At 61.9% G+C, this 45647-nt stretch carries 48 protein-coding genes and 1 pseudogene; 32 read left to right on the top strand and 17 right to left on the bottom strand.

Features of this window, described 5'->3' with window-relative positions:
* Window positions 1-133: 133 nt before the first annotated feature.
* Window positions 134-850 carry a DUF1868 domain-containing protein gene (locus J2045_RS22435; protein ID WP_307377458.1) on the bottom strand — a complete coding sequence of 239 codons (717 nt, stop codon included), beginning with the start codon at window positions 848-850 and terminating at the stop codon, window positions 134-136.
* Between the two features lie 254 nt (window positions 851-1104).
* Between J2045_RS22435 and carB the strand changes: the two genes are divergently transcribed.
* The 4 genes from carB to J2045_RS22415 all read left to right on the top strand — a co-directional run bounded on the left by carB (window position 1105) and on the right by J2045_RS22415 (window position 6268).
* Window positions 1105-4587: a carbamoyl-phosphate synthase large subunit gene (carB, locus tag J2045_RS22430; RefSeq protein WP_307377455.1), complete on the top strand. Its 3483-nt coding sequence runs from the start codon at window positions 1105-1107 to the stop codon at window positions 4585-4587.
* Window positions 4588-4996: 409 nt separating this feature from the next.
* Window positions 4997-5350 carry an ArsR/SmtB family transcription factor gene (locus tag J2045_RS22425; RefSeq protein ID WP_307377453.1) on the top strand — a complete coding sequence of 118 codons (354 nt, stop codon included), beginning with the start codon at window positions 4997-4999 and terminating at the stop codon, window positions 5348-5350.
* On the top strand, window positions 5347-5787 hold the full coding sequence (locus tag J2045_RS22420; protein WP_307377451.1) for an SRPBCC domain-containing protein: 441 nt from the start codon (window positions 5347-5349) through the stop codon (window positions 5785-5787). Before J2045_RS22425 ends, J2045_RS22420 begins: the two co-directional genes overlap by 4 nt.
* A 1-nt stretch (window position 5788) precedes the next feature.
* A complete protein-coding gene (locus J2045_RS22415) occupies window positions 5789-6268 on the top strand; it encodes an SRPBCC domain-containing protein (RefSeq protein WP_307377449.1) in 480 nt (159 codons plus the stop codon).
* Window positions 6269-6286: 18 nt separating this feature from the next.
* Here the strand turns inward: J2045_RS22415 and J2045_RS22410 are convergent, their stop codons facing one another.
* Window positions 6287-7144 (bottom strand): DMT family transporter, encoded by an 858-nt coding sequence (locus J2045_RS22410; RefSeq protein WP_307377448.1) that lies wholly within the window; start codon window positions 7142-7144, stop codon window positions 6287-6289.
* Between the two features lie 273 nt (window positions 7145-7417).
* Here J2045_RS22410 and J2045_RS22405 point away from each other — a divergent pair, with 273 nt between their 5' ends.
* The gene (locus J2045_RS22405) at window positions 7418-8962 is read left to right on the top strand and encodes an MFS transporter (protein WP_307377446.1); all 1545 of its coding nucleotides are present in this window, start codon (window positions 7418-7420) and stop codon (window positions 8960-8962) included.
* An 8-nt stretch (window positions 8963-8970) separates the two neighbouring features.
* On the opposite strand, the gene J2045_RS22400 is transcribed toward J2045_RS22405, so the two are convergent.
* Both J2045_RS22400 and J2045_RS22395 read right to left on the bottom strand, forming a co-directional pair.
* The gene (locus J2045_RS22400) at window positions 8971-10431 is read right to left on the bottom strand and encodes a UdgX family uracil-DNA binding protein (protein WP_307377443.1); all 1461 of its coding nucleotides are present in this window, start codon (window positions 10429-10431) and stop codon (window positions 8971-8973) included.
* Window positions 10431-11660: a putative DNA modification/repair radical SAM protein gene (locus tag J2045_RS22395; protein WP_307377440.1), complete on the bottom strand. Its 1230-nt coding sequence runs from the start codon at window positions 11658-11660 to the stop codon at window positions 10431-10433. The genes J2045_RS22400 and J2045_RS22395 overlap by 1 nt, the downstream gene beginning before the upstream one ends.
* Window positions 11661-11926: 266 nt before the next feature.
* Between J2045_RS22395 and greA the strand changes: the two genes are divergently transcribed.
* The 3 genes from greA to J2045_RS22380 all read left to right on the top strand — a co-directional run bounded on the left by greA (window position 11927) and on the right by J2045_RS22380 (window position 14379).
* Entirely contained in the window at window positions 11927-12403 is a 477-nt protein-coding gene (gene greA / locus J2045_RS22390) for a transcription elongation factor GreA (RefSeq protein WP_166602679.1), read from the top strand.
* 22 nt (window positions 12404-12425) lie between these two features.
* Window positions 12426-13487: a glycosyltransferase family 4 protein gene (locus J2045_RS22385; RefSeq protein WP_307377437.1), complete on the top strand. Its 1062-nt coding sequence runs from the start codon at window positions 12426-12428 to the stop codon at window positions 13485-13487.
* 61 nt (window positions 13488-13548) lie between these two features.
* Complete coding sequence (locus J2045_RS22380) at window positions 13549-14379, top strand: glycosyltransferase family 25 protein (protein WP_307377435.1); 831 nt, start codon at window positions 13549-13551, stop codon at window positions 14377-14379.
* Here J2045_RS22380 and J2045_RS22375 read toward each other — a convergent pair.
* Together J2045_RS22375 and J2045_RS22370 are read right to left on the bottom strand one after the other, a co-directional pair.
* Window positions 14333-14953: a hypothetical protein gene (locus J2045_RS22375; protein ID WP_307377432.1), complete on the bottom strand. Its 621-nt coding sequence runs from the start codon at window positions 14951-14953 to the stop codon at window positions 14333-14335. The genes J2045_RS22380 and J2045_RS22375 overlap by 47 nt on opposite strands.
* Window positions 14954-15124: 171 nt before the next feature.
* Entirely contained in the window at window positions 15125-15592 is a 468-nt protein-coding gene (locus tag J2045_RS22370) for an Lrp/AsnC family transcriptional regulator (RefSeq protein ID WP_166602682.1), read from the bottom strand.
* Window positions 15593-15825: 233 nt separating this feature from the next.
* Between J2045_RS22370 and trxB the strand changes: the two genes are divergently transcribed.
* The 4 genes from trxB to J2045_RS22350 all read left to right on the top strand — a co-directional run bounded on the left by trxB (window position 15826) and on the right by J2045_RS22350 (window position 19535).
* On the top strand, window positions 15826-16803 hold the full coding sequence (gene trxB / locus J2045_RS22365; RefSeq protein ID WP_166602683.1) for a thioredoxin-disulfide reductase: 978 nt from the start codon (window positions 15826-15828) through the stop codon (window positions 16801-16803).
* Window positions 16804-16823: 20 nt separating this feature from the next.
* Window positions 16824-17720 carry a LysR family transcriptional regulator VtlR gene (locus J2045_RS22360; RefSeq protein WP_166602684.1) on the top strand — a complete coding sequence of 299 codons (897 nt, stop codon included), beginning with the start codon at window positions 16824-16826 and terminating at the stop codon, window positions 17718-17720.
* A 360-nt stretch (window positions 17721-18080) separates the two neighbouring features.
* Window positions 18081-18374, top strand: coding sequence for an ArsR/SmtB family transcription factor (locus tag J2045_RS22355; protein ID WP_307377427.1), 294 nt, complete (start codon window positions 18081-18083; stop codon window positions 18372-18374).
* 60 nt (window positions 18375-18434) lie between these two features.
* Window positions 18435-19535, top strand: a complete 1101-nt coding sequence (locus tag J2045_RS22350) for an alkene reductase (protein WP_307377424.1) — start codon at window positions 18435-18437, stop codon at window positions 19533-19535.
* Between the two features lie 55 nt (window positions 19536-19590).
* On the opposite strand, the gene J2045_RS22345 is transcribed toward J2045_RS22350, so the two are convergent.
* Both J2045_RS22345 and J2045_RS22340 read right to left on the bottom strand, forming a co-directional pair.
* The gene (locus tag J2045_RS22345) at window positions 19591-19824 is read right to left on the bottom strand and encodes a hypothetical protein (protein WP_307377422.1); all 234 of its coding nucleotides are present in this window, start codon (window positions 19822-19824) and stop codon (window positions 19591-19593) included.
* A gap of 66 nt (window positions 19825-19890) precedes the next feature.
* The gene (locus J2045_RS22340; protein ID WP_307377419.1) at window positions 19891-20262 is read right to left on the bottom strand and encodes a Rossmann-fold NAD(P)-binding domain-containing protein; all 372 of its coding nucleotides are present in this window, start codon (window positions 20260-20262) and stop codon (window positions 19891-19893) included.
* Here J2045_RS22340 and J2045_RS22335 point away from each other — a divergent pair.
* Window positions 20261-20755: a LysR substrate-binding domain-containing protein gene (locus J2045_RS22335; RefSeq protein ID WP_307377416.1), complete on the top strand. Its 495-nt coding sequence runs from the start codon at window positions 20261-20263 to the stop codon at window positions 20753-20755. The genes J2045_RS22340 and J2045_RS22335 overlap by 2 nt on opposite strands.
* Before the next feature lie 46 nt (window positions 20756-20801).
* Here J2045_RS22335 and J2045_RS22330 read toward each other — a convergent pair whose 3' ends face one another.
* Window positions 20802-21071 carry a DUF2188 domain-containing protein gene (locus tag J2045_RS22330; protein WP_307377412.1) on the bottom strand — a complete coding sequence of 90 codons (270 nt, stop codon included), beginning with the start codon at window positions 21069-21071 and terminating at the stop codon, window positions 20802-20804.
* Between the two features lie 131 nt (window positions 21072-21202).
* On the opposite strand from J2045_RS22330, the gene J2045_RS22325 reads away from it, so the two are divergent.
* The 3 genes and pseudogenes from J2045_RS22325 to J2045_RS22315 all read left to right on the top strand — a co-directional run bounded on the left by J2045_RS22325 (window position 21203) and on the right by J2045_RS22315 (window position 23064).
* Window positions 21203-21328 (top strand): hypothetical protein, encoded by a 126-nt coding sequence (locus J2045_RS22325; RefSeq protein ID WP_307377409.1) that lies wholly within the window; start codon window positions 21203-21205, stop codon window positions 21326-21328.
* Window positions 21328-21665 (top strand): annotated as a pseudogene (locus J2045_RS22320) (calcium:proton antiporter); the annotation flags it as partial. The gene J2045_RS22325 and the pseudogene J2045_RS22320, both read left to right, overlap by 1 nt.
* Before the next feature lie 193 nt (window positions 21666-21858).
* A complete protein-coding gene (locus J2045_RS22315) occupies window positions 21859-23064 on the top strand; it encodes an OpgC family protein (protein WP_307377407.1) in 1206 nt (401 codons plus the stop codon).
* A gap of 224 nt (window positions 23065-23288) precedes the next feature.
* Here J2045_RS22315 and J2045_RS22310 read toward each other — a convergent pair whose 3' ends face one another.
* The gene (locus J2045_RS22310) at window positions 23289-24491 is read right to left on the bottom strand and encodes a pyridoxal phosphate-dependent aminotransferase (protein ID WP_307377404.1); all 1203 of its coding nucleotides are present in this window, start codon (window positions 24489-24491) and stop codon (window positions 23289-23291) included.
* Window positions 24492-24758: 267 nt separating this feature from the next.
* Between J2045_RS22310 and J2045_RS22305 the strand changes: the two genes are divergently transcribed.
* The 5 genes from J2045_RS22305 to J2045_RS22285 all read left to right on the top strand — a co-directional run bounded on the left by J2045_RS22305 (window position 24759) and on the right by J2045_RS22285 (window position 29146).
* Window positions 24759-25160, top strand: a complete 402-nt coding sequence (locus J2045_RS22305) for a hypothetical protein (protein WP_307377400.1) — start codon at window positions 24759-24761, stop codon at window positions 25158-25160.
* A 65-nt stretch (window positions 25161-25225) separates the two neighbouring features.
* On the top strand, window positions 25226-26512 hold the full coding sequence (locus J2045_RS22300; protein WP_307377398.1) for an NAD(P)/FAD-dependent oxidoreductase: 1287 nt from the start codon (window positions 25226-25228) through the stop codon (window positions 26510-26512).
* A 127-nt stretch (window positions 26513-26639) separates the two neighbouring features.
* Window positions 26640-27782: a PQQ-dependent sugar dehydrogenase gene (locus J2045_RS22295; protein ID WP_370873196.1), complete on the top strand. Its 1143-nt coding sequence runs from the start codon at window positions 26640-26642 to the stop codon at window positions 27780-27782.
* Window positions 27783-28319: 537 nt separating this feature from the next.
* Window positions 28320-28535, top strand: coding sequence for a cold-shock protein (locus J2045_RS22290; protein ID WP_006725577.1), 216 nt, complete (start codon window positions 28320-28322; stop codon window positions 28533-28535).
* 155 nt (window positions 28536-28690) lie between these two features.
* A complete protein-coding gene (locus J2045_RS22285) occupies window positions 28691-29146 on the top strand; it encodes a BA14K family protein (RefSeq protein ID WP_307377386.1) in 456 nt (151 codons plus the stop codon).
* Window positions 29147-29205: 59 nt separating this feature from the next.
* Here J2045_RS22285 and J2045_RS22280 read toward each other — a convergent pair whose 3' ends face one another.
* Both J2045_RS22280 and J2045_RS22275 read right to left on the bottom strand, forming a co-directional pair.
* Window positions 29206-29850, bottom strand: coding sequence for an MBL fold metallo-hydrolase (locus J2045_RS22280; RefSeq protein ID WP_307377384.1), 645 nt, complete (start codon window positions 29848-29850; stop codon window positions 29206-29208).
* 88 nt (window positions 29851-29938) lie between these two features.
* Window positions 29939-30103 carry a hypothetical protein gene (locus J2045_RS22275; RefSeq protein WP_307377382.1) on the bottom strand — a complete coding sequence of 55 codons (165 nt, stop codon included), beginning with the start codon at window positions 30101-30103 and terminating at the stop codon, window positions 29939-29941.
* A gap of 307 nt (window positions 30104-30410) precedes the next feature.
* Between J2045_RS22275 and J2045_RS22270 the strand changes: the two genes are divergently transcribed.
* Genes J2045_RS22270 through J2045_RS22260 form a run of 3 tightly spaced genes read left to right on the top strand, consistent with a single transcriptional unit; the run spans window position 30411 to window position 33066 of the window.
* Window positions 30411-30935 (top strand): MarR family winged helix-turn-helix transcriptional regulator, encoded by a 525-nt coding sequence (locus J2045_RS22270; RefSeq protein WP_166602699.1) that lies wholly within the window; start codon window positions 30411-30413, stop codon window positions 30933-30935.
* 1 nt (window position 30936) lies between these two features.
* Complete coding sequence (locus J2045_RS22265; RefSeq protein ID WP_307377380.1) at window positions 30937-31638, top strand: response regulator; 702 nt, start codon at window positions 30937-30939, stop codon at window positions 31636-31638.
* A 45-nt stretch (window positions 31639-31683) separates the two neighbouring features.
* Complete coding sequence (locus tag J2045_RS22260) at window positions 31684-33066, top strand: ATP-binding protein (RefSeq protein ID WP_307377377.1); 1383 nt, start codon at window positions 31684-31686, stop codon at window positions 33064-33066.
* 42 nt (window positions 33067-33108) lie between these two features.
* On the opposite strand, the gene J2045_RS22255 is transcribed toward J2045_RS22260, so the two are convergent.
* The 4 genes from J2045_RS22255 to J2045_RS22240 all read right to left on the bottom strand — a co-directional run bounded on the left by J2045_RS22255 (window position 33109) and on the right by J2045_RS22240 (window position 35478).
* A complete protein-coding gene (locus J2045_RS22255) occupies window positions 33109-33453 on the bottom strand; it encodes a tRNA-binding protein (RefSeq protein WP_307377374.1) in 345 nt (114 codons plus the stop codon).
* Window positions 33450-34268 carry a pyrroline-5-carboxylate reductase gene (gene proC, locus J2045_RS22250; protein ID WP_307377370.1) on the bottom strand — a complete coding sequence of 273 codons (819 nt, stop codon included), beginning with the start codon at window positions 34266-34268 and terminating at the stop codon, window positions 33450-33452. The genes J2045_RS22255 and proC overlap by 4 nt, the downstream gene beginning before the upstream one ends.
* Before the next feature lie 2 nt (window positions 34269-34270).
* Complete coding sequence (locus tag J2045_RS22245) at window positions 34271-34771, bottom strand: type III secretion system chaperone family protein (protein WP_006725585.1); 501 nt, start codon at window positions 34769-34771, stop codon at window positions 34271-34273.
* Window positions 34772-35217: 446 nt separating this feature from the next.
* Complete coding sequence (locus tag J2045_RS22240; protein WP_307377360.1) at window positions 35218-35478, bottom strand: accessory factor UbiK family protein; 261 nt, start codon at window positions 35476-35478, stop codon at window positions 35218-35220.
* Window positions 35479-35666: 188 nt separating this feature from the next.
* Between J2045_RS22240 and lgt the strand changes: the two genes are divergently transcribed.
* The 8 genes from lgt to J2045_RS22200 all read left to right on the top strand — a co-directional run bounded on the left by lgt (window position 35667) and on the right by J2045_RS22200 (window position 45087).
* Complete coding sequence (gene lgt / locus J2045_RS22235; protein WP_307377357.1) at window positions 35667-36515, top strand: prolipoprotein diacylglyceryl transferase; 849 nt, start codon at window positions 35667-35669, stop codon at window positions 36513-36515.
* 10 nt (window positions 36516-36525) lie between these two features.
* A complete protein-coding gene (locus tag J2045_RS22230; RefSeq protein ID WP_307377354.1) occupies window positions 36526-37626 on the top strand; it encodes a class I SAM-dependent methyltransferase in 1101 nt (366 codons plus the stop codon).
* A 131-nt stretch (window positions 37627-37757) separates the two neighbouring features.
* Complete coding sequence (gene pgeF / locus J2045_RS22225) at window positions 37758-38552, top strand: peptidoglycan editing factor PgeF (protein WP_307377351.1); 795 nt, start codon at window positions 37758-37760, stop codon at window positions 38550-38552.
* Window position 38553: 1 nt separating this feature from the next.
* Entirely contained in the window at window positions 38554-39705 is a 1152-nt protein-coding gene (locus J2045_RS22220) for a M24 family metallopeptidase (protein ID WP_307377347.1), read from the top strand.
* A 123-nt stretch (window positions 39706-39828) separates the two neighbouring features.
* Window positions 39829-40629, top strand: coding sequence for a hypothetical protein (locus J2045_RS22215; protein ID WP_370873197.1), 801 nt, complete (start codon window positions 39829-39831; stop codon window positions 40627-40629).
* Window positions 40630-40781: 152 nt separating this feature from the next.
* The gene (locus J2045_RS22210; RefSeq protein WP_166602710.1) at window positions 40782-41714 is read left to right on the top strand and encodes a ribose-phosphate pyrophosphokinase; all 933 of its coding nucleotides are present in this window, start codon (window positions 40782-40784) and stop codon (window positions 41712-41714) included.
* A gap of 121 nt (window positions 41715-41835) precedes the next feature.
* Window positions 41836-42723 (top strand): hypothetical protein, encoded by an 888-nt coding sequence (locus J2045_RS22205; RefSeq protein ID WP_307377343.1) that lies wholly within the window; start codon window positions 41836-41838, stop codon window positions 42721-42723.
* A gap of 87 nt (window positions 42724-42810) precedes the next feature.
* Window positions 42811-45087 (top strand): methyl-accepting chemotaxis protein, encoded by a 2277-nt coding sequence (locus J2045_RS22200; RefSeq protein ID WP_307377340.1) that lies wholly within the window; start codon window positions 42811-42813, stop codon window positions 45085-45087.
* A gap of 61 nt (window positions 45088-45148) precedes the next feature.
* Here J2045_RS22200 and J2045_RS22195 read toward each other — a convergent pair whose 3' ends face one another.
* Window positions 45149-45532, bottom strand: a complete 384-nt coding sequence (locus J2045_RS22195) for a DUF779 domain-containing protein (protein ID WP_307377337.1) — start codon at window positions 45530-45532, stop codon at window positions 45149-45151.
* Window positions 45533-45647 lie beyond the last annotated feature (115 nt).

The raw sequence follows: 45647 nt of genomic DNA, 5'->3' as shown, positions 1-45647 counted from the left end.
CCACGAAAATCTACGAACAAAACACCACCTGAGCGCGCACCTTAGAAACTGGAAAACCCGCCGAGGAAAAATCGGCGGGTTTGTCAGCGGTCTGATGGCGGGCATTGCCCGCCATTTTCCGTTCCAGGCGCACTCAACTGGGGTCGAAGACCATCAACTCTTCGAAATGGTTCATATCGTCGAAGGCACAGAAGGCCGGCGCCCGCAGCTCGATGATCGGCGCCCGGCGGGCAATCTCGCGAGACATCTCGTCGAGAAAAGGAACCCAGACGGCCAGGGTGGCATCGTCGAATCGCTCGATCATGTAGGCGAAGGTGATGTGAAAGACATAGCTGTCGTGATCCGGATGCCGGTAGCCAAGCAGGTCGGCCAATCGGTAACGCCAGTCCTTGAGGATGGCGCGGTCGCGTTCCGTCACACCGTCAAGCGTCAACCCGATCGGTGTTGCCTGGGTGACCTCCACCGCAAACGCCTCGCCAGGCGGGAAGCCCGCCAGCCTGTCCATGAAGATCCCTGTCATGTCGTCGACGGGCGTCTCAACCGGCACGTCGGAAGGCCAATAAGGCAGCGCTCGCCGCGTCTCGATAATCCCCTGAAACAGCGTCATATGCAGACTGGAGGCAGCCGTGAACGCCAGTTTGCCGGCACCGGGCATGCGCAGATAGCGCTCGCGCAGATCAAGGAGAACCTCCGATGTCGCTGAGCCATCGGCAAGGTGACAGACAACAGTGTTGCCCCGTTCGCGAAGGAACGTGCCGGTGCTGTTGTAGCGTGTCCCCAGATGTGGGATCGGCCCGGGGTTGAGGGCATGCGAGGCGAAATTCAGATGAGTGGGAAGACCGAAAGTCATGGCCAAGGGTTCCTTGCGAAGCGTCCGGTTCCAGTAGTCCCGGTCTGCGAACCTCCTGTGACAATCGCTACCCTTCGAACCCGGCTTATTCCCTCCCCAACTTTCCTGTCGGACGGTGCAAATATGGGGTTCCTTCCGGTCAAACATTTCCCTATAAGCCGCTTCTAGCCTGAAAAGACCATCTCTCTGCGCCCGGCCGGTGACCTCCCTCACCCAGGCCGGTTTTTCGCGCAGGTCAAAGAACGGATAGATCCATGCCCAAGCGCCAAGACATCAAGTCCATCCTCATCATCGGCGCGGGGCCGATTGTCATCGGCCAGGCATGCGAATTCGACTATTCCGGCACGCAGGCCGTCAAGGCGCTGAAGGAAGAGGGTTACCGGGTCATCCTGGTCAATTCCAACCCGGCCACCATCATGACCGACCCGGGCCTCGCCGACGCAACCTATGTCGAGCCGATCACGCCTGAGGTTGTTGCCAAGATCATCGCCAAGGAGCGCCCGGACGCGCTGCTCCCCACCATGGGCGGCCAGACGGCGCTGAACACCGCGCTCTCGTTGAAGCGCATGGGCGTGCTAGACCGCTACAATGTCGAGATGATCGGCGCCAAGCCCGCGGCAATCGACATGGCCGAAGACCGCGCCCTCTTCCGCGAAGCCATGACCCGCATCGGGCTGGAAACGCCGAAGTCGATGCTCGCCAACGCGACCGAGATCAAGGACGCCGACCGCAAGACGCATGAAGCCGCCCGCAACGAACTGAAGGCGAAGCTCTCGGGATCGGACCTCGACAAGGCCCTCGACGAACTCGAAAACCAATGGAACCTCGGCGAGACCGACCGCAAGCAGCGGTACATGGCGCACGCCATGGCGATTGCCGCCCAGGCGCTCGACGTCGTCGGCCTGCCCGCCATCATCCGGCCGTCCTTCACCATGGGCGGCACCGGCGGCGGCATTGCCTACAACCGCTCGGAATTCTACGAGATCATCAATTCCGGCCTCGACGCATCCCCCACCACCGAAGTCCTGATCGAAGAATCGGTGCTCGGCTGGAAAGAGTATGAAATGGAGGTCGTCCGCGACAAGGCGGACAACTGCATCATCGTCTGCTCGATCGAGAACATCGATCCGATGGGCGTCCACACCGGCGACTCGATCACGGTTGCGCCGGCGCTGACGCTGACGGACAAGGAATACCAGATCATGCGCAACGCCTCGATCGCGGTTCTGCGCGAGATCGGCGTTGAGACCGGCGGCTCGAACGTGCAGTTCGCCGTCAACCCGGCCGATGGGCGTCTGGTCGTCATCGAAATGAACCCGCGCGTCTCGCGCTCGTCCGCGCTCGCCTCGAAGGCAACCGGCTTCCCGATCGCCAAGATCGCCGCCAAGCTCGCCATCGGCTACACGCTCGACGAACTCGAAAACGACATCACCGGAGGTGCCACGCCCGCCTCCTTCGAGCCGTCGATCGACTACGTCGTCACCAAGATCCCGCGCTTTGCCTTCGAGAAGTTCCCCGGCGCCGAGCCGACGCTGACCACCGCCATGAAGTCGGTCGGTGAAGTCATGGCAATCGGCCGCACCTTCGCCGAATCCCTGCAGAAGGCACTGCGTGGCCTGGAAACCGGCCTTACCGGCCTCGACGAAATCGAAATCCCCGGCCTTGGCCAGGGCGACGACAGGAACGCCATCCGGGCTGCCATCGGCACCCCGACGCCCGACCGTCTGCGCATGGTCGCCCAGGCACTGCGCCTCGGCATGTCGGCCGAAGAAGTGCATGAAGGCTGCAAGATCGATCCGTGGTTCATCGCCCAGTTCAAGGCGATCATCGACATGGAAGCCCGTGTCCGCGAGCATGGCCTGCCTCAGGATGCCGAAAACCTGCGGACGCTGAAGGCCATGGGCTTCTCTGACGCCCGCCTTGCCTCGCTCTCCGGCAAGCGCCCGAAGGAAGTGGCCGAGCTGCGCAACGGCCTGAACGTACGTCCGGTCTTCAAGCGCATCGACACCTGCGCTGCCGAATTCGCCTCGCCGACCGCCTATATGTACTCGTCCTATGAGACCCCCTTCGTCGGCGCGCTGCGCTCCGAAGCGGAAGTCTCCGACCGCAAGAAGGTCGTCATCCTCGGCGGCGGTCCGAACCGTATCGGCCAGGGCATCGAGTTCGACTATTGCTGCTGCCATGCCGCCTTCGCGCTGAAGGATGCCGGCTTTGAAGCGATCATGATCAACTGCAACCCGGAAACGGTGTCGACCGACTACGACACCTCTGATCGCCTCTATTTCGAGCCGCTGACCGCCGAAGACGTGATCGAAATCCTGCGCGCCGAGCAGGAAAAGGGCGAAGTCGTCGGCGTCATCGTGCAGTTCGGTGGCCAGACCCCGCTGAAGCTCGCCGAAGCGCTGGAAAAGAACGGCATCCCGATCCTCGGCACGGCACCTGATATGATCGATCTCGCCGAAGATCGTGACCGCTTCCAGAAGCTCCTGATGAAGCTCGACCTCAACCAGCCGAACAACGGCATTGCCTATTCGGTCGAGCAGGCCCGGCTCGTTGCCACCGAAATCGGCTTCCCGCTGGTCGTGCGCCCGTCCTACGTGCTCGGCGGTCGCGCCATGCAGATCATCCATTCGGAATCGATGCTGCAGTCCTACCTGCTCGACACGGTCCCTGGTCTCGTGCCCGAGGATATCAAGCAGCGCTACCCGAACGACAAGACCGGCCAGATCAACACCCTGCTCGGCAAGAACCCGCTGCTTTTCGACAGCTACCTGACCAACGCGATTGAAGTCGACGTGGACGCCCTCTGCGACGGCGAGAATGTCTTCGTCTCCGGCATCATGGAGCATATCGAGGAAGCCGGCATCCACTCGGGTGATAGCGCCTGCTCGCTCCCCTCGCGCTCCTTCTCGCCGGAGCTCCTGGACGAACTGGAGCGCCAGACGACAGCGATGGCCAAGGCCTTGAACGTCGGCGGCCTGATGAATGTCCAGTACGCCATCAAGGACGGCACCATCTACGTACTTGAGGTAAATCCGCGCGCCTCGCGCACGGTTCCCTTCGTGGCCAAGACCATCGGTGCTCCGATCGCCAAGATCGCCGCCCGCATCATGACCGGCGAAAAGCTCGATGATGCAATTGCTGCCTATGGCAAGAAGCCGGACCCGCGCAACCTCAAGCACATCGCGGTCAAGGAAGCCGTCTTCCCGTTTGCCCGCTTCCCGGGCGTTGATACGCTGCTCGGACCGGAAATGCGCTCGACGGGTGAAGTCATCGGCCTCGACACCGATTTTGCGCTGGCCTTCGCCAAGAGCCAGCTCGGCGCATCCGTCGAGCTGCCGCGCGACGGAACCGTCTTCGTCTCCGTGCGTGACGAAGACAAGGCCCGCGTCCTGCCGGCAATCCTGATCCTGACCCAGATCGGCTTCAAGGTTCTGGCCACCGGCGGCACCCAGCGCTTCCTCGCCGAAAACGGCATCCCGGCGATCAAGATCAACAAGGTGCTCGAAGGCCGTCCGCATATCGAGGACGCCATCCGCAACCGTCAGGTCCAGCTGGTCATCAACACGACGGACGGCAACAAGGCGATCTCGGACTCGAAGTCGCTGCGCCGTGCGGCCCTGATGCAGAAAGTCCCCTACTACACAACCATGGCCGGTGCGCTCGCCGCTGCCGAAGCCATCCGTGCGCTGAAGAGTGGACAGCTCGAGGTTCGCCCGCTGCAGAGCTATTTCTGAACGGCTGACTCACGGTGGAAATCTGTCTCCGCTGCCTATGTAAGGAAGGATAACTCCTCCTCGCAGGCAGCCGAGACAGGTCCACCGTCATGTTTCTTGACCTCAAGAACTACACACCGCCACCGGATCCGCCAGGAGAACCGGGGCGCCCTTCCCTGACACCGCGTCAGCAGAAGACACTGATGGCCATCATCGGCTTCAACATCCTGCTGTTGTTCATTGCCCCGATCGGTGGCGCAACGATCATCGCGGCATTTTTGCAATTTTTCGACTGATCGGAAGAAACTCGCTCGGATAGGCAGAGGCAAGCTCGGTTGTTTCGGGCAAAGCCCGGCCTCCCCGCTCGCGCTTGACTCCCAACGTCTTCGCCATTATTAAACCAAGTAGTTATTTAACCATTTGGATAATCATGAGCAACGACCCGCTATCCCTGACGCTGGCCGCACTGGCCGACCCGACGCGTCGCGCCATCCTCGCGCGCCTCTCGACAGGCGAGGCCACGGTCAACGAATTGGCGGAACCCTTCGCGATGAGCCTGCCCGCGGTGTCCAAGCATCTGAAAGTGCTGGAACGCGCAAAACTCATCTCGAGGGGACGCAGCGCCCAATGGCGTCCCTGCCGCATCGAACCTGCCCCCTTGCAAGCCGTCGATGGATGGCTGGGCAATTACCGCAAGCTCTGGGAGCAGAGGCTGGATCGCCTGGAAGACTATCTGGCTGCGCTCCAGAATGAACGCAAAGACGTGAAGGACGACGAGAAATGACCGACCAGCTGGAAATCCTGAATGAGCGTGTTCTGACCGCGGAGCCGACCGCCGTGTTCAACGCAATCGCCGATCCCTCAACGCTTGCGCTCTGGTGGGGACCACACGGCTTCACCAATCGCATCGACGCATTCGACTTCCGCGTCGGCGGCGACTGGCGCGTCACCATGACATCCTCCGACGGCACCGATTTCGCCAACCGCTGGACCTTTCACGAGATCGAGGCTCCAAGACGTGTGGTCGCCCTTCATCACGAACCGATGCATGTCTTCACACTGGAGATGACCTTCGAGGAAGCGGAACCGGGCACGCGACTGCAATGGCGTATGCTCTTCGAGCCGACGGAGGAAAACCGCGAGCTCCAAAAGTTCATTCGAGCAGCCAACGAACAGAATCTCGATCGCCTTGAACAGGTCCTTCAAGAAGGAAACCAGTGATATGGCAGTTGAGCTGGATCCTGCCAGAATCCTTGAGGTCGAGCGCCTGGTCGGCGCGCCCATCGGCCTTGTCTTCGAGATGTTCTCCGATGCCCGCAATCTCGACGCCTGGTGGGGACCGGATGGTTTCCGGAACGAAACCCACGAGATGGATTTCTCAGTGGGTGGGCTCTGGCGCTACACCATGCATGGTCCCGACGGCAAGGACTGGCCAAACTGGATCCGCTACCAGGACATCTCGCCACCCAATCGCATCGCGTATCAACACGGTGGCGAGATGGGAGAACCTGCGCATTTCGAAGGTGTCATTACTCTTCGCGATGAAGGCGAACGGACCCGCGTCATCCTCACCCTCATCTTTGCGACACGGGAGGCACGCGATGCGACCTTCGAGTTCGGTGCCGTGGAAGGCGGCCAGCAGACGCTCGCCCGTCTGGACGCTCATGTCACGGCGCTCCACGCCTCGGCTCAGGGCACGTGAAGGACGGCGAGCGGAGGCTCAGGCCTGCCGCTGCTGCTTTGCCAGAATGGCGAGAGCGATCCCGCCGATGACGCAGGCGCCCGCAACGACGAAATGCAGCGTCAACTGCTCGCTCAGGAAGAGGATCGCGCCAAACGCGGCGATAACGGGCACCGAAAGCTGGATCAAGGCAGCCTGAAAGGTCGTGAGACCCCGCAGCGCCGTGTACCAGATCGCGTAGCCGAGCCCAGAAGCGATGACACCGGAGGCGAGCGCCAGAAGAGCACCCGTCGTGGATGTGGTCTCGTTGAAGTAGGCGAAAACAGCAAGCGGCAGACAAAAGGCTGAGGCGCGAACAAAATTGCCCGCCGTCTGGCCGATTGGATCACGCGACCCGCGCCCGCGCAGCGTGTAGACCGCCCAGGCGACGCCGGACGCGATCATCAGCATGCAACCGACCGGATCAGGCCGCCCGACGCCGGGCAGGATCAGATAGACGAAAGCGGCAAAGGCGATCGCAAAGCCGATGATTTCCTGCACGCTCGGGCGGTCTCCCCTGACCAGCCCGAAGGTCACCATGCTCGCCTGCACCGAGGAAAACAGGATCAACGCACCCGTTGCGGCCCCAAGGGACAGGTAAGCGGCGGAAAACGCGATGGCATAGACGAAAAGCGCCGTGGCGGCCCACCAGTCTCCAGGCAAGGCTGGTCCCGTTCCGCGCGACACAGTCAGCCCGCGGCGCATCAGACCATAAAGGACAACCGCCCCCGAGATGATCCTGACGGCCGTATATCCTGCCGCCTCGATCGAAACCGTGCCCAATGCCTCGCGTGCCAAGAGCGAGTTGGCAGCGAAGGCAAGCATGGCCACAGCGGTCAGAACGATTGTCGATTGCAAACAGCGCCCCCCAATTCCTGCTGTGGTCTCACCAGATGCGCAGGATCGAACCCGTGTTAAACGCGACCCTCCCCGGCTTGACAAGCCGACAGGGTGAAAACGTTGGAAGGGCGCGCGGCTGTCATCGACAAGAGACGTCCTGATCCCCGGAAAGGTTCGACACCGCCGCGCCTCGACCGATCATCTGGCATGATCCATCCCATCAATATTTGAGGTTTGCCGATGGTTGTCCGTTAAGGCACTCTTCCACCGCTTGAATTGAAAGATTGCCTCATGTCCATGATTGTTGAAGGTGGCGCCGAAAAGGCGACCCGCCGGGAATGGGTCGGCCTGCTGATCCTGTCCATCGCCTGCCTCATTTATTCGATGGACCTCTCGGTCCTGTTCCTCGCCATGCCGGCGATCGTGGCCGACCTCGATCCATCGGCCACCCAGCTCCTGTGGATCAACGACATCTACGGCTTCATGGTCGCCGGCTTTCTCGTGACCATGGGCACGCTGGGGGACCGCATCGGCCGGCGCAAGGTGCTGTTGATCGGCGCCTTCTTCTTCGGGGCCGCCTCGATCTTCGCGGCCTTTGCCAACACCGCGTCGATGCTGATCGTCGCCCGCGCCCTGCTCGGCATTGCAGGCGCCACCATTGCACCCTCCACCCTTTCGCTCGTCGTCAATCTCTTCCGCGATGAGAGCGAGCGCAATCGTGCGATCAGCATCTGGGGCACAGCCTTTGCCCTTGGCGGGTTGATCGGCCCGCTGATCGGCGGCGTGCTCCTCCAGTATTTCCATTGGGGCTCGGTCTTTCTCATCAACGTGCCGATCATGGCGGCCCTCTTGGCAAGCGCGCCCTTCCTCCTGCCGGAATACAAGGACGACAATGCTGGTCGCCTCGACCTTCTGAGCGTCGCCCTCTCGCTCCTCGCCGTCCTGCCAATTGTCTACGGCTTCAAGAAGATGGCCGCCGAAGGCTTCGAGCCCTTGCAACTCCTGCCGGTCGTTTTCGGCATCGCCATTGGCGTGGTCTTCGTGCAGCGTCAAAAGGTGCTGGAGCACCCGATGATCGACCTTGCCCTATTCAGGATACCGGCCTTCACCGCCTCGCTTATGGTCAATCTCGCAGGCGTGTTCTTCATCTTCGGCATATTCCTCTTCCAGAACCTCTTCCTGCAGCTCGTGATCGGGCTCACACCACTTGAGGCCGCCCTCTGGTCCATCCCCTCATCGCTGGTCTTCACCGTCATGTCCTTCCAGGCCTGGCGCGTGACAAACCGGTTGGGGCCGGTCCGTACCGTCCTGCTGGGTCTGATGGTCAATGCGCTGGGCACGGGGCTGATGTCGATCGCCGCCTACCATTCCAGCCTCGTCGGCGTGCTCGGCGCCAGCATGGTCATGGGCCTTGGCTTCGTCCCTGTCATCCTCACGACCACGGGCCTGATCGTCGGCACGGCACCGCCGGAGCGCGCCGGCTCGGCGTCCGCCATTTCTGAAACCAGCGCAGAGTTCGGCGGTGCGCTCGGTGTCGCCGTGCTCGGCAGCCTCGGGACCGTGTTTTACCGCTTCGGCATGCAGGATGCGGACCTGTCCGGCCTTTCATCCGCAGATCGGGGTTCCGTCACCTCGGCACTCGGAACGGCGCTCGAGGTCGCCCGCAGCACCGGCAATGAAGCCGCTCCATGGCTGGATCTGGCACGAGACAGCTATGCCGGTGGCTTCGCGCTCTGCTGCGCCCTGGCAACCGGAACGCTCCTGCTACTCGCGGCCATTGCCGCGAGGGTCTATGCGCGCACAGAACTGGACGAAAGCCGAATCGGTGGCCATTGACGGTGTCGTCACATCGCCGGCAGCGTTTCCTGCAATCGCTTCACGCCCAGCATGTCCGAGCGGAACGCCGCGAGACTGCGCGCCTTGAGATCCTCGTCCGGCATCCGCAGAATGGCGGAGGGATGGGTCGTGACGAGCAGCATGCGGTTGTCCTGCATGGGGATCGGCATGCCACGCACCTCGGCGATCGGACGGCTTTTGCCCGTTAGCGACAGATAGGCGGTTGCCCCCAGCGCCACGACGATGCGCGGCCGGATGATCTCGATCTCCTTTGACACCCACCAGCGGCAATGCGCCACCTCGCCGGCATCCGGACGCATGTGAATGCGCCGCTTGCCGCGCCGTTCATATTTGAAATGCTTGACCGCATTGGTGACATAAACCTGCGATCGGTCGATCCCCGCAGCGGCAACAGCCTCGTCGAAGACCTGACCCGCCGGGCCGATAAATGGCCGCCCCGCGAGATCCTCGGTATCGCCCGGCTGCTCGCCGACGAATATGATCTCGGCATCAACAGGTCCCTCGCCGAACACCGTCTGCGTCGCATGGCAATGGAGCGGACAGCGCGTGCAGTCAGCCGCCTCCCGTCGGAGCCGTTCAAGCGGCGGCTGATCGATCGAGGAGCCTTCCTCCTCCCGCCCGCGCCACTGCGCCTGCAGCCGTTCGTGAAAGGCGGGCGGCTGGCTCGCCTCGCGCGCCGCCATTTCCGCCACCCGCCGTTCGGCACCGGCGATCAGGTCCGGGATGAGCGAGGCCTCCGGCATGTTCCGCCAGTATTTCTTCGGCATCTCCGACTGCATCGCCCAGATCTTCACGCGCGCAGGGTTGAAGATATTGGCAAAATAAGTCCGCCAAAGTTCATCCGTCTCGTCTTCGGCAACGGGCCGGACTGCCGGCTCTTGCGAGGTCTTCAGCACCTGCCCATTCCACGCGGCCGAGCCCTTCGGCGTCGCAATCAGCCAGTCCATGTCGGTGAAACGTCTCTGAAAGAAGCTGGCTGTGCGCGTGACGATGAAATGCTCCGGCTCGAACCAGGCGACGAAACGCCTTCGCCCCGCCTGCACCGCCTCGACCTCCCGAAACCGCACGAAGGCCTTCATCTTGTGGCTGTCGCGCCGGACATTCTTGATCAACCGCGTCAACTGCACGACGTCGGTGTCGGAGGTCACCTGCAACAGGCTGCGCTCCGTCTGTAGCCGCCAGAGGATGCGATAGAGAAGCGCGAAACGATCCGGATCGGAATGGCATAGCGCCACCTCCGCCGCCTCTATGAACGCCTTAGGGACGACAATGTTGGAGCGCGCCGCTTGATCCTGCTTTTCGTCGAACGCGGCGCCAAATAGATCGTCCCCCTGCCCAGAAAGCTGCCAGCGTACCGCCTGCGGTTCCACAGCATCGGCCAGCAAAGACCGCGCGGCATCGCGCCACTCACCGCAGTCACCCCGCCCTTCCAGCGTCACGGTCCGCATCAGAAGAGCGTGAGCTGTTCGGCCGGCGGCGCAAACACCGCCCGGAGATCCGACCGGTCCAGACTTCGATGAGGTGACCAGCCCTCCGCAGCGATAAAGGACCGTACCTTTTTCAGCGAGACACCGAGCGACGAAAGATCCTCCAGCCGAACGCGCCGATGGCGACGTGCCGAAAGCAGTGAATTGACCGTCTTCGTGCCAAAGCCGGGTACCCGAAGCAGTGTCTCGCGATCCGCCGTGTTGACGTCCACCGGGAAGCGGTCGCGGTTCGCAAGCGCCCAGGCAAGCTTCGGATCCAGTTCAAGGTCGAGCATCCCGCCCTCCCCGATCGACGCGATCTCATCGATCGAAAAGCCGTAGAAGCGATAGAGCCAGTCTGCCTGATAGAGGCGATGCTCGCGCATCAGGGGCGGCTTGATCAGCGGCAGGCTGCGCGAACTGTCGGGAATCGGGCTGAAAGCCGAGTAGTAGACACGCTTCAGTCCATAGCTGCTGTAGAGCCGCGCACTGGATCCGAGGATCGTCGCGTCACTGGCGCCATCGGCGCCGACGATCATCTGCGTGCTCTGCCCACCGGGCACGAACGTCTTGCGCCGACCGGAAAGCGTTGGCTCGCGCGCCTCGTCGATCTTGAGACGCAGATCAGCCATGGATCGACGGATGTTGATCGGCCGCTTCTCTGGCGCATAACGCTCGAGCCCCTGATCTGTCGGAAGCTCGATGTTGATCGACAGGCGGTCGGCGTAACGCCCTGCTTCCTCGACCAGATGGCCGGATGCCTCCGGGATCGTCTTCAGGTGGATGTAGCCGCGGAAATCATGCTTCGTCCGCAGATCCCGCGCAACCTTGACCATCTCCGCCATCGTGTCATCAGAGGACCGGATGATGCCCGACGACAGGAACAGGCCCTCGATATAATTGCGTCGATAGAACTCGATCGTCAGCCACACCACTTCATCAGGCGTGAAACGCGCCCGCTCCACATTGCTCGACGAACGATTGATGCAATAGGCACAGTCGTAGATGCAGAAATTGGTGAGCAGGATCTTCAGCAGCGAGATGCAGCGCCCGTCAGGCGCATAGGCATGACAGATGCCCGATCCCTCTGTGGAGCCCAGTCCTCCAGAGGCCGAGGAGTCGCGTTTCGTTGTCCCGCTGGACGCACAGGAGGCGTCGTACTTGGCGGCATCGGAGAGAATGGCGAGACGTTCTTTGAGTGACTTCCTCATGAGAATGTTCACTATACGTTCCAATGATCGACGTCAACAAACCACGCTGCGGCATTCCGTCTCCGCCGCACCAATCCCACTGTTTCAAAAGAGTTTTTCAGCGCATTTGCGGTCACTTTCATGCATTTGCCGAAAACTCTGGAAATTGCGCTGACCATTCTGTTATAGTCGTTTCAACCTGATTTGTGACTGGTTCCGCAGCTTCGCTTCGGAACCTGTTTTCTTTTGTGCCCGCCGTCGCGGCCATGAAGACGAAGGAAGAGGAAATGGTAGACAAGGTACCGATGACGCAGAACGGCTTTGACAAGCTCAACGAAGAGCTGCGCTGGCGTCAGCAGGAGGAGCGTCCGCGCATCATCGAGGCGATCGCCGAAGCGCGCGCCCATGGCGACCTTTCCGAAAATGCGGAATATCACGCAGCCAAGGAAGCCCAGAGCCACAATGAGGGTCGCGTTGGCGAACTCGAGGATCTGATCGCCCGCGCAGAGGTCATCGATCTCTCGAAGATGTCCGGCTCCAAGATCAAGTTCGGCGCCACCGTCAAGCTCATTGACGAAGACACCGAGGAAGAAAAGACCTACCAGATCGTCGGCGACCAGGAAGCCGACGTAAAGGCCGGCCGCATCTCGATCTCTTCCCCGATCGCCCGTGCCCTGATCGGCAAGGAAGTCGGCGACAATATCGAAGTCGTCGCCCCCGGCGGCTCCAAGGCCTACGAGATCCTCGCGGTCAAGTGGGGCTAATGGACCGGTCCCGCTGATGTCGATGACGAGAACCTACGTGGACCCGGATGGGGTCCACGTGATCGCACCGAACTTTAAGCAGCGTCTCTCCGGCGTCACTTCGACGATCATCCAGCTTGTTCCGGTCCAGAACCGGCTCGGCCAGAAGGTCGCGGTTCTGGGCCCCGGCCTTCCGCCACACCTGCCCCATTTGCGTTTCCGCGATCTCTGGAAGCTCTGGCGTGCGCCGCAAGGGGCAAGGCATCGCGTCTGGCACGCCCGCCGCAACATCGAGATGTTGCCGGGCATCATCCTGCGCGACATCCTGCGCATGCCGCTGAAGCTCGTCTTCACCTCCGCTTCGCAGCGCAAGCATTCCGGCTGGACCAAACTCCTGATTCGCCAGATGGATGCTGTGATCGCGACAAGCACCAAGACTGCCGGCTATCTAGAAGTCCCCAATACCGTCGTGATGCACGGCATTGACTGCGAGATCTTTCGACCAGCCGAAGACAAGGCGCAAGCCAAGAACGCCTGCGGCCTCGATCCTAACCTCAGTTACATCGGTTGCTTCGGCCGCATCCGGCATCAAAAGGGCACCGACCTCTTCGTCGACGCGATGATCGAACTCTTGCCGTCGCACCCTGGCTGGTCCGCCATCATCGCCGGCCGCGCGACTGCCAAACATATCAACTTCGAGAACGAACTGAAGACGAGGGTCAAACAGGCAGGCCTTGATGACCGCATCCTCTTTGTCGGCGAGCACAAGAACATTGCCGACTGGTACCGCACCCTCGACCTCTTCGTCGCCCCACAGCGCTGGGAGGGCTTTGGGCTGACCCCACTGGAGGCCATGGCCACCGCCGTGCCTGTCGTCGCGACGGATGTGGGGGCGTTTTCGGAACTGATTGTCGAGGGCGCGACAGGAACGTTGATTCCGGCGAACGATCTGCCCCGCATGGTCGTGGCGGCAGGAGCGCTGATGGATGACGTGCAGACCCTCCAGGATCATGCAATGACGGCCCGGGAACATACGACTGCACAGTTTGCTCTTGAGGGCGAAGCCAACTCTCTGGGCATGCTCTATCGAAGGGGCGCAGCCTGACGGGTCCATCCCCGCAAGCAGCGCCACGAAAAGCAGCCCCTCACCTCGGAATGAGAAGACGATGAAGGCATTGGTGATCAATCTCGAAGCGGCGACGGAGCGGCTGGCTTTCCAGCATCTGCAGCTGTCGCATCTCGGTATTGCCTTTGATCGCCTGCCAGCGTTTGACAAAAGCGCGGATGAAACTGCGGATCTTCCCTACTGGGACACCTGGGAACGTCCGCTCGGCCGGGCCGAACGTGCCTGCCTGCTGAGCCATCAGCAAGCTTGGCAAGCCGTGGTGGATGAGGGCGAGCCTGTACTGATCCTGGAGGATGACGTCATTCTCTCGCAGACGCTGCCTGCATTGCTCGCCCGTATCGAGGGCACAGACGACATCGACTTCATCACCCTGGAGACAAGGGGTCGCAAGAAACTTCTCTCCCGGATGCCTGCGGACGATCTGCCGTTGAGAAGGCTCTACCAGGATCGATCCGGAGCGGCCGCCTACATCCTCTGGCCCAGCGGTGCGCGCAAGCTCCTGGCTGCGACCGAGACCAGCTGCGGCCTGGCGGACGCCGTGATCTGCGCCTGTTACAGCCTTGAGGCATTCCAGGCAGTCCCGCCCCTCGCCTTTCAGAGCGACAGAGCCTTAGCAGAACGGATAGAAGTCCCCCTACAGACAAACTCCTCCATCACGCCGGGAGCGGTCGCGCGGAAGAAAGGGACATGGCGTCAGCGCGTTCGGCGATTGGCAGCGCAGGCCAGGATGGGACTGCGTCAACTGCAGGTCTGGAACCGCGCCGAACGTGTCCTGCTTTCGGTCCACCCCGAGGATTTCAGCCACCTTCAGCGGCTGCCGGCAATCACTCCGACCACCACCCCGTCCGCTCGCGGTGATGCTGCGCCTTGAGCCGCGCATAGGCCGTGTCCTCCACCTGCAGACGGTCAAAAACGGTCTTCAGGATGAGCCCGACGGGCCCCTTTTCCATCAACGGATCGAGGCGCCAGCGCATGTTGCGCAAGGTGTCGTCTGTTCCGACGGTGAAACAGGAGAGCCCTGAAAACAGCGGCACGAGCTCGTCCTGAACGCGCTCTATCTTCGCCGGCGAAAGCGGCGAAGGCGCCCCATCTGCAAGCACCCTCTCGGTCTCATAGATTTTGATGGTGTTGACCAGCAGAGACACCAGGGTCGCAAGTGTCCTGGTCTCCGCATCCCGTGAATGATCGGCAAATGTATCCGTGGCCGAGACCAGCCAGCGCAGATTGAGCGCTCCGGCGAGGAACGCGCCCTCCTGCTCCCACAGGTCCTCGAACTGGGCGAGCACCTTGTCGGTCTCGACCCCGCGGCGCAGGAGAACGATCAGTTTTGCATGATGCCAGAGCAATTCCGGCTGGCCCGCAAACTCCCGCCTGAGGTTCTCCAGATGCGCGTCGAGCGACTTCGCCGAGCCGCGTGTCTGCATCGGAGCATCACCATCGATCAAGGACATCTTCATCGCGGCAAAATCAGCGACGGATTGAATATGCTTGGCGCCACCCAGGCGTTTTCGATGCCAGTTCAGAGAGAAAAAACGCTCGAACGCCGTCTTTTTTCGCGCCACAGTCGTCACCTTGTCTGCATCAGCTGATTTCAGGGTTTCTCGTCCACGCCCGGCTTAGATCTCCACCAAACCTAGCTTCTTCACCTGCCGGATCGTCAGCATGGTCCGCACCGTGTCCACGTGCTCGTTCGCCGTCAGAACCTCGATGACGAAGTCCTGAAAGCGCGTCAGGTTCTCCGCCACGCAATGCAGCAGGAAATCGCTGTCACCATTCACCATCCAGGCCTGGCGCACGATCGGCCAGCTGTCGGTGGCCGCGGCAAAGGCCTTGAGATTGGCCTCCGACTGGTGTTTGAGGCCGACCATGCAGAAGGCGACGAGATCATAGCCCAGCCGGCTCCCGTTCAACACGGCGTGATAACTCTCGATCACACCCGCCTCCTCGAGCTTGCGCACCCGTCGCAGGCAGGGCGGCGCCGAAATGCCGACGCGTTCGGAAAGTTCCACATTGGTCATCCGCCCGTCCCGCTGCAATTCCTTGAGAATGCGCAGATCGATGGCGTCGAGTTCTACCTTGAGCACGGTCGCTCCTTTTCGAGATGTGTCCGTTATCTACTCCAACCACCGGAATTCGCAAGAATCCGCCGCGTCTGCGCACAATTATTGCGCGGAACGGCAAAGCCCTGTTGCTAATGCGGGCCCCAGCCTTGAATTGCGTTCCGCTTCGATCCTAAATGGATGTCAGTTGCGCATGATCGGAAGAGCCGCATCTCAAGGCCCCGATCGACAAGCCCCGCGCGTTGAAAGGAAGCGACATGACTGCCCGCCACACCAAGGTGCTGATCATCGGCTCCGGCCCTGCCGGCTACACCGCCGCCATCTATGCGGCCCGCGCCATGCTGAAGCCCGTTCTCATCGCCGGCATGGAACAGGGTGGCCAGCTGATGATCACCACCGACGTGGAGAATTATCCGGGCTTCGCAGATCCGATCCAGGGTCCCTGGCTGATGGAACAGATGCTGAAACAGGCTGAACATGTCGGCACCGAAATTGTCAGCGACCTCGTCACCGAGGTCGACACCAGCCGCCGTCCGTTCACTGTTTCGACCGACAGCGGCCAGGTCTGGACATCAGACACCCTGATCATCTGCACCGGCGCCAAGGCCAAGTGGCTCGGCATCGAGAGCGAACAGCACTTCCAGGGCTTCGGCGTCTCTGCCTGCGCCACCTGTGACGGCTTCTTCTACCGCAACAAGGACGTCATCGTCGTTGGCGGCGGAAATTCGGCTGTCGAGGAAGCGCTCTACCTCTCGCATATCTGCAAGTCGGTTACCGTCGTCCATCGCCGCGACAGCTTCCGCTCGGAAAAGATCCTGCAGGAACGCCTCTTCGCCAAGGAAAACATCCGCGTCCTCTGGAACACCACTGTCGATGAAATCACCGGCACACCCGCCAAGCCGCCGATGCCGCCGTCCGTCTCGGGGGTGAAGCTCAAGGATGAGCTGACCGGGGCCGTCACCGACATGCCCATCGACGGCGTGTTTGTCGCCATCGGCCATGCGCCGGCCGTCGAGCTCTTCAAGGGTAAGCTGAAGCTCAAGTCCAACGGCTATCTCTGGACTGCGCCGGATTCGACCGCGACCGATGTACCCGGCATCTTTGCCGCCGGTGACGTGACCGACGACGTCTATCGCCAGGCCATCACCGCCGCCGGCATGGGATGCATGGCCGCACTCGAGGCCGAACGCTTCCTTTCGGCATTGCCTGTCGAGACACAACAAGCGGCGGAATAACCGTCATGAGAGGGGGCGGCATGCCGCTGGACTGGGACAAACTGCGCATTTTTCATGCGGCTGCAGAAGCCGGGTCCTTCACCCATGCCGCCGACAAGCTGCATCTGTCCCAGTCGGCGATCAGCCGCCAGGTTTCGTCGCTGGAGCAGGACATCGGCGTTAAGCTCTTTCACCGCCATGCCCGCGGCCTGATCCTCACCGAACAGGGCGAACTTCTCTATCGCACGGCCCATGACGTGCTGCTAAAGCTGCAGACGGTCAAGATGCAGCTGACCGAGACGACGGAGAAGCCCAGCGGCAAGCTCCGCGTCACCACCACCGTCGGCCTCGGCCAGGGCTGGTTGACCGACAAGGTCCAGGAGTTCCTGCAGCTTTACCCCGACATGTCGATCCAGCTGATCCTCGACAACGAGGAGCTGGACGTGAACATGCGCCATGCCGACTGCGCCATCCGCCTGCGCCAGCCGCAGCAGTCGGACCTCATCCAGCGCAAGCTGTTCACCGTGCACATGCATGTCTACGCAGCGCCCTCCTACATCAATCGCTACGGCGAGCCGCAGTCGATAGAGGATCTCGACAACCACAAGATCATCACCTTCGGCGAACCCGCCCCCAATTACCTGCTTGACGTCAACTGGCTGGAAGTCGCCGGTCGCTCCTCCGACAACCCGCGCCTGCCGCATCTGCAGATCAACAGTCTCACCTCGATCAAGCGCGCCTGCCTGCTCGGCATCGGCATCGCCATGCTGCCGGACTATATTGTCGGCCGCGATCCAGGCCTGCTGCAGCTGGTCACGAGCGCAGACGTTCCCTCCTTCGACACCTATTTCTGCTATCCGGACGAGATCAAGAACGCCGCAAAGCTCAAGGCTTTCAGGGACTTCATCGTCGCCAAGGCGCGCAACTGGAACTTCTAAAGGCAGCCATCGGCCTGCTTTTTTGTTGGTTGCGCACACAGACCTGCAACTCATGCATGCCTGACATGCATAAAAAAGCATTGTTCACTGCACAAAAAACCACCATATCGCACACAGCTGATGCACATGGTGGCTTTTTCCTCCCAGTTCCACCGCAGCAGCTGTTCCCCTCTGGAGGTTTTTGACCTTCACAATTCAAAGGGCCCTGGTTTTCCGGTGGCCCTCTTTTTTTGTCTTTTTTTCATGGAACATTGCAGCCCACCATCACGTTTCAGAGTCTGGCGGAATTGACGCCGTGGCGTGATTGCGCCCGATGGCAGAGATCAACCGTCCATGAATGCTGCTGATAACGGAGGGGACATGTTCCTGGAGGACGCGATGAAGGCGCTGGCACACCCGGCACGGATGGAAATGCTGATCTGGCTGAAAAATCCGATGGAGTATTTCGGTGTTCCGGACGAGGAGGCGATCGACGGAATCAGTGCGGGACAGTTCGAGCGCTCCGGTCTCTCGCAATCCGCCGTATCGGCGCACCTCGCCACGCTTCAGCGCGCCGGCCTGATCAGCTCCAAACGTGTTGGTCAACGCGTTCTGTACCGTCGCAACGAAGATACGATCGTTGAGCTCCTCAAGTCCTTGAACAGTAAGCTTTGATGCCCCACATCGGCAATGCCGGCGATAACCTCCAGTCGCCGGAAACTCCCGAGAGGTCATATGTCCAAGCTTTTTGAACCGACATCCGTCGGCAACATTCCCGTCGCCAACCGTATCGCCATGGCGCCGTTGACGCGCAATCGCTCACCGGGCGCGGTACCGAATGATCTGAACGTCGAGTACTACCGCCAGCGCGCAACAGCCGGTCTGATCATCAGCGAAGGCACGGCCATCACCCATCAGGCGCAGGGCTATGCAGATGTGCCCGGCCTCTACAAGCCCGCGGCAATCGAAGGCTGGAAGAAGGTGACGGACGCCGTTCACGCCGCCGGTGGCAAGATCGTCACCCAGATCTGGCATGTCGGCCGCATCTCGCACACGAGCCTGCAGCCGGATGGCGGCGCGCCCGTCGCGCCATCCGCGATCGCAGCCAAGTCCAAGACCTATGTCCTCAATACTGACGGCAGCGGCGCCTTTGTCGAGACTTCAGAGCCCCGCGCGCTGGAAACGGGCGAACTGGCCGGCATCATCGAGGACTACCGCAAGGCAGCCCGCGCGGCTGTTGAGGGCGGCTTCGATGGCGTGGAGATCCATGCAGCCAATGGCTATCTGCTTGAGCAGTTCATGCGTTCGAACAGCAACCAGCGCAGCGATGAATACGGCGGTTCGATCGAGAACCGCATTCGCCTGACGCTTGAGGTTGTCGAGGCCGTGACAAAGGAGATCGGCGCCGACAAGACCGGCATCCGCATCTCGCCCACCACCCCGGCCAACGATGTCTCCGACACGGATCCAAAGGCGGTCTACACCGCTCTGGTCGAAGCGCTCGCAACGTTCGACCTCGCATTCGTACATGTCATCGAAGGCGCGACCGGCGGCCCGCGCGACATCCTGCCGTTTGACTGGATGGCCCTCAAGGCTGCCTATCGCAATGCCGGCGGTAAGGGCGCCTGGATCGCCAACAACGGCTATGACCGCGCATCCGCGATCGAAGCCGTCGAGAGCGGTTATGCCGACCTCGTCGCCTTCGGGCGCCCCTTCATTGCCAATCCGGACCTCGTCCGCCGCCTGAAGGAAGATGCGCCCCTCAACCCGCTGGAACCTGCCACGCTCTATGGCGGCGGCGCGGAAGGATACACGACCTATCCGGCACTCGCCTGACGACAAAGAGGGGCACCCGGTCCTGCCGGGTGCCCCGGATCTGGTTCAATAGCCCTCAATTCTGTCGCACCAGTCGTCCCATCAATGTGACAGCAATCAGGGCCATCATCAGCCCGTTGACAGGGTGCAGCGCTCCGAGGATCGGCATCATCCCACCCAGGGCAGCCAGCGCCCCCTGCAGCAGATAGACGGCGAACAACAGGCCGGTGATCCGGCGGTAGATTTGTAAGCCCCGCGACAGGGACATAAGAAATAGCCCGATGACAGGCACGCCGAGCACGCCGCCCATCGTCGCATGCAACTCCCAGCCCCTTGAAGACAAGCGACGACATCTGCCCCGCGACCACTTCACCCCTCATTGTCCACCTCCCGCAATCGGCAACATCGGTTCGCGCACCGACGTCGCTTCGGCCTGCGGCAGGCAGCCGAGGCTGCGAAGCGTCGCCTTGACCGCAGCATCAATCGGCGTCCGTGGCTCTTCGCCGAGAAATTCGATCAGATGCCGATTGTCGAGGCGGATTGCCTTGCGCCAGAGATACCGCATCTCATGCAGTTCCCGGATCAGCGGCACGAAGGGCCGTGCAAGCCCCGCCAGACGCCAGGGAAAGCAGATGGCGAAGATCCGGGGTCTGCCCACGGCACGGCCGATCGCTGCCACCATCTCAGTGCCATCCATGTGAAACCGGGCGAAGCGCGGCAGTTCATCCGCACGGTCGAGGAGCCGCATGATCAAGCCCAAACAGGCCGCCCTGCTCAGCCGGCGCATCGGCAAGCTCTCGCTCGGCTTTCACGCCCACCGGCGTTACCTGGAGCGTTACGGCGTGCCAAAGGCTCTCAACGAGCTGCCGGACCACCGCCTGATCGGCTTCGACCGGCAGCTCGCCTACATCAGAGACATCCTGAAAGAGCGACCGGATCTCGTCGGCATCGCCTTCGACTTCCGCGCCGACAGCAACCTCGTGCAGCTGGCCGCGATCCGCGCGGGTCTCGGCATCGGCATGTGCCAGCACGCGATCGCCGCCCGCGAACCGGACCTTGTTGAAGTGCTGCCGGGAACGCTGGACATCGCCCTCGAAACCTTCGTGGTCATGCATGAAAACCTGAAGACCGTGCCACGCTTTCGCGCGACCTTCGACGCCCTGGCCGCAGGCATCGACGCGTGGATCCGGTTCCCGCGAATATTGGCTGCCCCGGCGGCAGAAAGCGGAATCACCCTGTGAAGTGTTGGCCGCAAGCGCCTGAAAAGACTCAGACGGACACACACCCTCAGGCCTGAGGACGCCCCTCGTCGGCAAAGGTGTCGACAATCTCCACCTCCGGCCGGTCGCCGCCGTCACTATACTCCTCGCGCCAGCGTCCGCTCTCATCCTGATAGCTGATCGTCACCGGCTCGTCGCCGACCTGCTGCTCCTGCATGACGATACGTGCGGCTTCCAGGGCCTGATCATGGGTCGGAAACGCCTCCGAATAGGCGCCGCCGAGCCGATAGGCCCACCCGCCATCATGAGGAACGATCTCGTAGATGATCTTCACCATGGCCTTCTCCTCCTGGACTGAGGGGAGTATTCCATCAAAACACCGAAGGCGCAAATCGCCGCTTCTCGAGGATGGGAACCGAAACTGGGCTCATGCGGTTTCAGACCTGGGCCAAGGGACGAAGCAAAGCGGTGTCACGCATCAGGCAGGAAAGACGACTTCTTTTCCCGATCGTCGCGGCCATGCTGGCCCTGGTGCTCGAATATGCCGTTCTGGAAGCGGGCCGTGTGCATCGCTTCTCGGCGCGGCGGCCCTGATCGCGGCCATCGTCGTCGGCTCGATGCGTGTTGCCCACTATGCGAAAATCCTCGCAGAGGTCATGTCCGTCCTGATGGATGCGGGTCTCGAAGGTGCGGCGCCCCATCGCCTTCACGACCATCCTTGTCGCCGGCATAGCCGCCGCTCCGGAGATCCTCACCGCTCTGCGGGCAGCCCTTCGTCATGGCCATGACCCCGGTCCAGACCACGATGGTCGCCATCACCCTGGTCGCAGCCGCCATCAACCTTAACGATGGCGAGACCAATGCCATCGAAGGCATGACCCACTTCGTCCTCTTCGCCACCTTCATCATGCTCGCCTTCCTCGGCCTCTGAGCCGCCGCGCTCACAATCCGCCTGCTGCATCAAGGCCCGGATCCGTCCCCGCTTTATCTCGGAACTTGCGGAGGGAACTGCCGTTCCCTCCGCAAGGATCGTGCCCTTGAAGGGCCTTCCGCCGCATTGTCAACAAGATGCGGTTGATGATCGCCACAGCGGGTCACCCGGGGGGCAAACTCGGGAGTCGCACGTGAAGAGATTGGACGTGATCGACGGCATGCGGGGCTATTTCCTCGTCTTCATGCTGATCAACCACCTGATGTTCACCGGGGGCCTCTGGCTCGTCGAGATCAACCACCGAAACCTCGCCTTCGTCGAGGACGCTCAGGGCTTCGTCTTCCTGTCTGGCCTCCTGACCGGCATGGTCTATAGTCGCAAGATGATGAAGGACGGCTATGCCGCCGGGCGGGATCACATCTGGTCCCGCGCGCTTGAGCTTTACCGTTATGCCCTGGCTGTCGCCTTGGTCGTCCTCATGCTGCAGCTTGTGCTGCCGGGTGCGGTCGAGGCCTGGAAGAACTGGCTGGGCGATGCGAACCTGCTTCACCCCAGTTCTCTCGCCCCGGTCGCGACCTTCCTGGTCCAGCCGACCTTCATGGACATCCTGCCGCAATACATCGCCTACATGACCTTTGCGCCCGTGGTCATCTGGCTCTGCCTGCGCGGCCATTGGCTCGGGGTCGCCATCGGCTCCCTGCTCGTCTGGCTCGCCGCCCAGCTCGGCCTGCACCGCATTGTCACTTATCCGATCGACACCTGGCTCGCCGGCGCTCAGGACAAGGAAGGACTGCGCGTATCGTTCAATCTGCTCGGCTGGCAGATCGTCTTTTTCGCGGGCATCATCGGGGGCACGCTGACCTCGATGAAGAAGATCGAGTGGCGAAAGATCTTCGACCCCAGGCGGACAACCCTCGCCTGGACCGCCCTGGCGATCGCCGTCTTTTTCCTGCCGCTGCGCATCGCGACCGCCCACGGCTTCTTGCCGGGCTTCGTCCTCGAAAAATTCGGCCTGATGGAAGTGCGCGCCGACTTCGGCCCGGTCTATCTGATCAATTTCGCAGCCGTCGCCTATGGCCTCGCCTGGCTGCTGATCGCCGGCCCGCGCCACGAGAGCCCAGTCATCCGGAAGATCGCCGTAGCGCTCACAAGCCTGTTCACGCTGAGCTTTCTGCAACTTTTGGGCCGCCACTCGCTGCAGATCTATGTCTGGCACGTGCTGATCGTCTACATGATCTCCTATCTGGACGCCCGCACGCCGGAATTGTCACAGTTGACCAAGACGATCATCACGATCGCAGCCCTTGCCGTTCTCGCGATACCGGCAGTCTGGCGGGAACGCGAAAAGATCTTCGCCAACGCACCTTATGTCGGCAGCCGGATCAGGACGCCGGCGTAGTTTGAGCAAACCGAGAGTGGACCCGGACTGCAAAGTCAAAGACTTGATCGCTGGTCTCTGCGGCTCCCTTGTGCCGGCAAGGAACAACGCGAAAGCGGCTCGTCCGACCATCAACAAGAGGGCGAAGGCTGAGCCAGCGCCGTCATCCTCTCAACAAACACCAAAATGCAGAAAGGGCCCGCCTTGCGGCGAGCCCTCCCTCAAAGACCGTCGAATGTCTCCGCTTACTTCAGCGAGGCGCAGAAGCGCTGAATGCGGCTGCAGGCCTCTTCCAGCTTGGCATTCGATGTCGCGTAGGACACGCGGAAGTTCGGGCCGAGGCCGAAGGACGAGCCATGAACGGTCGCGACCCCTTCGGTCGCCAGCAGTTCCATGACGAAGTCTTCGTCGGTTTCGATGACCTTACCCGACGGCGCGGTCTTGCCAATGAGTGCTGCGCAAGACGGATAGACGTAGAAGGCGCCTTCCGGCTTGGGGCATACGAGGCCCGAGGCCTGGTTGAGCATCGAGACCACGAGGTCACGGCGCTCTTCGAAGGCCTTCTTCGATTCCGTGATGAAGTCCTGCGGACCGTTCAGCGCCTCGACGGCCGCCCACTGGGCAACCGAGCAGGCGCCCGAGGTCTGCTGACCCTGGATCATGTCCATGGCCTTGATCAGCGGCAGCGGGCCGGCCGCATAGCCGATACGCCAGCCGGTCATCGCGTAAGCCTTGGACACTCCGTTCATGGTGAGCGTACGATCGTACAGAGCCGGCTCGACCTGAGCCGGCGTGTAATAGACGAAGTCGCCGAAAACGAGATGTTCGTACATGTCGTCGGTCAGAACCCAGACATGCGGATGCTTCATCAGCACGTCGGTCAGCGCCTTCAGCTCTTCGCGGCTGTAGGCAGCACCCGACGGGTTCGACGGCGAGTTGAACATGAACCACTTGGTCTTCGGCGTGATCGCCTTGTCCAGCTGCTCCGCAGTCATCTTGAAATTGTTCTCGATCGTCGTTTCGACCGAGACGGGCGTTCCGCCGCACAGTGCGATCATTTCCGGATAGGAAACCCAGAACGGGGCCGGGATGATCACTTCATCTCCCGGATTGATCGTTGCCATGAAGGCGTTGAAAAGAATCTGCTTTCCGCCTGTGCCGACGATGACCTGCTCGGGCTTGTAGTCGAGCCCGTTCTCGCGCTTGAACTTGTCGGCGATGGCCTTGCGCAGTTCGGGAATGCCGGCAACCGGCGTGTACTTCGTCTCGCCACGGGCAATCGCAGCAATGGCCGCGTCCTTGATATTCTGCGGCGTATCGAAGTCGGGCTCGCCGACGGAAAGCGAAATGACGTCTTTCCCTTGCGCTTTGAGCTCCCGGGCCATCTGCGTGACGGCGATGGTCGCGGAAGGCTTGATGCGGGAAAGGGCGTCGGCAAGGAAAGCCATTGTGCGGGGTCCTGAGCTGATTGAACATCGACCCCGGTTTCCGGGGCCTCAGGTCCAAGCTCTATGGCGAAAGAACCCCTGCCTTTCAAGCGGAAAGCTGCGACAGACCTGCAGAATTGCGTCACGGTGGCATTGCGTCGAGGCATGCCTCGCCCCTGCATCGACAGAAAACACAATTCGATACCGGGAAGGCCACAATTCCGTCGTCCTGTGGACGCGATCACCGGCTTTCATGCGGCCATGTCAACCAGGCAAAGGCTCCCTGCCATGGATTACGAACTCGACGATTTTTCACCGTCTTCTCGCCGCAGCCGGTCAATTGCCTGGCTCGCCCTCCTGAGCGGCGTCGCACTCATCATGATCGCAGTCGGCAGCCCTCAGGCGACACCCGCTTCGGGCATCGGTCCGACGTCCCTTCGCGCCTCCCCCCTCCCGCCTCAGGCCGATCCGGCCTTCACCTCCAGCATCATCCCATCTGCCGTGGCGCTTGAAGCACCGTCCCCCACGGCCGCGATCAAACACGAAGCGACGCTGCCCCTGCGTGAACGGCACATCCTGATTGTGCTGCTTCTGGTCTGCTTCACGGCCATGGCCGCCGGTGGCGCCGCCTTGTGGAAGCGCGGTTGGCGGGAACTGGTTCAGCGCGATCACTCAACCAGCGCCTCATAAAATAGTTTACTTGATATATATGTATTTTCGAAGGTACTATCCTCCATCCAATGGGAGGAACCATCATGAAACGCATTGCAGTCCTGGGTGCCGGTCTCGGCGGCACCATCATGGCCTATGAATTGAGGGACCGTCTCGGTCGCGAGGTCGAAATCCACCTGCTCAGCAAGGGGGCGACCTATTCCTTCGTTCCCTCGAACCCCTGGGTGGCCGTCGGATGGCGCGGACGCGAAGAAATCGAAGTGGACCTTCGCCCCGCTTGCGCCAAGCGCAACATCACCCTTCACAGCCAGGGCGCAGCTCGCGTCCACCCCGCAGAGAACCGGGTTGAGATGCTGGATGGGACGGCGCTTGATTATGACTATCTCGTCATCGCCACCGGCCCGGATCTCGCCTTCGACGAGATTGAGGGCTTCGGCCCCCACCATCATACCCAGTCCGTCTGCCACATCGACCATGCACTGGCAGCCAAGCAAGCCTTTGACAAGCTGGTGGCCAATCCCGGGCCTGTCGTGATCGGCGCAGTTCAGGGCGCATCCTGCTTCGGCCCAGCCTATGAATTTGCCTTCATCCTCGACAAAGCTCTGAGAGACGCCAAGATCCGTGACCGCGTACCGATGACCTTCGTCACCTCCGAACCCTATATCGGTCATCTCGGCCTGGATGGTGTCGGAGACACCAAGGGCCTCCTGGAAAGCGCGATGCGCTCCAAGCACATCAAGTGGGTGACCAATGCCCGCGTCAACCGCTTCGAAGGCGACAAGGTGGTGGCAGAGGAAATCAACGAGGATGGCAGCATCAAGGCCACCCACGAGATCCCGTCCGTCTATACGATGATGCTCCCCGCCTTCCGCGGCGTCGAGGCGGTCAGGGGCATCGAGGGCCTCACCAATCCGCGCGGTTTCATCCTCGTCGACAAGCACCAGCAGAACCCGACGTTCAAGAACATCTTCTCCGTCGGAGTCTGCGTCGCCATCCCGCCCATGGGCAAGACGCCCGTCCCGGTCGGCGTGCCGAAGACCGGCTTCATGATCGAATCCATGGTGACGGCCACCGCCCACAACATCGCCAATCTTGTGGCCGGCGAAGAGGCGAACGCGCAAGGGACGTGGAACGCGGTCTGCCTCGCCGATTTCGGCGATGGCGGCATCGCCTTTGTCGCCCAGCCGCAATTGCCCCCGCGCAATGTCAACTGGTCATCGCAAGGCAAGTGGGTTCACGCTGCCAAGATCGGCTTCGAGAAATACTTCCTCTACAAGGTGAAGCTTGGAAAATCGGAGCCCTTCTACGAGAAACTCGCGCTTCAGGCGCTCGGCATCGACAAGCTGAAGGCGGTGAGCTTCGACACCTGACCGGAACTCGCCATCACCTCTTCACAAATCAGTCAAGAGGCGCAACCCAGCCCCCTCCTCGTCTTGTCGCAGGCCTTTCCATTCCCACATTCAGCACGTGAGATGAAAACGCTGTCGGGACGAGGAGATGACAATGCCGACCTTGCTGGGAAGATACGCAACTCTGGCCGCGCCGCTGCTTGCCCTCGCGCTGCCCGCCTCGGCCGAGGAGCCCCGAGAACATCGCGCCGGCAACCTGACACTCAAGGTCACCAGCATCGCCGGCGGCCTTGAGCATCCCTGGTCCGTCGAGGTTCTGCCCGACGGCGCCTATATCGTCACCGAACGCCCCGGCCGCATGCGCATCATCCGTGACGGTGAGGTCGGCAGGCCTCTCGGCGGCTTGCCTCGGATCGCAGCCGTCGGTCAGGGCGGCCTGCTCGATATCGCCATCGCCCCCGACTTTGCAGAGACGCGCCGCCTGTTCTTCACCGCCGCTGTCCCCGGCCCGGGCGGACAGGGCACAGGTGTCTTTTCCGCCCGCCTCAGCGAGAACGAGCGCCGTCTGGAGGATGTCCGTCGTATCTTCCTGATGAACAAGCTGACCGGCGCCGGCCAGCATTTCGGATCGCGCATTGCGATTGCCGCCGATGGCAGCCTGTTCTTCGGCATCGGCGACCGGGGCGATGAGGACCGCGCCCAGGACCCCGCCGATCACGCCGGCAAGATCATGCGCATCAACGCAGACGGCATGCCGTCCTCTGCCAATCCGAAGGGACAGCCCCTGCCGGAGGTCTGGTCGAGCGGTCATCGCAACCCGCAAGGTATCACGATCGATCCGAAGGACGATCGCCTCTTCACCGTCGAGCACGGCGCGCGCGGCGGCGACGAGATCAACGCACCCGAAGCCGGCAACAACTACGGTTGGCCCGTCATCTCCTACGGCAAGCATTACTCAGGAGCCGAGATCGGTATCGGTCAGCGGGCCGAAGGCTACGAGCAGCCCCTCCACTACTGGGATCCGTCGATTGCGCCCGGCGCCCTGGCTGTCTATCGCGGCGCCATGTTCCCGGAATGGGATGGCGACTTCCTCGTTGCCGCACTGAAGTACCAGCTTATCACCCGCATAGAGCGCGGCGAAGACGGGTCGATCGGTTCGGAGGAGCGCATGATCGAGGGCGAATACGGACGCATCCGTGACGTCAAGGTCGCCCCCGACGGGTCCCTTCTGCTCGTTACCGACGAGGAGGAAGGACAACTGCTGCGCATCACCCGCGGCGGGGAAAGCTGACAGAGGCCTTCGCCCGGCTGTGGGCCGCAATCAAACCGAATCTGGCACGAATTTTGTCCGCCGATCGGTGTGGGCCGTTTCGGTGACGGCCAAGCACACGAAAAATTTTCTCCCGCAAAACTCCGTGTTTGCGAAGGCTTTTCACCTGATCTCCATCGCAGGCGATGCAAATTTTCGTCAAATCGGCGCAATGTGGGCTTGCGGCCCTCTCGAATCACGCTGCTCACACTGAAAACAAAGGACTCTCGCGAGCGACAGGGTTAAAACTTTCGCTTGCCAATTCCCGCCAAACCAAGCACTCTTCGCGTGTTCGGGCAATTTTGCGAGCATGGGAAGACCTATAAAGTAGTGCGCGCCGGGGACGCTATAACAACCCCGGGCAGTCGAACTTGTGGGGATGGAAACATCGTCGTGAGTTAGTCTGCGGTAACAGGGCCCCTTTCCTCCAATTTCGACAAATGCCTGTCGCTCACCCGCTTGCGGGTACATTGCAATGCTGCCCCGCCGAATACGGGCAGAGAGAAAAGGACCTGACGCATGGCCGAGACTGGCACTGTAAAATTCTTCAATACCGACAAGGGCTTTGGCTTCATCAAGCCCGACAACGGCGGCGCGGACATCTTCGTCCACATCTCCGCCGTTCAGGCATCGGGCCTGTCGGGCCTGACCGAAAACCAGAAGGTCAGCTTCGACACCGAACCCGATCGCCGTGGCAAGGGCCCTAAGGCCGTAAACCTGCAGATTTCCGGCTGATTTCAACCGGCTTTCTACGAATTGCGGCCCGGCATTTTTGCCGGGTTTTTTCGTTCAGCCTGTGTTCAGGCGCCATCTTCTAGATTGCAATCATCACCGGTGGCCCGAACAGCCAGCACCGGCTCATGAATTCCGCAAGACTGAGGATCGACGTCATGATGAAATTCGCGCAACACGCTCTTCTCGCGGCCGCAGTCACACTGACGCCGATCGCCGCTGCAACGCAGGCCGAGGCCGGTGACCGCTACTACCGGCAGCACCGTAGCGACGACGCTCTGGCACTTGGCGTGATCGGCCTTGCAACCGGCGTCATCGTCGGCACCGCACTCGCAAGCCCCCCGCCGCAGCGGCGCGTCTACATTGATCGGCCGGTGTCCGTCTATGACGAGCCTGGCTACTATGTCGACGACTATCCGCCGCCGCCGCCGCGCAACACCTATCGCCCGCGCCCCGTTTACCAGCAGCCGCGCCCGGTCTACCAGTCCTATGGCATCGAGCCCTGGACCGGCGCATGGCACGACTATTGCTCGCAGCGCTACCGCAGCTTCAATCCGCGCACCGGCACCTTTGTCGGCTACGACGGCCGCACCCATTTCTGCACCGCCGGCTGAGCCAGGCTGCCGCCCGAGCCGAAACTGAAAAAGCGCCGGTCTCCCGGCGCTTTTATCGTTCATAGGCCCTGGATAAAGGGATTGGAGCGCCGCTCCTCGCCAATCCGGCTGCCGGGCCCGTGCCCGCAGATGAAGCCGACATCGTCTCCCAGCGGCAGCACCTTGTCCCGGATTGAATTCATCAATGTCTGGTGGTCGCCGCCGGGCAGGTCCGTCCGCCCGACGGAACCGTTGAAAAGCACATCGCCCAGATGGGCGAACTTCTGGCCACGATTGAAATAGATCACGTGGCCGGGCGCGTGACCGGGGCAATGGTAGACCTCGAAAACATGATCGCCGAACGACACCGTATCCCCGTCCTCCAGCCATTGGTCCGGAAGGACGCTGCGCAAACCGCTGATGCCGTAGGTCGCCGCCTGTGTCTCGATCCGCTGCAGGAGCGGGAGATCGTCCTTGTGCGGGCCGATGATCGAAAGTCCCGTCTTTTCCTTGAGCTCAGCAGCCCCACCCGCATGATCGAGATGACCATGCGTCAGCCAGATCGCCTTCAGTGTCAGGGCGTTTTCGGCGATCACCTGCAGGATCACATCGACATCGCCGCCCGGATCGATGATCACGCCCTCGCGCGTCTCGTCGTCAAACAGGATTGTGCAATTCTGCTGGAAAGGCGTGACGGGAATGATGCCCGCTTGAATCTGGCCCATCGTCTGGCTGTCCTTCTCTCTGGTCGACATGCGCCTTAGCACGTCGCCATTGGCAGAGGAAAGCCGGAGCAGTTCCATCGAGAAGCGATCAGCGGGGCAGACCGTAGACCTGGGAGACAGGGGAAGCCGGAAACAGCGAGGCCTGCGCGACCAGGAAACCCGCAACCATCATCTTGGCCGTAAACACCAGTATGACGACCGGGCGAAGGCTCGAAGTCTCAGCAATATGGGCGGTACAATCGCGGTCCGTCATGGCACGAATCCTCTCTCCTTCGCTGAGCCTCACCGAAGTGGCTTGTCCGGGGCTTGTGTTGATCAGCAGAGGGGGAACGAGCGCCGCGGCGAGAGGTTTCCGACGAAAGCCTAAGCTGTGCGATCTGCGTAAATTTGTTGGAAATCTGCTACACTTGCGCATAGTTTCGCCGGCATCACCCGCCACTGAGGCGAGGATGGACGGCTGACCGTAACCGGGGCGGTCGCGGGGGAAGCATCGGCCCTGAGCGATGAGTGGATGAACCGGCGATGGCAAGTGTGACGCTTGCTTGCGCCGGAGGAAAGGAATGACGAGCGTGGCCCGACAGTCTGCGACGAAGACTGCCAAGAAAATCCTGCCGGACCTGCCGGTGGTCGATGACAAGTCGATCGACTTCGAAACCATCGAGAGCCTCTTCTTCGCCTATCGTGATTTCGTTTCCGATCCCGACGCCATCCTCGCCAAGCTCGGCTATGGCCGCGCCCATCACCGCGTCGTCCATTTTGTCAGTCGCCGGCCTGGCATGACAGTCGCCGATCTTCTCGGCATCCTTCAGATCACCAAACAGAGCCTCGCCCGCGTTCTGAAAGAACTGATCGACAGCGGATATATCCGCCAGATGGCCGGTCCCGCCGACCGCCGTCAACGTCGCCTCTACCCCACGCTCGCCGGCCGGGAACTTTCGCTTGCCCTCTCCGACCCCCAGTCCCGCCGCATCGCCCACGCGATGGAGGGGATGACTGCGGACGAGCGCGCCACGGTGCGCCGCTTCCTCGAAGGCATGCAGAAGCAGACCGTGGCAGCCCCCCACGAGACGGAAGGAGCCGACTGACGTGTCGAAGAAGATCGCCCTCACCGATGATGCGCCGCACCTCCTCGTGGTCGACGATGACACCCGCATCCGCGAGCTGCTGCACCGTTTCCTGACCGAAAAGGGCTTCAGGGTCACCGTCGCCGCCGACGCCGCCGACGCCCGTCGCAAGCTGCGCGGCCTGAATTTCGACCTGCTTGTCCTCGACGTGATGATGCCCGGTGAATCCGGGCTCTCGCTCACCCAGAGCCTCTCCGACGAAAAGAAGGTGCCGATCATCCTGCTCACGGCGCGCTCCGAAGCCGACAGCCGCATTGCAGGCCTGGAGGCCGGTGCCGACGACTACCTCGCCAAACCCTTCGACCCGCGCGAACTGGTGTTGCGCATCAACAACATCCTGAAACGCAACATGAACCCGGACGCGCCGAAGATCGAGCAGGTGATGTTCGGCCCCTACACCTTCTCGGTTCTGCGCAAGGAATTGCGCAAGGGTGCGGAGACTATCCGCCTGACAGACCGGGAGCAGGACATCATGTATCTTTTCGCCACCCGCGCCGGCGACACCATTCCGCGACACGAACTGGTCGGCAACGACGCGGAGGTTGGCGAACGCACGATCGACGTGCAGATCAACCGGCTCCGCCGCAAGATCGAGGATGACCCGGCAAACCCTGTCTGGCTGCAGACGGTGCGCGGTATCGGCTATCGCCTCAGCATGGATTGAGGCCTTCGGTAACGACGCGTCCCGCGTTGAAGAAAGTGACAGGACATGACGCTGTTCGATCAGATCCGCCGGGATCAGGACCGCAGCCCGGCGACCGGCCTCAGGGGCCTGTTGCGCTGGCTGCGCCACCGCCTGCCGACGGGTCTGTATGCGCGCTCGCTGCTCATCATCCTCCTGCCGATGCTGATCCTGCAGACCGTCGTCGCCTTCGTCTTCATGGAGCGGCATTGGCAACTGGTGACCGAACGCCTCTCCGAAGCCGTCACGCGAGACATCGCTGCGGTCATCGAGCTTCTGGAACACTATCCGGGCGAAGAAGACTTCGCCAATATCGTCGGCGTCGCCGCGAGCCGCTTGAACCTGATGGTCTCGCTCGAACCAGGGACCGAACTCCCTTCGCCCCGCCCCAGACCCTTCTTCTCGATCCTTGATCAGATCCTCTCCGACGAGATTGCTGAGCAGATCCGCCGCCCGTTCTGGATCGATACGGTCGGCACCTCCCGCCTGGTCGAGATCCGGATCGTCCTCGACGATCAGACGCTACGCATCTTCGCGCCCCGCAATTCGGCCTATGCCTCCAACACCCACATCTTCCTGGTCTGGATGGTGTCGACCGCCCTGGTATTGATCGTCATCTCGATCCTGTTCCTGAGGGGCCAGATCCGACCGATCCTTGCCCTTGCCAATGCCGCCGAAAGCTTCGGCAAGGGCCAGCGTCCTCCGGAAGGGTTCTCCCCGCGCGGAGCCGATGAGGTACGCCGCGCCGGCCTCGCCTTCATCCTCATGCGCGAGCGCATCGAGCGTCAGATGGAACAGAGGACGGCAATGCTCGCCGGTGTCAGCCACGACCTGCGAACGATCCTGACCCGCTTCCGCCTGCAACTGGCGCTCGCTGGCGACGGGCCGGAGATCGACAGCCTCAACCAGGATATCGACGACATGCAGAGCATGCTCGAAGGCTATCTGGATTTTGCCAAGGGCGAGGTCGAGGAAGACGTCGGAAAACTCGACCTCGAAGAGCTCTTCGAGCGTATTGCCGGCGATTTCGCCCTGCACGACCGCAGCATCACCTGGAAGCTGGACGGCGACCCTCTGGTCTATGTCCGCCCCAACGCCTTTACGCGGCTCATCACCAATCTCGCCTCAAACGCCCGCCGATATGCCGGTCGGCTCGAGATCGATGCCCGCCACACGGCGAAATGGCTGGTGATCATCTTCGATGACGACGGCCCGGGCATTCCGAAGGAGTCTCGTGACGATGTTTTCAAACCCTTCTATCGCCTGGACGAGGCCCGCAATCTCGATGCCTCGGGCACCGGTCTTGGCCTCGCCATCGCCCGCGACATCGCCCGCAGCCATGGCGGGAACGTAACACTGGAAGACAGCCCGCTGGGAGGCCTGCGCGCGGTGATCCGCGTCCCGGTCTGAAAATCCGCCCATGACTGGAAAGGGGCCCGAAGGCCCCGATCATCACTTCAACTTCTGGCCATCAGGCACCGGCTGCTCGACGGCCGCCAACACGATCGCCCCATTTGGGTCTTCGAATCCGAGGGTCAGCACTTCGGACCTGAAGGGACCGATCTGGCGCGGCGGGAAGTTGACGACCCCCAGCACCTGCCGTCCAACCAGCGTCTCCGGCGTATAATGCACGGTGATCTGTGCCGATGACTTCTTGATGCCGATCTCGGGACCGAAATCGATCTTCAGCTTGAAGGCAGGCTTGCGCGCTTCCGGAAAGCTCTCGACCTCGACGATCGTGCCGACGCGAATGTCGACCTTCTCGAAGTCGGCGAAGGTGATCTCCGTTCCGCTCACTGGGCGAGTTCCTCAGCGCGCTTGCGCGCTGCCTCGATCGCAGCGTCGAACAGCGGCTGCATGCCGTCATCCGCCATCAGCACGGAAAGCGCCGCAGCCGTGGTGCCACCGGGAGAGGTAACGTTCTTGCGCAAAGTGGACGCCGGGTCGGGGGACTGGTGCAACAATTCACCAGCCCCCGCGACCGTTTCTCGTGCGAGACGCATGGCGAGGTCCGCCGGCAGGCCGGCTTTGCGGCCCGCCTCCGCCATGCATTCGACGAGATAGAACACATAGGCCGGGCCGCTGCCGGAAAGGGCGGTCACGGCATTGATGTCCGCTTCGCTGCCGACCCATTCGACCGGGCCGGACACCTTGAGCAGACGATGAACGATGTCACGCTGGGCATAGGACACTGCCGCATTGGCAAACGCGCCCGTGACGCCACGACCGACCATGGCCGGCGTGTTCGGCATGGCGCGCACCATGGCCGCCTTGCCAAGGTGACTTTCCATTGAGGCGATGGTCTTGCCCGCAGCGACCGAGACGACCGTCGTCTGTGCGCCAACAAGAGACTTGAGTCCCGGAAGAACCGCATCCATGACCTGCGGCTTCACAGCAAGGAAGAGAATATCCGCCGCCAGTCCATCCGGGGCAGAAACCGAATGCCGCGCTCCGGCCTCGGTGATCATGGCCATCATCTTGTCGGATGGCCCCGGATCCAGAACCGTGACGGACGATCCCGGCACACCGCTCTTCAGCCAGCCGGCCAGCATCGCGCCGCCCATATTGCCGGCCCCGACGAGGACGATTTGTCCGAATGCGGCATCCGTCATGCTCAGGCTTCTCCGACCGTCTCGAAGAGAACGGCATCCATGGCGCTCTTGGCGTCCATGCCGGACCACACCACGAACTGGAAAGCCTGATAATAGGCTTCGCAGGCATCGACGGCGGAGGAAAGCAGAACCTCCACCTGACGGTTCGTCGGCTCGGCACCACCGGCAAGCAGCAGCGACTGGCGGAAGATCACCACATCCTCGTTCCGCCACAGATCGAAATGGCCCATCAGTACCTGGCCATTGACGTAGGACAGAAGCTTGATGACCTCGTTCAGTCGATTTTCCGGGATCTTCAGGTCGAAGGCCGAAGCCAGATGCAGAGCCTCGAATTCCTCCATCCAGGAGAAGGAAACATGATAGTCGGCCCAGCGCCCCTCGACGGTCATTGCGATTTCGTCTTCACCCGAACGCTCGAACGACCAGTCATTGGTCGCCGCGACGAACTCGATCATGTCGACCGGGTTGGACTGGCGTTCGACTTCGATTTCCATGAGGCTCATGCATCACCTTCTTGACCGGAATGAATACGGGCGCCCGGCGAACCGCCGGGCCACTCGGACACCTGAACCGGAAACTACTCTGAAAACGATTCCGAAGGACCCCAGGATAGAACACGCACCCTGCCCGAAACTTACGCGGCCCCTGCTCAGAATCATCGTTGAAAATCAGTGTATAATCGTCAGGAGCCAGCACCAGCCCCCTTCGCCACATTTGCGTCAGCTGCCTGTGGATGGAGCTTCGGGAATCGCCTTTGCATCACCCCATAAGCGACTCTGCCGATTGGCTTTTTGGCAGCTGTCCACAAGCTGCGATTTTTTCGCCAGCCAAGCCCCGCTTTTCATCCGTCAAGGTGCTGAAAAAACAAAAAGACCCAAAGCCACAGGCAATGGGTCCTCATCATCGTTTTTCATCAATCACGAGCCTGTCCCGCAACGGGACAGGCAGGTCACTTCGCCTTGGCGGAAATCTGGGCTTCCAGCACCTCGAGACGCTTCTGCAACGCCTCGTTCTCCTCACATGCCTTCAGCGCCAATTCGCGCACCACATCGAACTCTTCGCGCTTGACGAGATCCATGCTGTTCAGCCAGCGCTCGACCTGCGCCTGGAAGGCGGTTTCCATCTCCTTGCGAACACCTTGCGCGGCGCCGGCGGCGTCCGTCATCAACTTGGCAAAATCATCGAAAATACGGTTGGGGCCGGTCGACATGGAAAGCTCCTCTCATGCAGGCTGCGGACGGGAAAGTATCCTTGGGGATGAGGTAGGACCAGAAGGGCCGACACGCAAGACGGGAAGGACAGATAAAGGTCGTTGACGGTGTCGCAGCGACCTCGATTTCATCTTGACCGTGCCAATTCGCAACGCCATTTTCCAGCAGCATCAACGAAAGTACTCCATTGTTATCAGTCCTGGACCTTTTCGCCGCCGTATCCTTTCCCGCGATCGACCCGGTCGCCTTCTCGATTGGCCCGCTGGCGGTCCATTGGTATGGGCTGGCTTATGTCGCGGGCATTCTCATCGGCTGGCTGCTTGCCCGCGACCTCCTGAAACGTCCGCATCTTTGGCCGAACGGACAGGCACCCGCGACCCTCCAGCAGATCGACGACTTCGTCCTTTGGGTGGCGATCGGCGTCGTCGCCGGCGGTCGTCTTGGCTACATCTTCTTCTACGATTTTGCCTCCGTGGCTGCCAATCCGCTGCGTGCGATCGAGGTCTGGAATGGTGGAATGTCGTTCCATGGCGGCTTCGTCGGCGCCACGCTTGCCATGGTCTTCTTCGCCCGCAAGCATCAGATCCGTCTTTGGAGCCTCTTCGATCTCGTGGCGAGCGTCGTGCCGCTCGGGCTGTTTTTCGGCCGCATTGCCAACTTCATCAACGGCGAGCTCTGGGGTCGCCCGGCCGACGTTCCCTGGGCCATGGCTTTCCCGACCGGTGGCCCCTTCCCCCGCCATCCGAGCCAGCTTTACGAGGCGGTCCTCGAAGGGCTCGTGCTTCTGATCGTCCTGCAACTTCTCGCCCGCGCCTTCAGTGCCCTGCGGACGCCAGGCCGCATAACGGGTATCTTTGTCGCCGGTTATGCGGCAGCCCGCATCTTCGTCGAGTTCTACCGCGAGCCGGATGTCCAGATTGGCTATCTGGCGGGTGGCTGGCTCACCATGGGGATGGTGCTTTCATTGCCGATGTTGCTCGTCGGTCTGTGGATTTCCATCCGCGCGGGGCGCAGCGCCCCCCCGGTCGGTGGCTGAGGAGACAAGGATGGCCACGCCGCTCGCAGAGAAGATCAAGTCCCTCATCGCCGCTCACGGCCCGATCAGCGTTACCGACTATTTCGCCCTCTGCCTCGCGGATCCAGAGCACGGCTACTATCGCACCCGCCACCCCTTCGGCCGCGACGGCGACTTCGTCACGGCCCCCGAAGTCAGCCAGCTGTTCGGCGAGATGCTTGGCATCTTCATGATCAACACATGGCAGCGCCACGGCGAACCGCAGGACGTCCGCATCGTCGAGATCGGCCCGGGCCGCGGCACCATGATGGCGGACATGCTGCGGGTGATTTCCCGTGCCGCACCTGCGCTCTATGAAACCGCCACCGTGCATCTCGTGGAGACAAGCGCGCTTCTGAAGCTGACGCAGATGGAAACGTTGTCGTCGCACGGCGAGAAGGTATCCTGGCACGAAAGCTTCGACGGGGTGCCGGAAGGTTTCACCCTGCTCGCAGCCAACGAGCTCTTCGACGCGATCCCGATCCGCCAGTTCGTCAAGACGCCGAACGGTTTTCGTGAGCGCATGGTCGGCCTCGACGAAAACGACGATTTCTACTTCACGCTGGGTGTCGCAACGCTTGACCCGACCATGCTGCCGCAGGGCATCAGTGAGCCCGCTGACGGCGAAATCTTCGAGGTGGCTCCGGCGCGCCAGTCGGTGATGCTGACCATCTGCGAACGCCTCATTCAGAGCCACGGAACGGCGCTGATCATCGACTACGGCCACATGGTCAGCAATTTTGGCGACACGCTGCAGGCTGTTCGCGCCCACGAATACGACCCGCCGCTCGCCCATCCCGGGCTCGCTGATCTGACGAGCCATGTCGATTTCGAGAATCTGGCAAGGACGGCACTGGCTGCAGGCGTCCATCTGAACGGCTGCATGCATCAGGGCGACTTCCTGGTTGGCCTTGGTATCGAACAGCGAGCAGCAGCCCTCGGCCGCGACAAGGACGAGAAAACGCAAGGCGAGATCATTGACGCCGTGCATCGTCTGGCCGGCGCCGGCAATGGCTATATGGGCGAACTGTTCAAGGTATTGGCGGTCTCGATGCCGTCAGTGCAATTGCTTCCTTTCAAGGCGAAGCATTGACAGGCAGCTGCGCGATCTGCACGATCGCGCCAGTTTCGCACGGCTCAAATCCCAAGAAAGCCGTTTAGATTCAGAAGCTTATCAGGGAATAAGCAGCATCTTTGCATCTTGCCAGCTCAGGAGACCCAATCATGAGCACAGCCGATCAGCCGCGCCCCGTCACCGCCGGGAAACTCGACACCATCAGGGACGCCGGCATTCGCCACGGTTTCTTCACCCGCGATGGCGGCGTATCGGAAGGCATCTATCGCGGCCTGAACGTCGGCATCGGCTCCAATGATGATCCGGCAAAGGTACGCGAAAACCGCCGCCGGGTGAGCGCCTGGTTCGGCCTGCCGCTGGAGCGGCTTGCCACAGCCCACCAGATCCATTCCCCCGATGTCGCCGTCGTCGGCGCCGACTATGATGGCAGCCGCCCGCAGGCCGATGCGCAGGTGACCGCGAGCCCCGGGATCATCCTCGGCGTCCTGACCGCCGATTGTGGCCCGATCCTCTTTGCTGACCCCGACAACCGCGTCATCGGCGCAGCCCATGCCGGCTGGAAGGGCGCGCTTGGCGGCGTGCTGGAAAACACGATCGAAGCCATGGTTGCACTGGGTGCCCGCCGCGAAAAGATCCGCGCCACGCTCGGCCCGTCGATCTCACAGGCCAATTACGAAGTCGGTCCCGAATTCGTCGATCGCTTCCTCGCCGTCAACAAGGCGTTCGAAGCCTTCTTCACCCCCTCCGGCAAGCCCGGCCACGCCATGTTCGACCTGCCGGGCCTCACCGTCATGCGCCTCGCCGAAGCGGGGGTGGCGGCCGACAGCCTCGGCCTGTGCACCTATGCGGCACCTGAAGCGTTCTACTCCTATCGCCGGACCACCCATGCGGGCGAACCCGACTATGGGCGGCAAATTTCGGCGATTGCGATCATGGAGGACTGATATGGCCCTGCACTTTCCCGAAAGCGAGTTTTCCGCCCGCCGCGCGCGCCTGATGGCCCGCATGGCGGAAGAGAAGCTCGACGCCCTGCTGCTCTTCGCCCAGGAGAGCATGTACTGGCTCACCGGCTTTGACAGCTTCGGCTACTGTTTCTTCCAGACCCTGGTCGTCAAGGCGGATGGCAGCCTGACGCTGCTCACCCGAACGCCCGATCTCCGCCAGGCGAAGCACACCTCGACAATCGAGACCATCGCCGTCTGGGTAGACCGCCTGAACGCCGACCCGGCGGTCGACCTGCGCAACCTTCTGAGCGACCTCGACCTCCTCGGCATGCGCGTCGGCGTCGAGTATGACACCCACGGCATGACCGGTCGCGTCGCGCGCCTTGTCGACAACCAGCTGACCAATTTCTGCGAGGCGGTCGATGCCTCATACCTCGTCAGCAATCTCAGGCTGGTCAAATCGCCGGCCGAGATCGCCAGGGTCGTTCAGGCTGCCCAACTGGCCGACATCGCATTCGATGCTGCGCTGCCACTGATCGGGCCGGGCGCCAGCGAAGCGGACATTCTCGCCGCCATGCAGTCCGCCGTCCTTGCGGGCGGCGGCGACTATCCGGCCAACCCCTTCGTCATCGGCTCTGCGGCGGACGCCCTGCTCTGCCGTTACAAGTCAGGTCGCCGGCAGCTCTCCGAAACCGACCAGGTGACGCTGGAATGGGCCGGCGTCTCGGCACACTATCATGCGCCCATGCTGCGGACCGTCCTCGTCGGCGAGCCCACCGCACGGCACCGGGAACTGCATGCGGCGGCGCTAGAGGGCATGCGGGCAGTCGAACAGGTGCTCCGTCCGGGCCACACCTTCGGCGAGGTCTTCGACGCCCATGCCAAGGTGATGGACGACCGCGGCCTCACCCGCCACCGTTTCAATGCCTGCGGCTATTCGGTCGGCGCACGCTTCGCCCCGTCCTGGATGGAGCACCAGATGTTCCATGCAGGCAACCCGGAGGTGATCGCCCCCGACATGACGCTCTTCGTGCACATGATCATCATGGACAGCGATCGCGAGACGGCCATGACGCTCGGCCACACCTATCAGACGACGGACACAGCCCCGCGCGCGCTGTCGCGCCATCCGTTCGAACTGATCGCCCTGTGAGAGGGGCCTCGCCGCCACGGCTGCGGCGGTAACGCAATTTTGCCTGTCCGTTCAGGGAATTGACAGGCAAGGAATGCTAGTCACATTAAGTGTGACAGGAGTGAAGGGGAAGGACCCGCCGTGGTGAGACGTTCCCGGACAATGCCCACGATGCCGGTCGCAATGATCGGACTGCTGATGCTGCTCGCCGGCTGCAACAGCACGGATGTGCTGACACCACCCGTAGACGTCGGGAATGGCAGCCTGCCCGCCAGCTATTCCCAGGAACTCGCCGCCCCCGCAGCCGGCCGCCAACCGGTGGAGAGCGGACCACTCGGCCAGCCGGGCGGCTATGCGGAACAGCCGCGCGGCCCGCAGAATACGCTGGAAGCACAGGCGGCAGCGCTCGCTCAGGGCGGCAGCAATCCCGTCGCATCCGCGCCGCTCGACGGCGGAAACAGCCAGGCCTTTCCGAGCGCGCCACAACCGGCAGCGACCACACGGCAGGCCACCCAACCAATCCAGCCGACGCAACCGACACAGACCCAGCAGGCATCACTTCCACCGGCAGCGCAGACCACCGGCAGCATCCGCTTCCTGCCGATCATCGGTGCCCCAGTCCAGGCTGTCACCCCGCTCTCGCGTCAGCTCGGTGCCGAAGCCCGCGCCAGAGGCCTGACCATCAAGAGCGCCAGCGATGCCTCGAGCGAGCATATCCTGAAAGGGTACTTCTCCGCCTTCTCCGACAGCGGCAACGTGACGATCACCTATGTCTGGGACATTCTCGACGCCAGCGGCGGACGGCTCCACCGCATACAGGGCCAGGAGATCGTTCCCTCGGGAGCCCAGGATCCCTGGGCGGCCGTGCCAGCCTCCGTCATGCAGCAGATCGCCACCAAGAGCATGGCCGAATATGTCGCATGGCGGAACAACCAGGCCGGCTGATTATGCGCCGATAACCGGCTTTCGAAACTGCAAATCCTGCGCCGCATTTGGCGCATCAACCGAAAATATGGGCCTTACTGTCCAAACCTCTTGCATTCAGGGGGAAGGGCGCTAAAAAGCCCGCATCTCAGCATGGTAACAGGCGGGCCAAGATGAAGGTTTTCGCAGGTAATTCGAACCGGCAACTTGCCGAAGCGATCTGCTCCTATCTCAACGTACCACTCGGCAAGGCCAGCGTCCGCCGCTTCGCAGACCAGGAAATCTTCGTCGAAATCCAGGAAAACGTGCGCGGCGAGGATGTCTTCGTCGTCCAGGCCACGTCGTTCCCGACAAACGACCACCTGATGGAACTGTTGATCATGATCGACGCTTTCCGTCGGTCCTCGGCACGCCGCATCACCGCCGTGCTGCCGTATTTCGGTTATGCACGCCAGGACCGCAAGGCGGGGCCACGCACGCCGATCTCGGCCAAGCTGGTCGCCAACCTGATCACCGAGGCTGGCGCCGATCGTGTGTTGACACTCGATCTGCATGCCGGACAGATCCAGGGCTTCTTCGATATTCCGACCGACAATCTCTATGCGGTGCCCCTTCTCGCCAATGACGTGAAGGAACGCTACGACACCAACAATGTCATGGTCGTGTCGCCTGATGTCGGCGGCGTGGTCCGCGCCCGCTCGCTCGCCAAGCGTCTCGACTGTCTGCTCGCCATCGTTGACAAGCGCCGTGACCGACCGGGCGAATCTGAGGTCATGAACGTCATCGGCGACGTCACCGGCAAGGACTGCATCCTGATCGACGACATCGTCGATTCCGGCGGCACGCTCTGCAACGCCGCCGAAGCCCTGCTGAAGAACGGCGCGACCAGCGTCACCGCCTACATCACGCACGGCGTCCTGTCAGGCGGTGCGGTCACCCGCGTCGCCTCCTCGAAGCTGCGCGAACTGGTTATCACGGACTCGATTCAGCCAACCACAGCAGTCCAGTCGGCACACAATATCCGCGTGCTCTCGACAGCCACCCTGCTCGGCGAAGCCATCAACCGCACCAGCCAGGAAGAGTCGGTTTCGAGCCTGTTCGACTGACACCGGATTGTTTTTCGAATTAACGCTAAGAAACACAATGTAGTGTTCGCGGCGTCACAGACCCTTGCGCCGTGTCTACTCTTTTCATACAGGTGCCTCGCCTTCGCTTCTTTGAGACGCGATGCAGAGAGAATACACCCGCACGCGTGTTTTCATGTCACTTTCGGTCGATGAACTACTTGCCAACAACGATTTCCACGAAATAGTACGCGAGCAGTCCCGCGCACTGCTTCGGGTAAACGACGAGACCCCGCGCCTCGCTGCGGTCTTCGGCACACAGCAACGCTGGCTGCTCGGTCACCTGGCCATGGCGCAGTATTTCACCGAGGTCGCCAGGGGCAACACCGAGCCGGTCATTTTCATGGCACGCTACCTCGAGCAGGTGAAGACACTCGGCATATCCTCCGTGAATACGGCCGACGCCTTCGTCAAGGAGATGCTGGTCTACGGGATTGCCCAGCAGAGCCAGCACAGTGACCGCCGCAATCGGCCCTTCGTTCCCGCTCCGCAGACCATTGCGGCCACCCGCCGGTGGGTCACCATCCATCTGGCAAGCCTCGATCGTCTGGACGGCGGTCGACGGCTGGACCTGTTGGAGGCCGACGACACCATCCTTCCGCGCCTTCATCCGCAGATCGCAAGGCGCGCCATGTCCTCCCCGCCCCTCCGCAGCCCACCTCAGACCTGGTCTCTGTTCACCTGGCTCAACAATGGCGGCATCGTCATGGACTGGCTCATGGTGGGCATCGATCCCGTCGACGCAACGATCGAGCATGTGCCGACCCAGGTCCGCTCGGTCCCGGAACTGGCAGAGACCTTCCGCCTGTCCCGCACGCATCTCACCCGCAAGCTCCGCGAGGCAGAGGCGATTGGCAGCGTCGGCTGGGAGGGCAGCCGCGGTCGGTCCACGATGTGGATCTCGCGAGACTTCCTCAACGAATACCATGCCACCCAGGCCGTGAAGCTGGCGATCATCGACTCCGCCTGCGAGGCAATCGAACTGCGTTGAGGCGTGGCCCGTCGCCACCGCAACCTTAACCTGCCGGTAAGCAAATCAGCCTAGCCTCCTGCCGGGAGATTATCGGGAGGAATGGGTGTGAAGGGTTCGAACGGAACGAATGCGCGTACAAACGTGCTGTCGTCGGTCAAGGCAAAATTCGCAGGGCTGGTGGTTGGAGCGACACTCGTCTCCTGTATGGCCGTCGGCATGTTGAGCTATCAGGTTGGCAAAACCGGACTGATCGACGCCAGCAAGCTGCGCCTCGAAAGCGTCGCCGCAACCCAGGCCAAGGCGCTCAGCGCCTATGAAACACGCATCCAGCAGGCGCTCGGTGAACTCGCACAGAACTCCGCGCTCGGTGAAGCCGCCGATACTGTCGCGACGGTCATCAAGATCGAGGAAGCGAAAATCCGTGAGGTCTTCCAGGATCCCGCCAAGAAACCGGAGGAACGCGCGTCCATCGACGGATCAGGCCTCAAACTGCTTTACGGCGTCCGCCACGCCTCCATTCACGGCGCCATCGCCAGTACGCGTCAAAACACGAATGTTAGCGATATCTACGTCATCGATAACGCTGGGCAGATCATCTATTCGGTCACGAAGGGCGACGCATTCCTGACCAACGTTACCGATCCGGCCAATGCGGCGCTGAAGGCGGCCTTCGATGCCGCCCAGGCCGGCGATGTGAATCAGGTGCATTCCATCGGCTTCAGCGAAATGCGGGCCGAAGACGACACCCACTCGGCGCTGATTGCGCAACCGCTCGCCATTTCGGTCTGGGGCGAGATCGTCCGCAAGGGCGTCATCGTCATCCGGGTGGGCGCAAACCGCCTTGCGAGTTCCCTCGCACCAGATGGAATGGGGCAGAGCATCGACGACAGCTTCCTGCTCGCCGAGGATGGCAGCCTGCGCGCCGGCACGATCTCGGGCGGGGCCAATGCCGGTGTACCGGAAGCACTCGTGGCAGCAGCACGTAACGGCAGCAAGGGCTCAGACTTCGCCGCCTCCGGCGACCGCACCCTCTTCTACAGCTTCATGCCGGCCAGCCTGTTCGGCCAGAAGAACCTGCTGGCCATCGGCCAGGACGAGCGCGGCATCCTTGCATCCTCCAATGAACTGGCAAGATGGGCGCTGCTGACCACAATCGCCGTTCTGGTGGTCATGGGCGGCATCGGTATCGCCGTTTCCTCCAGCCTCACCCGCCCGTTGACCCAGCTGGCCGGCTTGATGAACCGTCTCAACAACGGCGACACCGCCATCCAGATCGACGGAACCGGACGCCAGGACGAGATCGGCCTGATGGCACGAGCACTGGACAGCTTCCGTCAGAACGCGCTGGAAAAGGAGCGCATCGAGAAGGAGGCGGAAAGCCGTGATCTTCAGATGAGTGCCGAACGGCGCGAGCGCGAGGCGGAAAAGCAGCGCAGCGCCCAGGAGCTTCAGGAAGCCGTCACGGCGCTCGCCACAGGCCTGAAGAACCTCTCCGATGACAAGCTCCATCTGCGCATCGAGACCCGTTTCGTGCCGGAACTCGACCATCTGCGCGTCGATTTCAACGAATCACTAGACAAACTCGAGGAAACGATCCGTGCCATCATGGCAAGCGCCGACACCATCCGTGGCGGCTCGAACGACCTCAAGGGCGCCTCGGCCAATCTGGCCCATCGCACGGAACGCCAGGCGGCATCCCTGGAGGAAGCCGCCGCCGCCCTTGGCGAGATGACTGGCAGCGTCAATGATGCCCTGCGCCGCTGCGAGACCGCAGTGCAGGTTTCGGCGGACGCGCTGAAGGGGGCAAAGGCATCTTCCGAGGTCGTCAATGAGGCAATCGTCGCCATGCAGCGGATCGAGGAATCGTCGTCAAAGATCCGGCAGATCATCGACGTGATTGACCAGATCGCCTTCCAGACCAACCTCCTGGCGCTGAATGCTGGTGTCGAAGCCGCCCGCGCCGGCGAAGCAGGCAAGGGTTTCGCCGTCGTCGCCCAGGAAGTACGCGAACTGGCACAGCGGTCTTCCGCAGCCGCACGCGACATCAACGGACTGATCAACGCCTCGACCAGCAACGTATCAGACGGCGTGGCCCTGGTCCTGCAGACGGGAGAGCGTCTGCACACCATCGAAGACAATATCGCCGCCATCAATGGTCAGATCGGCGCCATCGCCGGTGCATCAAGGGAGCAATCCGCTCGCCTCTCCGAAATCAATGCGTCGGTCAACGATCTCGACCAGATGACACAGCAGAATGCGGCCATGGTCGAGGAAACGACGGCTGCCGCCTTCGCCCTTGCCCAGGAAGCGGATGGACTGACCGAGCAGGTCTCACGCTTCACAATCGGCCAGCACGATGGTTCGGCCCGCCGCGCCGCCTGAACAAGCGCAACAACAGACCGCGCGCAGACATCGCCCGCCGGTCGAGATCGGCGGGCTTTTTTTAACTCTGAGCCACCGCCGGCGGAAGCGGGCAAGCCTCGCCGCCCGAGAACAGCCGTGACCGCGTGAGGAACCGCCGCTCGCGGCCATTGTCGAGCGAGAACATCCCGCCCCTGCCCGGCACGACATCGATGATCAGCTGCGTATGCGCCCAGACGGCATACTGGCTGCCGCTGATGTAGAAGGGCACGCCGCCGATCTCGCCGAGCTTCACATCCGTCTCCCCCACCCGGTATTCGCTCGCCGGGTAACACATCGGCGAAGACCCGTCGCAGCATCCGCCGGACTGATGAAAGAGGATATCGGGGTGATCTTGTCTGATCTCGGCAAGAAAATCGAGCGCGGCTTCGGTCGCGATGACACGGGGTTGGTCTGCGGGGGGCATGGCTGGCTCCAGCATGGTCCCCTTGTAACTTCCCAAAATCCGCATTGGAGGCTGTAATGCCTTTTGCGGTGGCGGATGGGAGACCGAAGCCTCTTTGGGACACCAAGCCCGTGGG

Origin of the sequence: Peteryoungia aggregata LMG 23059, assembly GCF_030814435.1 — a bacterium.
In the GTDB taxonomy this organism is placed as follows: Bacteria; Pseudomonadota; Alphaproteobacteria; order Rhizobiales; family Rhizobiaceae; genus Allorhizobium; species Allorhizobium aggregatum.
Note: the sequence above shows the minus strand (reverse complement) of the source record. Positions and strands in the feature narration are given on the sequence as shown.

What these genes read in the sequence shown, in the direction of transcription:
- J2045_RS22270 (WP_166602699.1), top strand. Translation starts at nt 30,411, where the DNA reads ATGACGAGCGTGGCCCGACAGTCTGCGACGAAGACTGCCAAGAAAATC.
- J2045_RS22245 (WP_006725585.1), bottom strand. Translation starts at nt 34,771, where the DNA reads ATGAGCCTCATGGAAATCGAAGTCGAACGCCAGTCCAACCCGGTCGAC.
- J2045_RS22305 (WP_307377400.1), top strand. Translation starts at nt 24,759, where the DNA reads ATGGATTACGAACTCGACGATTTTTCACCGTCTTCTCGCCGCAGCCGG.
- J2045_RS22295 (WP_370873196.1), top strand. Translation starts at nt 26,640, where the DNA reads ATGACAATGCCGACCTTGCTGGGAAGATACGCAACTCTGGCCGCGCCG.
- pgeF (WP_307377351.1), top strand. Translation starts at nt 37,758, where the DNA reads ATGAGCACAGCCGATCAGCCGCGCCCCGTCACCGCCGGGAAACTCGAC.
- J2045_RS22385 (WP_307377437.1), top strand. Translation starts at nt 12,426, where the DNA reads ATGACGAGAACCTACGTGGACCCGGATGGGGTCCACGTGATCGCACCG.
- J2045_RS22300 (WP_307377398.1), top strand. Translation starts at nt 25,226, where the DNA reads ATGAAACGCATTGCAGTCCTGGGTGCCGGTCTCGGCGGCACCATCATG.
- J2045_RS22425 (WP_307377453.1), top strand. Translation starts at nt 4,997, where the DNA reads ATGAGCAACGACCCGCTATCCCTGACGCTGGCCGCACTGGCCGACCCG.
- J2045_RS22360 (WP_166602684.1), top strand. Translation starts at nt 16,824, where the DNA reads ATGCCGCTGGACTGGGACAAACTGCGCATTTTTCATGCGGCTGCAGAA.
- J2045_RS22205 (WP_307377343.1), top strand. Translation starts at nt 41,836, where the DNA reads ATGCAGAGAGAATACACCCGCACGCGTGTTTTCATGTCACTTTCGGTC.
- J2045_RS22395 (WP_307377440.1), bottom strand. Translation starts at nt 11,660, where the DNA reads ATGAGGAAGTCACTCAAAGAACGTCTCGCCATTCTCTCCGATGCCGCC.
- J2045_RS22195 (WP_307377337.1), bottom strand. Translation starts at nt 45,532, where the DNA reads ATGCCCCCCGCAGACCAACCCCGTGTCATCGCGACCGAAGCCGCGCTC.
- carB (WP_307377455.1), top strand. Translation starts at nt 1,105, where the DNA reads ATGCCCAAGCGCCAAGACATCAAGTCCATCCTCATCATCGGCGCGGGG.
- J2045_RS22220 (WP_307377347.1), top strand. Translation starts at nt 38,554, where the DNA reads ATGGCCCTGCACTTTCCCGAAAGCGAGTTTTCCGCCCGCCGCGCGCGC.
- proC (WP_307377370.1), bottom strand. Translation starts at nt 34,268, where the DNA reads ATGACGGATGCCGCATTCGGACAAATCGTCCTCGTCGGGGCCGGCAAT.
- J2045_RS22340 (WP_307377419.1), bottom strand. Translation starts at nt 20,262, where the DNA reads ATGCGGCTCCTCGACCGTGCGGATGAACTGCCGCGCTTCGCCCGGTTT.
- J2045_RS22350 (WP_307377424.1), top strand. Translation starts at nt 18,435, where the DNA reads ATGTCCAAGCTTTTTGAACCGACATCCGTCGGCAACATTCCCGTCGCC.
- J2045_RS22240 (WP_307377360.1), bottom strand. Translation starts at nt 35,478, where the DNA reads ATGTCGACCGGCCCCAACCGTATTTTCGATGATTTTGCCAAGTTGATG.
- J2045_RS22280 (WP_307377384.1), bottom strand. Translation starts at nt 29,850, where the DNA reads ATGGGCCAGATTCAAGCGGGCATCATTCCCGTCACGCCTTTCCAGCAG.
- trxB (WP_166602683.1), top strand. Translation starts at nt 15,826, where the DNA reads ATGACTGCCCGCCACACCAAGGTGCTGATCATCGGCTCCGGCCCTGCC.
- J2045_RS22435 (WP_307377458.1), bottom strand. Translation starts at nt 850, where the DNA reads ATGACTTTCGGTCTTCCCACTCATCTGAATTTCGCCTCGCATGCCCTC.
- J2045_RS22355 (WP_307377427.1), top strand. Translation starts at nt 18,081, where the DNA reads ATGTTCCTGGAGGACGCGATGAAGGCGCTGGCACACCCGGCACGGATG.
- J2045_RS22415 (WP_307377449.1), top strand. Translation starts at nt 5,789, where the DNA reads ATGGCAGTTGAGCTGGATCCTGCCAGAATCCTTGAGGTCGAGCGCCTG.
- J2045_RS22310 (WP_307377404.1), bottom strand. Translation starts at nt 24,491, where the DNA reads ATGGCTTTCCTTGCCGACGCCCTTTCCCGCATCAAGCCTTCCGCGACC.
- J2045_RS22290 (WP_006725577.1), top strand. Translation starts at nt 28,320, where the DNA reads ATGGCCGAGACTGGCACTGTAAAATTCTTCAATACCGACAAGGGCTTT.
- J2045_RS22260 (WP_307377377.1), top strand. Translation starts at nt 31,684, where the DNA reads ATGACGCTGTTCGATCAGATCCGCCGGGATCAGGACCGCAGCCCGGCG.
- J2045_RS22285 (WP_307377386.1), top strand. Translation starts at nt 28,691, where the DNA reads ATGATGAAATTCGCGCAACACGCTCTTCTCGCGGCCGCAGTCACACTG.
- J2045_RS22210 (WP_166602710.1), top strand. Translation starts at nt 40,782, where the DNA reads ATGAAGGTTTTCGCAGGTAATTCGAACCGGCAACTTGCCGAAGCGATC.
- J2045_RS22275 (WP_307377382.1), bottom strand. Translation starts at nt 30,103, where the DNA reads ATGACGGACCGCGATTGTACCGCCCATATTGCTGAGACTTCGAGCCTT.
- J2045_RS22345 (WP_307377422.1), bottom strand. Translation starts at nt 19,824, where the DNA reads ATGGGCGGCGTGCTCGGCGTGCCTGTCATCGGGCTATTTCTTATGTCC.
- J2045_RS22335 (WP_307377416.1), top strand. Translation starts at nt 20,261, where the DNA reads ATGATCAAGCCCAAACAGGCCGCCCTGCTCAGCCGGCGCATCGGCAAG.
- J2045_RS22230 (WP_307377354.1), top strand. Translation starts at nt 36,526, where the DNA reads ATGGCCACGCCGCTCGCAGAGAAGATCAAGTCCCTCATCGCCGCTCAC.
- J2045_RS22420 (WP_307377451.1), top strand. Translation starts at nt 5,347, where the DNA reads ATGACCGACCAGCTGGAAATCCTGAATGAGCGTGTTCTGACCGCGGAG.
- J2045_RS22400 (WP_307377443.1), bottom strand. Translation starts at nt 10,431, where the DNA reads ATGCGGACCGTGACGCTGGAAGGGCGGGGTGACTGCGGTGAGTGGCGC.
- J2045_RS22405 (WP_307377446.1), top strand. Translation starts at nt 7,418, where the DNA reads ATGTCCATGATTGTTGAAGGTGGCGCCGAAAAGGCGACCCGCCGGGAA.
- J2045_RS22380 (WP_307377435.1), top strand. Translation starts at nt 13,549, where the DNA reads ATGAAGGCATTGGTGATCAATCTCGAAGCGGCGACGGAGCGGCTGGCT.
- greA (WP_166602679.1), top strand. Translation starts at nt 11,927, where the DNA reads ATGGTAGACAAGGTACCGATGACGCAGAACGGCTTTGACAAGCTCAAC.
- J2045_RS22330 (WP_307377412.1), bottom strand. Translation starts at nt 21,071, where the DNA reads ATGGTGAAGATCATCTACGAGATCGTTCCTCATGATGGCGGGTGGGCC.